The sequence below is a fragment of the Flavobacterium sp. CLA17 genome, from assembly GCF_013112255.2.
GTDB lineage: Bacteria > Bacteroidota > Bacteroidia > Flavobacteriales > Flavobacteriaceae > Flavobacterium > Flavobacterium circumlabens.
On record NZ_CP068294.1, the window covers coordinates 4202271 to 4259941 of the forward strand.

The window sequence follows — 57671 nt, forward strand, 5'->3', positions numbered from 1 at the left end:
TTACGGAAGCAGTGGAAATAATGGTGGAGGGGCGATTTTTAACGCCTGGATCAGCACGATAAAAATCTATAATTGCAGTTTTGTAAAAAACAGTGCTTCACGTCATGGCGGTGCTATAGTGAGTAATAATTATTGTAATGTACTTATTGTAAACAGCATTTTTGCTAATAATTCGGCTAAAACAAAGGCTAACGAAATTTACAGTACTGCTGACAACACACTTAATATCATCAACAGTACTTTTGTTAATGCCGGTGAAGATGCGATCACTCTGGACAGTGGAAGTGTGAATTTTACAAATTGTATTGTGTGGACTGACATAAACATCGATCATAGTTCTACTTATACTTCAAAAAATTCAATAATTTTAGGAAAAACAGATAGTACTAATGGTAACCTTGATGCAACGGGAATTAATGATACTCAAATTTTCAAAAATCCTTCTACTGAAGACTATACACTTCCTGAAGGAGGAATTGCGATAAATAAAGGTAATAATTCATTATACGATTCTTCAATTTATGGTACTTTAGACCTGTCGGGAAAGACTCGAATTAACGAAACAGTTATTGATTTGGGTGCTTATGAATTTTTTAACGGTTCACTGGGTATTGAAGATACAGCCAAACCAACTTTTATAGCGTATCCAAATCCTGTAAAAGGTGGTATTTTCACGATCGAAAACTCTGCTACAGATGGGATTGCAGTACTTTATGACATCTCAGGAAAACAGGTAAAAATGGTAAAAATAGAAAATGGTAAAGCCGAGGTTAATATAACGAATCTACCTAAAGGAATATATCTACTCAAAACTTTTAATGGAAAAGCTTTTAAAATTATAGTAGAATAAAAATTGCTTTTAATTTAAAGATCAGATCGCGCAGACTGTCTTGTGACCGCTGCGCGAATGTTCTTTACTTTTAGTAAAGCGTTATTTTTCTTAGAAATTATATTTAAACCAATCGTTGTGAGAAGTCTCCCGACTTCGTACCAACTCCAATAATCCACAAAGAAAAGCAAAACTATTATATACGGAATATAGCAACGGGTACGAAGTCGGGAGACTTCGCACTGCAAAATACTTTGCAACGGATTTGAGCATAAAACACCTAATAGACAAAGCTATATTTTGAAATTAGGTAACCACACATTCCATATTGTTTTCTTCCATGATCTGCATATCCATTATTTTTTGAGCGACAGTTCCTCTTTCGAATAAGCGAATGAACTTGAAAACGGCACTCACAAAATATCCGGGGTTTGACACTAGTCGGGCAATTTCTGTGATTCGTTGATCTCTTAGCTGTATACAGGCTTCTATTTGATTTTCCGGAACGACCACAAATTCGTTGGCAAATTTCCAGGCGCCATCTCTTGCGGTTTGCATGCTAAAATCAATAAAGAAGGTGTCCATTTTGCCTGTCCATTTTAGTATCATGGTGAGCGTTGGCCAAATTTTGATTAAACATTTTTCGACACCACCTACCAAATTGCTAAGAATAGCGTTTATCTGATCGAAATCAGATTTCAAGTCCCCGATATTTTCTATTGTACTGACTTGGGCTGAAGCGATTCCTAAATCAAGATTCACATGTGCATTAATTCCCAATAGTAAATGCTGCAGTACTATGGGCCAAAATTTATCTGCCTGTTCAAAAGCAAATCCCCAACATTCAGATGGTTTTTCTTTAGCCTGATATTGATAATACGCTTTTAAATACCGATTGGCAAAAATGACATCCAGTTTTTCCATTCGTTCACCATTCTGAAAAGAACCATCGCGAATACCTTCTTTCACTTTTACAGTAACTTCACGGTATAAAATCGCAAACAAACCTATAGCGCTTTGCTCTAGTTTTGATTTTTCTATTATTTCATCCAGTAACTGAATTACTTCGTCTATAGTAGCTGCTTGTTTCATACTCATTTATAGTGGTTTATAGTTAAATTACGAAGAACGAATATAATTATTTTAATCTTTTGATGAGTATTTTTTGAAGCAATTATCTTGTTATTTTTTTATTTTAACGCTTATAGAAACTTTAGAGGAGAGGAGACTCCAAACTGTCTGAAGCGTTCTTTCTTAATAAAGAGAATTAAAACAATTCTAAACGGAATATAGCGGCGGGGTACGAAGTCGGGAGACTTCGAACAGCAGGCTATTGAACCTTCTAAAACCGCAATTGGATTCTGAAAACTAGCCCTGCAAAAAATCATGCATTTTTTTTATATTTACAGAAAACAAAAAATGATGACATTAATTGCAATTTTCTTTCCATGTGTTTCTTTCTTTTTGAGAGGAAAAATAGTAACTTCAATTATTTGTCTAATCTTGCAAATAACTTTAATTGGCTGGATTCCTGCAGCAATTTGGGCCGTAATTTCTTTACAAAATTCAAGAGCTGATCAACGTAATAAGCAACTAATAAGAGCGATAAAAACCAAATCTTGAAAAACAAAGAACATCTCCATCTCACTGCTGTGCGAAGTCTCCCGACTTCGTACACACTCCAATAAGCCACAAAGAAAATTAAAATCATTGCAAACGGAATATAGCAACGGGTACGAAGTCAGGAGACTTCGCACAGCGGATGTTTTTTTGAAGCAATTATCTTGTTATTTTTTTATTTTAATACTTATAGAAACTTTAGATTGTAGAAGACTCCATGCTTTCCGAAGAAAAGTAAAACTATTCTAAACGGAATATAGCAACGGGTACGAAGTCAGGAGACTTCGCACAGCATTGGTTGTTGAACTTAATTTGTTGTAGTTTTATTTTTCAACAGAAGTATTTCAACAGAAGTGTTGTAAAAAATTTTTTTATTTCTTTAACTACAACAATCCGGACTTTAAACAAAGACAAAGGATTTTCAATAAGAAAAGGTAATTTCTAAAGACAAAATCTGCTTCATTATTAAACTTTTTCCTATATATTTGTTTACAAACTCAACCAGGCCTTTAGGGGTTACAGAAACTGTTGTCAATGAAAAAAACACTACTCTTACTCGCTCTTTTTAGTATTATCATCACTCAGGCGCAGTCCATTCAATGGCAAAAACCGCTCGGAGGCCCTCAATTTGAAGAAGGCCGCTGCATACAACAAACCAACGATGGAGGTTATATTGTAGCCGGATATAGTCATTCAAGTATCGGAAATCGAAACGAAGAGGCCTATATCGTCAAACTAAACGCCTCAGGAACGATTGAATGGGAAAAAAAATATGGCGGAACGGGTAACGATTTTGCCAGAAGTATTCAGCAAACTGCCGATGGTGGTTATATGATAGCCGGAAGCACCACTTCAAACGACGGCGATGTGAGCGGAAATCATGGAGGTGCCGATTACTGGATCGTAAAACTGGACGCTGCGGGAACGATTGCGTGGCAGAAAACCTATGGCGGAACGTCTTATGATAAGGCCGAAAGCATTCGTCAAACTTCAGACGGAGGTTATATTATGGTGGGCTATGCGTATTCTAATAACGGAGATGTGAGCGGAAATCACGGAGAGGCCGATATCTGGATCGTAAAAATAGATGCAACAGGCACGATTGTATGGCAGAAATCTCTGGGCGGAACCCGTGACGATTTTGCCGAGAAAATTATACAGACCGCTGACGGTGGTTATATTATGGCCGGAGGTACTACTTCCAACAATGGAGATGTAAGCGGAAATCATAGTTTGGGGTTAGATTTCTGGATCGTCAAATTAGACGGAACAGGCACCATTACCTGGAAAAAATGCCTGGGCGGAACCGATGAAGATTTCCCCACAAGCATTCAGCAAACTACCGACGGTGGTTATATTCTAACCGGAAATACAGGTTCGACAAACGGAGATGTGGTCGGAAATCACGACATTATTGATAACATTAAAACAAATGATGCGTGGGTCGTTAAGCTAAACGCCACCGGTACGATACAATGGCAGAAGTGTCTGGGAGGAACTGCGAGTGAAGACCCGTCCAGCATTCAGCAAACCAGCGATGGGGGTTATATTGTAGCCGGAGACACTAATTCTAATGACGGAGATGTGAGCGGAAAACATGGGAATACCGACGTCTGGATCGTTAAATTAGATGTAACAGGAAACATTCAGTGGCAGAAGTGCCTCGGAGGATCTTCCCATGAGACGGTTTACAGCAATCAGCAAACGTCTGACGGAGGTTATATTATGACGGGCATCACCAATTCAACCGACGGAGATGTGATAGGAAACAATGGAAATTTTGATTTTTGGACGGTTAAACTCGCTCCGGTTATTTTAGGGCTAAACGACAATACGAAATCAATCGTAAAATTATATCCCAATCCGGCGCATGAAAGCCTTCAACTGCAAACCACAAATCCTGTAACCGCTATAAAAATTACAGACGTGACGGGTAAAATTGTCAAAGAAGAAAATGTAAAGGGAAGCAGCAATACTATACATCAGATTAACATCGAATCGCTTCCTCAGGGGTTATATATACTGGAAGCTTATACGGGTACGGAAAAATACACCGAGAAGTTTTTGAAGAATTAGAAAAAACTTCCATAGCTGTGCGAAGTCTAACAATTAAATCAGTTATGCAAACCCAAAAAAAACCGCTAATAAAGTCTTTACGAGGAACGAAGCAATCACATTTAGGATATCTCCTGAATCTTATCGTTTTCAATTAACTAAAAAATTATATAGATTTATTTTTAACTTTATTTCCTAAAACAACATAAAATGAATGATTCAGGTTTTAGTTTATTACTCTTCTTAGGTATAATAGCATTTGTATGGCTTTTACCGATATTTAGTATTCTATTCTCCCGAAAAACTACCGGAAACGAAAAATTCGCATGGATATTGGCTGTGGTTTTTATATCCTGGTTTGCCTGGATTTTCTACTTGCTGCTCGCTCCTATTAAAAAGAAATAATTATAATGAACTTAAATAAAGAATATAGTATAATTTTCGTCATCACTTTTGTTTTCTTCATGTTTTACAAACCTGTAATTTGTTTCTTAATGTTCGGAACACTAGCATTGTTTTATGCAATTTATAGTGTTTTATCTTTAATTCATATTACCAAAAATGGAGTCGAAAATCATGGAAAAATTGTATCCTATGAATCAGATAATGAAGGCTATAAAACGCCAATTATTGAGTTTCAAATTTCTGAAGGGAAAAATTTTAAGGGAAAACCATTATTACATACATCGTCAGATTTAGACAAATTTCAGTCTTACCAGAAAAACATAAATAAAACTATCAAAGTAATCTACGATCCAAAAGATCCCGAAAAATTTGTTCTAAAAAACAATTCTAATTATTTTGGCTTGATAATCCTGATCATTGTAGGTTTTGTTTTTTGTAGTATTTCAATTGGAAATTTGCTAGGATATAATGATATATTTTAGCTAGCTAAATTAAAAAAAGTATAATCTTACTACTTTCCTTTCGTAAAAAACATACTTTTCTTCATTCCAATACGCAAAACATTCTAACTCATTTTATGAAAAACCGGAAGTCAATATTTAAAGTACTCCTCACCCTATTCCTGTTATGGTTCTTTGGACACGTCCTTTATATTACCATTGATGGTTTGAGTGACAACGGGGGAAAAAGCAGATATTGCGGTTATTCTTGGGAACAAGGTAAATGAAGACGGAACACTGTCGGAACGTCTGGAAAAACGCCTGGAATGCGGGCTTCGTTTATACCAAAACCACCGCATAAAAAAAATAATAGTAAGTGGCGGTTTCGGTAAAGAAGGGTATTATGAAGGCGACAAAATGAAAGAATATTTAATTGCCAATAAAGTTCCCGATTCTGTAATAATTGTAGACAATCTGGGCAATAATACACGGGCAACTGTAGACAATACAATGAGATTGAAAGACAGCCTTCATTTTGAAAGTGTACTTGTGGTATCCCAATATTTTCATGTCACACGAACAAAAATGTTATTTAAAGAGCGCGGCTTTCAGAATGTCAGTAGTGTAAGTCCTGATTATTTTGAGTTTAACGATATTTATTCCCTACTACGGGAATTTGCGGGTTATTATACACAATAAAAATAAAACCTTCCAAATATTAAATAACTTAGCGACTTCGTACCGTAGTAGCTAAACCCTATTTGAAATGAACAACGACTTCTATTACAAATTTATCCTGCCGGAAAAGCCACTAGCTGACTTTGTAGAAAACATTGGAATGATTCATAACCAATCCGATAAAGCAAAAGAAGTCATTCTGATGCCCGATGGAAGGGTTGATTTATTTTTTTTAGAATCTGAAGCAGCACCTTTTCAAATTGCACTTATTGGTCTGGAAACAGTTCCGGAACAACAGAATATTCCGCCACACACACTGGCTTTCAAAGTCAGTTTTAAACCGCTGGGTGTCGAATATCTTTTAAATACTTCTATTGCCGGACTTTTAAACAGCGCCAAATATTTACCGCAGGATTTTTGGGGCATCACTGTTGATGATTTAAAAGATTTTGATGCTTTTCATGAAAAAATACTGCTCAAACTAAACGCCCTTTTGCCTAAAGAAATCGACGAAAGAAAACGTCAGCTTTTCGATCTGATTTATACTTCAAACGGCGAAATAAAAGTACAGGAGCTGTCAGAACGAATAGACTGGAGCAGCAGGCAGATCAACCGCTATTTCAATAAACAATTCGGACTTTCGCTAAATGCATTCTGCAAAATTTTACGCTTCAAGGCATCCCTGGAGCATATTGCAAAAGGCCGGCTTTTTCCGGAACTCAATTTCACCGATCAGACCCATTTCATCAAGGAAATCAAAAAATTTTCGGGCGTAGTACCCAGCGAATTATTAAAAAATAAAGATGACCGATTTATACTATTAACCGTACTCAAAGAGCTATAATTTTGTTCCGACATAAGGCTGATAAGCCAACGGAAATAAAATTAATCTAAAATTGAAACGGAATGTTACTAGAAAATAAACAAGTTGCCATCGTTGGCGGCGGTCCGGGCGGACTTACCTTAGCCCGACTTTTACAATTGCAAAACGTAGCGGTAAAAGTGTATGAAAGAGATTTAAATAAAAATGCGAGAGTGCAGGGTTCGCCGCTGGACATGCATGAGGAATCGGGTTTGGCAGCGATTCACAAAGCCGGTTTATTTGAAGAATTTAAAGCCAATTTTATGCCGGGTGCCGATAAGACGCTCATTCTGGACGAAAATGCGACGATACACCTGAGTGACCACGACACGAACCGTGAGCAAGATTTTGGCAATGCCTATTTCAGACCTGAAATCGACCGTGGTACGCTGCGAAAAATGCTATTGGAATCCTTACAACCCGAAACCGTAGTATGGGACAGTCATTTTCTTTCGATGGAACCACAAAATGAAGGCTGGCTATTGCATTTCAAAAACGGCACGCCGGTCTACGCCGATATTGTAATTGGTTCTGATGGTGCTAATTCTAAAATACGTCCTTACATCACCGACATTAAACCTTTCTATTCCGGTATAACGATGGTCGAAGGAACGATTTACGAATCTGAAAAAGCAGCACCTCATATCCATTCCTTACTTAAAGGCGGTAAAATAATGGCCTTTGGCGATACCAAAAATATCCTGATGGGACAAAAAGCCGACGATGCTCTTGGCTTTTACGCCAGCTTTAAAACCGATGAAAACTGGGCCACAAAAAGTGGTCTGGACTATGCTGATCCAACACAAATACTGGACTGGTTTAAAGAAGAATATCCGGAATGGAGCAGTATCTGGTACGAATTATTCGAAAATGTTTCAGTGCCTTTTATCCCACGTCCGATTTACTCGATCCCTTTAGATCAGACCTGGGCATCTTTGCCGAATGTTACCATCATTGGTGATGCGGCACATGTCATGCCGCCCTTTGCAGGTGAAGGCGCTAATATGGCCATGCTCGATGCTTTGGAACTAAGTGAATATCTTACCTCCGATCACTATAAAACCATACCCGAAGCTATTGCAGCGTATGAAAGCAAAATGCGTGAAAGAGCAGCAAAAGCAGCACAGGAATCACTGGAAAATGGCGAGAAAATGCATTCGAAAGACGCATTACAAACAATGTTGGGCTTCTTTGGTGGAGAGTAGAGTTACTGAGTTACTAAGGCTCTAAGTTGCTGAGGTTCTGAGAAAAACTTTGCGTCTTCGCGACTTTGTGTGATTCTAATTTTAGCTTTTTAATATAACTGCGAAATTTTCACGCAAAGGCGCAAAGTTTATAGATTAAAGATTAAAAAAAAACTTCGCACCTCTTCGCGAAACAAAACAAACCTTTGAACCTCTGCCTCTTTGCTCCTATGAACCTATATACTTTACCTATATAACCCAGTCTCTTTGCACCTTTGTACCTCCATAATTTCAATACCAATTTCTAAATCCTTAATTTCGCTCTCAAATAAGAAAGAGAAAATGAAGGTCTGTATTGCTGAGAAACCAAGTGTAGCACGTGAAATCGCATCTGTTTTGGGCGCCAATACCAAGCACGATGGTTATTACGAAGGCAACGGTTATGCCGTGACCTATACCTTTGGACATTTGTGCACCTTAAAAGAACCCAACGATTACAAACCACACTGGAAAAGCTGGGATCTGAACAACCTGCCGATGCTTCCTGAAAAATTCGAAACCAAAGTGGTACAGAATGCAGGAATCGAAAAGCAATTTAAAATTATAAAAAGTCTGTTTGACAAAGCCGAAGTAGTCATAAACTGCGGGGATGCCGGACAGGAAGGAGAACTCATCCAGCGTTGGGTGATGAACGAAGCACATTACAAAGGCGAAGTGCAGCGCTTATGGATTTCGTCCCTGACTACAGAAGCCATAAAAGAAGGTTTTGAAAACTTAAAACCCTCCGCTAATTACGATAATTTATTCTACGCCGGTTTTTCCAGAGCTATTGGCGACTGGTTATTGGGAATGAATGCCACACGTTTGTATACCGTAAAACATGGCGGTTACAAACAGGTACTGTCTATTGGCCGCGTACAAACGCCAACACTGGCCATGGTGGTAGACCGGTTTAAGGAAATTGAAAACTTTAAACCACAACCCTATTGGGAATTGCAAACCTTATACAGGGAAACGCTTTTTAGCTATGAGGAAGGCCGCTTTTTGAAAAAAGAAGACGGAGAACTTCTGGCGAATAAAGTCAAAGAAAGTGAATTTGAAATTGTCTCTGTCGAAAAAAAGAACGGGAATGAATTTGCTCCGAAGCTGTTTGACCTGACGGGATTACAGGTATTCTGCAATACAAAATTTGGATTTTCGGCAGATGAAACGCTTAAAATTGCCCAAACTTTGTACGAACAAAAAGTAATTACCTACCCCAGAGTGGATACTACTTTTTTACCCAACGATATTTATCCGAAAGTACAGGGCATTTTGCAAAAACTAACGGATTATGCTGTTTTAACGCAGCCCATTTTAGAAAAAAAGATCAAAAAATCGCCTAAGGTTTTTAACGATAAAAAGGTGACCGATCACCATGCGATTATTCCAACAGGGGTACAAAGCAATCTGCAATACAATCAGCAGCAGGTTTATGATATTATCACCAAACGCTTTATTGCCGTTTTTTATGATGATTGCCTGGTTGCCAATACAACCGTAATTGGAAAAGCAGCTGACGTTATGTTTAAGACTACCGGAAAGGAAATCTTAAAGAAAGGGTGGAGAATTGTTTTTGAAGACCCAAACGCCAAAGAAAAAGAAGCCGATTTGTTACCGAGTTTCGTTGTTGGTGAAAAAGGGCCGCATGAACCTTCGTTTTTAGAGAAAGAAACGAAACCACCCAATCAGTTTACCGAAGCGACTTTACTACGTGCTATGGAAACTGCCGGAAAACAGGTAGATGACGAAGATTTGCGCGAGCTGATGAAAGAAAACGGTATCGGCCGTCCGTCAACACGGGCAAATATTATCGAAACGCTTTTTAAAAGGCAGTATATTGTTCGAAACAAAAAACAGGTATTGCCCACACCAACGGGAATCCAGCTTATAGAAACCATACAAAATGAATTGATCAAGTCGGCTGAACTGACGGGCTCCTGGGAAAAGCAACTGAAAGATATTGAAAAAGGAACTTTTACCGCAGCAGCATTTATCAAAAACATGAAACGCATGGTTGAAGCTTTGGTATATGAAGTACGAAGTGAAACGAGACATGCTAATATTTCGCACGCAGCAGCGACTGAGAAAGAAGTTGTAAAAACAGAAAAGAAGAAAGCCGCCGGAATTTTGGCAGAAACCTGTCCGAAATGTAAAAAAGCCACGCTGGTAAAAGGAAAATCTGCCTACGGATGCGGCAATTACAAAGCGGGTTGTGATTTTCTTTTACCATATACTTTTGCCGATAAAAAAATATCGGAAAACCAGTATTTAAGATTGGTTCAAAAAGGATCAACCGTCAATATTAAAGGTTTTAAAACCGATGCGGGCACTGTAGAAGGCCTGATCCGTTTTGAAGAAAACTACAAACTCAAATTAGAACATAAAAAGACGACTCCAAAAGCAAAAGCAGCAACCACATCGGATGCTTTAACCTGCCCGAAATGCAAAAAAGGAACAATTCTGAAAGGAAAAACCGCTTATGGCTGCGGCGATTATAAACTGGGTTGTGATTTTAAAGTCACTTTTGATGCCGTACGGGCGAAACTAAAAGATCAGAAGCCGACAAAAGAACTGGTGTATTCCATTTTGAATGAAAGTGTTTAGATTTTTTTGCCACAGATTATAGGATTAAAAATATATTTTTTTGCCACGAATTGCACTAATTTTCACGAATTATTTTTAATAGCTGATGCGCAAAACGCATTTTAAAATCATTTTAATCTTCTATCCCAATAGCTATTAGGAGTGGCCAGTTTTAGCATTACAGATTAATTAATTCGTGAAAATTCGTGAAATTCGTGGCAAACTTTTTTTTCATACTTTAGTACTTCCATTTAACATCAAAAACCTAACAAAATATGTTTCAAAAAATCACACTTTTAATGCTTTTAGCAGTCGTTGTTTCGTGTCAGAAAAAGGAATCTGTTGAAAAAGATAAAATCAAAATAGCGGACTGGCTGATCGGGAACTGGGAAAACAAATCACCGGACGGATTGCTGATCGAAAACTGGCAGAAAGTAAACGATAGTACTTTTAGTGCGACTTCTTATTTTATAAAGGGAAAAGATACTTTACATTTCGAAAAGATAGTCTTGTCTCAAAAAGGAGAAAAACTGACTTACAGCGCTACAGTAAACGGACAAAACAATGACAAAGCCATTGATTTTCCTTCTACCAGCGAAACTGAAACTAAATTGGTTTTCGAAAATCCACAGCATGATTATCCTCAAAAAATTTCGTACACCAAAGGTGCAAATAATACTTTAACAGCTGAAGTTACAGGAAAGTTACAAGGAAAACTGACTACGGAACGATTTATTATGGTGAAGAAGTAATTTCCTTATCAGAATTTCACGCAAAGTCGCGAAACTTTTTTTAAACTTTGCGACTTTGCGTGAAAATTTCGCACTGCTATTGAAAAGTAAAATTATAATCACGCAAAGTCGCAGAGTCGCAAAGTTATTTTATTTGTGGCTTATGGGATTACTACAATCGTTAGAAATACCAAAATGAAGCACTTCTATGTAATTTTTTAAACCTGAATGCAGACCCAATTAAAAAATCGAAACTTCAACCATCACACAAAAGAAATAAAACTTAGAACCTCAGAACCTTAGCAACTTAGTACCTTTAAATAAACCTACTCCTTCTCCCCGATCTTATTGACCATTACAATCATCAGTATACCTAAAAGCGCCATTACTAAAAAGGCCCATTTCATACTTAAGTATTCAGAGATAAATCCCACCATTGGCGGTACCAGTAAAAAACCAAGATAACCAATAGTAGAAATAGAGGTTAAGGCAGAACCGGTGCTTAGTTTTGATGATCTGCCCGCAATGCTAAATACTAACGGAACGACGCAGGAAACACCAATTCCGATTAAGACATACCCAAAAATAGTGGTATAGACGTACGGCAGAATAAAACAAATGGAAAATCCTAAAGTGATAAAAATACCGCTGTAGAACAGAATTTGTTTCGTTCCAAATTTCATTACACCATAATCTCCGAACAACCGCCCTAAAGTGACAGCTGTTGCAAAAAACACAAACGCAGCACTGGTTAGCTTTGGAGAAGCATGCAATATATTTTCAAAGTAGATGCCACTCCAGTCGTACATCGTATTTTCACAAGCCATAGAAACAAAACAAATCACGGCAAACTTGATGAGGTTTTTTTCCGGCATTGAAAAGAACTTCTTCTTAACCGGTACGGGCTCATTATGAATACTCAACGGATAAAAACAGGCTGTAAGACCCATCATAAAAATACTTACTCCCAATAAATGATGCGCTGGTGCAATTTGCTGCGTGACCATTACATACCCTAAACCTGCGCCCGAAAAAACGGCTATACTCCAAACGGCATGAAAACGCGTTATGATAGATTGTGTGTATAATTTCTGAACCTCTAAAGATTGTGCATTAATAGACAAATTGAAAATATTACGAGACGCGCCAAAGATTAAAAGTATAATGACCAGCTGCCATACAAAAGCAGCCAAACCCGGTAATGACAGAACAATATTAAACATAATTGCACCTAACAACATAATATAACGGCTGCTGTATTTATTTAACAACCTTCCTGTAAAAGGCATTGTGAGCATTAAACCAATCGGAAAAGCAAATAAAACAGTTCCAAACTGAGCTTCAGATAAATGCAGCTGGTTTTTTATGTGCGGAATTCGCGATACCCAGGAAGAATATCCAAATCCGGAAAGGAAAAAAAACACAGTATTGGCCAAACGGAATCCTTTGGGAGAATGCTGTATTTTTTTTAAGAAGGGTAAAATCATGAGGAGCATGTCATTTTAAGGCCACAAAATTAAGGCTTTTGAAGTGTAACTTCTACACCTTTTAGTTTTTTTTGAAAATTAGGACACAGCAATAAATTGTGAAGTGAAAAATTCATTTTATGAAATTTTATTTTTAATTATTCTAAATAAGACTTAAGTTTGTAAAAAATAATTCTACTAATACTTTAAACTTCATCTTATGAAATCTAAAACTTTAAAATCAGTCGCTTTTTTATTATTTATGTTAGTGGCAAGTCCACAACTATTTGCTCACGCACTTTGGATTGAAACTAAAGCGACCGGAACAAAAGGAAAGGCTCAGGAAATTTCAGTTTACTTCGGAGAATTCTCTGAAAATGATATTACCAAAGCAGATAAATGGTTTTCTGATTTAAAAGACTTTTCTTTAATACTGGTCAGCCCTTCAAAAAAGGAAACAAAACTAACTGCAAAAGCCCTTGACAATAAGTATCAGGCCTTTTTCACACCCGATGAAGATGGTGTTTATACTATTGTGATGCACCATACAGTTGGTGAAGTTTATGGAACAATGAAATTAGATTACAATTCGAGTGCAACTGTAGTGGTTGGAAACAAAACTGCCGGAAATTATGCAACGGCCAATAAAAACCAAATCGGTTTATTCTCTGAAAATGCTGATGTAGCCAAAAAGAACGAAAAAATATCCGGATTTGCTTTGTATGATGGTGCTTCAGCAAAAGAAACAAAAATTAAGGTAATTGCTCCAAACGGCTGGGAAAAAGAATTATGGACAGACGATAAAGGTTTATTTTCTTTTACTCCAATCTGGTCCGGAAATTACATGGTTGAATATGCTCATACCGATAAATCTGCCGGAGAACATAACGGCAAAAAATATGATGAAATCTGGAAAATGGCTACTTACCAAATTACTGTTAAGTAAAAATTCTAAAAAAGACATTTCTCTTACTGAAAACGGGACTTATTGAAAAATAGGTCCCGTTTTTCATAAATGACTCATTTACTTTAAGTTGCAAAAAAGCAATAGTAATATTTAGCCTTTCTTAAGCTAATCTTAAGACAACCTTAAGACAAATAAATTTAAATCACCTGAAGTCAGGGTTACTTTTGCGGAAATTATTTTTATTTATTCCAAATAAGACAGTATGAAATATATTTTACTTTTCACATTTTCATTTTTAAGTCTGGCTTCCTATAGTCAGGAATACACCAGCAATGATTCCGGTCATGTGAACGATACCGTAAAAAACAAAAAAGGAGAAATCCTTAATGAAGTTTTGATTACGACCAACAGAGAGCCTAAACCTGTTACAGCGGTTCGTTCGGGATTAAAACCAATGGACAATCCGCAAAGCATACAAGTGATCGGATCTGATGTAATCGGACAGCAGCAGGCAATTCGTCTGAGTGAAGTTATAAAAAACGCCAATGGTGTTTACGTAGGTTCTGCCCGTGGCGGAGCTCAGGAATCTTTTTTCTCCAGAGGATATGACATGTCTGCCAACAATATGTTTAAAAATGGTTTTCGTTATAATGCCGGTTCTATTCCTGATGTTTCCGGCTTGGAAAAAGTGGAATTTCTAAAAGGAGGTTCTGCATTATTATTCGGGAATGTGGCACCGGGCGGAATTTTAAACCTGGTAACCAAAACACCATCCTTTAAAAAAGGCGGTGAGATTGCGATGCAAATGGGAAGTTATGCTTTCTACAAACCTTCTTTTGATTTTTACGGGCCACTTAGTAAATCTATTGCTTTTAGAATAAACGGTTCTTATGAAAACTCAGAAAGTTTCAGGGATGTGGTGAAAAATGAGCGTTTGTATGTGAATCCTTCTTTGCTTTTTGCCGTAAGCCCTAAAACGCAAATTACCGTTCAGGGAGATTACCTGACTGCAGACTGGACTCCCGATTTCGGAACGGGAATTGTCGGAAAAAAAATCCTGGATATTCCACGCAGTGAATTTTTCGGATCTCTTTGGTCTAATGGAAATACCAAGTCGGCCAGTGCTTCTGCATTACTAAACCATGATTTCAATAAAAACTGGAAACTTAATTTCAATAGTTCTTTCCAGACCTACGACAGAACTCAAAAATCAACAGCGCAATTATCGACTGTTACAGAAAATGGCGACTGGAACAGAGGATTGACTCAAAATAAAAACTTAGAGCAAATATTGGGAGACCAGTTAAGCTTGCAGGGAATCTTTAATACGGGAGCGGTTAAACATCAGATCTTCACAGGAGCGGATTGGGAAAATTCGTTTGCAACGGCTTATACCTATGCTTTTAATGAAAAGTTTCTGGTAACTGCCACAAATCCTGACGGATCTCCAAAAACATATGATCCAAGCATTTATGATAAAATCAATCTTTATAATTTCGATCCTTCGACACAAAGAAATTATATTCCTAATGCCCGCGCTACCCAGATTGCAAAAACAGAAACCAATCGTTTTGGGGTCTATTTCCAGGATTTAATTTCGATTACCGAAAAATTAAAAGTGCTGGCAGGTATCCGTTGGTCCTGGCAGGAAGCAGAAGTAACTACGTATAAAGAAATACTGACTGGCGGAGTTCAAACGACAGCACCGGAAAAAACAACTCCTGTTGTTGGTGCTAAAAAACTGGACAACGCTTTTTCTCCAAAAGTTGGATTGATCTTCCAGCCAATAAAAGAAATCTCATTATTTGGTAGTTATTCAAGTTCCTTTACACCAAACACCGGAACAACTGTTGATTTACAGCCTATAGAATCGTCTATCATTGACCAATACGAAGCTGGTATCAAAACCGATTTCTTAAAAGGATTATTAAGTGCGAACGTAACGGTTTACCAGATTACGAACAGTAATTTAGCACAAACAGCCCCTAACAAAGCAGACGGAAGTTTAAACACCGATACTACTTTAAAATTATTAGGCGGAGGCACAAAAAGTAAAGGTATTGAAATTGATCTTACTGCAAAACCTATAGACGGATTAGCAGTAAGTGCGGGGTATAGCTACAACGATATGCGTTATACCAATACTTCGGGTACTAACGGAAGTTTTGTTGAAGGGGATCGCGTAGCAAGAACACCAAGAAACACAGCAAATCTTAGTTTCTTCTACAAAGTACCCGAAGGAATGTTAAAAGGGATAACTTTTGGCGCAATAGGCAATTATATCGGTGACCGTTTAGGCGGATGGAATGATGATTACCAATGGACAGCCGTTAAACCAACACCTGCCATTCCAAAACCGGATCCGGCTTACATTGTAACCATCAGAGATCGTGATATTCCGTTAGAAGGCTATACTACAATTGATGTTTCTGCGGGTTATGAATGGAGAAAATTTTCTATCCTGTGCAAATTGTCCAATATTACAAACGAATTAAACTATACCGTGCACGAAAATTACAGTGTGAATCCGATAGCGCCTCGTCAGATTTTGACAAGCCTTCGTTATAAATTCTAAAAATCTGAATTCAATTTACTTTCAGCATACAAAACCTCATTTAGTAACAGATGAGGTTTTTGCTTTTAACAAATGAAAGTGTTTTAATTATATTTACTTTTGCCCATCAAATCAAAACAAAACCTTTAACATGTCAGATTCCAAAAAGAACCAACTTAAGAAAACCCTTGGCCTAAGTTTTAATATTGCTGTATTAATCGGAGGTACCATCGGAGTTGGGATTTTACGAACGCCGGGCACGATTGCGGGATTGTTGGATAACTATTGGCTCATCATTGCCTGCTGGCTTTTCGGCGGTTTGTTCGTTTTGATAGGTGCTAATTCGTATGCGGAACTGGCTACGATGCTCCCTAAAGCCGGAGGATCTTACAACTATATCAAAAGAGCTTTTGGTAATTATGCCGGCTTTTTATCCGGCTGGTTTGATTATATTACACATGCCATTCCACCCGCTTTTTACTGTATTGTCATCAGCGAATATATCATTATTTTGTTTCCGGAACTGGCAAATTATTCGACCGTAATTGCTATTTCGTTATTAGTGGCTTTCGTCTTACTGCATTTAAGCGGTGTAAAAAACGGAAGTGCCTTTCAGCAAATCACGAGTTTTCTAAAAGTGATTTGTTTTGTCTGTCTGGTGGTTGCCTGTTTTATGTATTCGGGTGTGAAAGTACCGGTTATTCAAAAAGACAATTCTTTCTTTCAGATTGGATTATTATTTGGAATTTTCAAATCGCTTCAGTTAATCATCGGAACCTATAATGGCTGGAACAGCGTTTGCTTTTTTGCAGAGGAAAATGATGATCCGGGTAAAAATATTCCACGCTCTTTGTACAGCGGCGTTTTACTTGTAATTACCATTTATGTTCTTTTGAACCTTGCTTTTTTCCACGTTTTATCAGTTGAAACGATCGCAAAATCTAATTTGGCGGCGGCTGATGTTGCTAACATTATTTTTGGGAAAAACGGAGCCGTTATCGTGATCGTCATTTCTATTTTTTCACTGATTAGTATTTTGAATGCTTTTATGATGATCCCTCCAAGAATCTTGTTTGGATTAAGCAGGGATGGTTTTTTCATTGAAAAAGGAACACAAGTCAACAAAGGCGGTACTCCAATCGTTGCCCTTTTAGTTTCGTCCTTATTCAGTTTATTTTTAATTTGTATCGGTTCGTTTGAAGTATTGTTCTCATTCGCCGCCTTTACTTCTATTATCGTTTGGGGACTGGCTTATTTCTCGCTTTTGAAATTAAGAACTACAGAACCTGATCTGCCAAGACCCTACCGTTCGAAATTTCATCCCTGGCTGACAATTTTAGCTATTGTTGTTTCACTTGCCTTATTACTTGGTTTTATCTACAGTGATCCTAAAGGTTTCGGAATTATAGTCGTGATTACCTTAATTTCTTATCCTTTGTTTTTGGTTTTGAAGAGAAGGAGGAAATAATTTACATAATCTTGTCATTTCGACGAAGGAGAAATCACATGTGCTTAATCCACACAGTACTTTACGCGCTGGATGTGATTTCTCCTTCGTCGAAATGACAAACAGTAAAAAAAACAGGCTGTCTTAAAAAGACAGCCTGTTTTTTATTTAGAGAAAACTTTATTCTTACTTCAAACCGGCTAAACTTTGCTCAATTGTAGCAATTTTTGCCAATGCATCAGCTTCTTTTTGTCTTTCGTTAGCCAAAACTTTTTCCGGTGCTCCGGCAACAAATTTTTCATTGGCCAGCTTCGACTGCACTGATTTTAAGAACCCTTGCGTATACACTAATTCGGCATTCAGTTTTGCAATTTCAGCCTCAACATCAATATTTCCGGTAATCGGAATAAAATATTCATTTGACTTTACACGGAAAGATAATGCACCGTCTACTTTATCAGAAACATATTCTAAGGAAGTAATATTTCCTAGTTTCGTGATCACCGAATCAAAGTAAGTGGAAGCTTTATCGTTGTTTACCGCTTTCAATTCAATAGCATCCTTAAACGGAATATTCTTGTCTTTACGAATGGTTCTGATTCCGGAAATTACTTCAATTGAATTTTCAAAATCACTTATTAATTTCGCGTCAAATGATTCTAATTCCGGCCAGGTTGAAACAATTAAAGCTTCTTCAGGAGTTCTTTCAGCAATTAAATGCCAGATTTCCTCTGTTAGGAAAGGCATAAACGGATGCAGTAATTTCAGGTTGCTTTCTAACATTTCAATTGCTTTATCAAACGTCTTTTTGTCAATTGGCTGTTGGTAGGCAGGTTTGATCATTTCAAGAAACCAGGAACAGAAATCATCCCAAACCAATTTATAAATGGCCATCAATGCATCTGAAATTCTGTATTTTTCAAAATTATCTTCAATATCCACTAAAGTTTGCTGCAATTTCGCTTCATACCATTCTATGGCTACTTTTGAAGATTCCGGCTGTGGAATAGTTGCTGAAACTTCCCATCCTTTTATTAGTTTAAAGGCATTCCAAATTTTGTTCGAAAATGCTTTTCCCTGATTGCATAGTTCTTCGTCAAACATAATATCGTTTCCTGCAGAAGCGCTTAAAAGCAATCCTACACGAACACCATCGGCACCGAATGTATCGATTAGATCTAAAGGATCAGGAGAATTTCCTAACGATTTAGACATTTTACGACGTTGTTTGTCACGTACTAAACCTGTCAGGTATACATTTGTAAATGGCTTTTCTCCGGCATATTCGTAACCTGCAATAATCATTCTCGCTACCCAGAAAAATAAAATGTCCGGACCGGTTACCAAATCATTGGTTGGATAATAATATTTAAAATCTTCGCTTTCCGGATCCATTATTCCGCCAAAAACAGACATCGGCCATAACCAGGATGAAAACCAGGTATCTAAAGCATCAACATCTTGTTTAAGGTTGCTGGTTGTTAGCTGTTGGTTGTTGGTTTTTTCTTTCGCTAATTTTAAAGCATCTTCAATGTTTTCAGCTACTACGAAATCTTCTTTTCCGTCTCCGTAATAATAGGCTGGGATTTGTTGTCCCCACCATAACTGACGGGAAATATTCCAGTCACGAATATTGTTTAACCAATGCGCGTAGGTATTTTCGAAACGCTTTGGATGCAGTTTAATATCTCCGTCAACCAGTACAGACTGAATCGCCGGTTTTACCAAATCTTCCATTTTCAAAAACCATTGATCAGATAATCTTGGTTCGATTACTGCTTTGGTTCTTTCAGACGTTCCCACTTTATTTAAATGGATTTCGGTCTTCGCCAAAGCTCCGATTTCTTCTAATTCTTTTGCAATTTCGGTACGAACTACAAAACGGTCTTTCCCCTGATACTGCAATCCGAAGCTATTTAATGTAGCGTCTTCATTAAAAATATCAACGATTTCAAGATGGTGTTTTTCTCCTAATGTTTTATCGTTCATATCGTGCGCCGGAGTTACTTTCAAACATCCGGTTCCGAATTCGATATCTACATAGTCATCTTCAATAATCGGAATTACTCTTCCACAAATAGGAACGATTGCCTTTTTACCTTTTAAATGGGTAAAACGTTCGTCATTTGGATTGATACATATGGCAGTATCCCCAAAAATTGTTTCAGGACGTGTTGTGGCGATGGTTAAGAAATCTTCAGAACCTTCGATTTTATATTTTAGGAAAAATAATTTCCCCTGTTGTTCTTCGTAAATTACTTCTTCGTCAGACAAAGTGGTTTTCGCTTCCGGATCCCAGTTCACCATTCGGTATCCTCTGTAAATTAATCCTTTGTTGTATAAATCAACAAAAGAACGAATTACAGAAGCCGACATGTCCGGATCCATAGTAAATTTGGTACGTTCCCAGTCGCAGGAAGCACCTAATTTTTTAAGCTGGTCTAAAATTACACCACCGTATTTATCGGTCCATTCCCAGGCATGGGCCAAAAATTCTTCGCGTGTTAAATCATTTTTATTGATTCCTTCCGCTTTCAGTTTCGCCACAACTTTTGCTTCTGTAGCGATTGAAGCGTGATCTGTTCCGGGAACCCAGCAGGCGTTGAATCCTTTGAGACGCGCTCTGCGTATTAAAACATCCTGAATTGTATTATTCAACATATGTCCCATGTGCAGGACTCCTGTGACGTTTGGCGGCGGAATTACAATTGTATAAGGTGTTCTATGATCTGGTTCTGAATGAAAATAGTTGTTTTTCATCCAGTAATCATACCATTTATTCTCGATCGTCTTAGCGTCAAATTGTGCAGGAATACTCATTTATAGGTTTGTTTAATCGTGGATATGTTTAATCGTTAATTCGTATATTGTTTAATCGCTAAATTGTTGATAATCGTTGATTTGCTTTTAGGTTGTTTTGAACCACAATTTCAGAAATCAATTAAACGATTAAACAATTAAACCAAAACAAAATTGGTTCAATTTTTGTAATTGTAACTGACAGCAAAAGTAAATAATTAAGTACATTATAAAAAGAGAAATAATAATTTGTGTATTAATTAAATCAGAGTATATTTACTTACAACTTAAAAAAAAAAATTCGAATGAAAAATGTAGCCACTTTTATTATAATCGCATTGTTTACTACAATAGGTTATGCACAAAAAGGCCCAAAAATTGAATTTGCAGCCCCGGAGAATACAATTGATTACGGAAAAATCTCAAAAAATGATAATGGCCTTCGATCTTTCGAATTTACCAATACAGGAGATGCCCCCTTATTAATCATCGGAGCAGAATCTACTGTTAGTTCTATAGTGGTAACAAAACCTGCTGCTGCCATTCAACCTGGAAAAAAAGGAAAAATTGATGTAAAATACAATATGGCTGCCGGTCCGATTCGCAAAACCATTACAGTTGAAACCAATGCCGTAAATTATCCTGATGGCAGAGTCGCCCTTAAAATTAAAGGGGAAGTCTTATAAAAAATTAAATTCTAAAAATAACAAAAGCCGTTTCTAATAGAAATGGCTTTTTTATGAAATAAATCCGACAGGTTTTGAAATGTATATTTTATTTTGATTTCTCTGTACAGTCAGCAGTATCAAATTTATATTTCACACGTTCAAAATCGATAGGTTTATCTTTAACCAAATAAGTAACTCCCATCGTCGTCTGCATGGTTCCGTTTCCTAAAATAAGTTGTTTCTCACGTTTTAGGAAAGCCATTGGATTTTTGAACGTTTTATTTTTATTGGTTATTTCCTGGAAAGTATAATCTGCAAACAAGGTATCTCCATGAAATTCTCCGGTGATTTCCCCTGTTTTTTCAGGCGCACCAAAAACCTTCATGATCATGTTCCCGCTTAATTTTCCGCTTTTTAAGGTATTCAGTTTTAAATCAATAGTATCTTTTTCGTACACTGCTTTATAACATTCGGTACTTACTATCTTTTCGGCATCCGCCTTAGCAGCTCCTGCCTCTTTCTCGTTTTCATTTTTTTTACAGCTTTGGAGTCCGATACAGGCTAGTAGTAAACAGGAAATCGCTAGATTTTTCATAATTATTTTTTTAAAGGTCGTTGTTATCCTATAAAATTAAATAAAAAAGAAGCTAAAAAAAAGCTTCTAAATTAAAATTTCAATTTATTCAAAAAACAAACCCGACAGGTTTTGAAAACCTGTTAGGTTTAGTTTAGTACGTACGATTCGTAAATCTACAAATTCTTAATTACGAATTCGCTTCGTCTGTTCAGTTCGTGTTCTTCTTCTGTACAGGAATCATCTGTTTTACATTTTATAATAGGTACTGATTCTCCGTAGCCTTTTGCGATTACCCTATTGGCCTCAATCCCTGACTCCAGTAAAAATTCTCTGGTTGAAGAAGCTCTTTTCTGAGATAAATTTTCATTAAACTTCGCGTTCCCTCTGGAATCTGTATGCGATCCTATTTCGATAACCATTCCCGGATATTTTTTCATCAGGGTAACAACCCTTCCTAAAACCACTTTAGATTCTTTTCGGATGTACCACATATTATAATCAAAATAAATAGGATCGGTCTTTATAATCAATCGGTCTTTATCTTTTACAACATCTTTTTCCTGCTTTAAAATCTGCTCTACTTTTTCTTTTTTCTTAATTTCGGAGGCTATCATTTCATCTGCTTTTGCTTTTTTCTCTGCTTCTTTTAAAGCAATAACAGCCAAGGCTTCTTTCTCTTTTTTCTCTTCCACGAGACGCTGCTCTTCTTTCTTCTTATTTTCTGCCAGCTGCTGCTCTTCTAATCGAATTGCATCCAAAGATTTAAGCGCCATCGAAGCATCGTTGCCAGCATTTCTCGTTTTGCCCGAAGATATGGCTCTGGATTCATTCGTATACTTTTCCTTAAACGCTACAACAGTAAAGGAACTTTCGCAGGCAACCGTAAAACTAAATTTACCATCTGCAGAAGTAGTACTTGTACTTAGTGTTTTTTTATCAGCATCCTGCAACATTACAATGGCATTCTCCAGAGCAAGTTTTGTACTAACATCTGTAATAGTACCGGTAATAAATTGTTTGCAGTCCTCTACAATCAGTTCTTTGGTTTCTTTGAATTGATAAATATCGTCACTTCCCTTTCCTCCTTCTCTGTTCGATGCAAAATAACCTTCTTTGCTGTCTGAAATATTAAATGAAAAATCATCTGAATTCGAATTTAAGGGCAAACCAATATTGACTGGTTTTGAATATTCATTTCCGTTAATTTCGGAAACAAATACATCGAGGGAACCATATCCTAAATGTCCATCCGACGAAAAATAAAGTTTATTATCCGGCGAAGCAAAAGGAAACTGTTCTCTTTTATTGGTATTGATAGCGGGTCCGAGGTTTTTTGGCGTGTCAAATGCTCCCTTATTGATATTGACGGAATAAAGATCAAACGAACCTAATGAGCCGGGCATATCAGAAGAAAAATACAGCACTTTTTCATCGGCACTCAGAGCCGGATGTTCTACCGAATAGTCTGCACTATTAAAAGGCAGTGATGTTATATTTGTCCATTTACCCTCGACTAATTCTGCTTTGAAAATTTGAAGACTGGAAATTTTCTGGTCATTTTTTTTCTTCTTACCGTTTTTAGAATTATTACGTGTAAAATAAATTGTTTTCCCGTCTTTTGTAAAAATGGCATTGGATTCGTGCATTCCGGTTTTTAATTCCTTAGCGAAATAATGCACTATAGAATCTGCCGAATTCATGTTTTTTAATGGTACTTTAACCAAATTCAGATACGTCTCATTATCCCATTTAAACTTTTTATCCAGCAATCCGGGTTTTAGTTTTACTGCGGCAAAGACCAGATTATCCCGGTACTTAACTGCTCCAAATTCAGAGTTAGGCGTATTTACAGCCAGGTTTTTAATTTCAAACCGATTACCAATTGCCGAAACATTTTCTAATTCTTTTAGCTCTTTTTCAAAAGAAACAAGATCTTCCGTATTGGCAGATTTTGCATAATATTCTTTCAATGCACCATTGGCATCATCGTAACTATTACTTGCTTTTAGGGTTTGTGCATATCTGTAGTAATATTCCCTGTCTAAATCTTTATCATAACTTTTAACCAAAAGTCTGTAATATCGCTGTGCTTTTATTAAATCATTGGTATAATAATAAGAATCAGCCAGATTTTTGATGACCTCTTGTGAAGGTTTTTCTTCTGCCAGTTTTTCATATAAAATAATAGATTCACTGTAATAGGTTTTATCAAAAAATCGTTTAGCTCTCACCAAATCCTGATCCTGGGCGTTTATAAACTGTATTAAAAATACGAATATAACAACGAGTATTTTTTTCATATTTTTCATTTTAGAAGAATCTTGGTGATTTATCATAGCCTTTTCCTAATAAATCTAAATCAAAGAGCAGCATAATTTCGTGTGTACCTGAATTAAACTGTCCCAGATTTGAAAGTGTATAATCGTATGAATATCCTACCCTGAGTGAAGGTGTAACATTAATATTGACTAAGCCGCTCACCGCATCACCTAATCGGTATGCCGCCCCTAATTCAAACTTGCCGTTGTATAAAACATTTGCCGTTACATCGACAGTTATTGGTGCCCCTTTTACAAATTTTGACATAAATGCGGGTTTTAATTTTACCCTGTCATTGATTTGAAAAACATATCCGGCTGTTAAAAAAGTATGAATTTCTTCTGATCCATAGGCGTTTATTCCAGATTTTTCTTCAATATGTTTTGAACTCAATATATTGGGAGCTGATAATCCGGCGTAGAAATTATTTCTGAAATAATAGGCACCAATTCCAATATTGGGCCGGGTCACGTTGATGTTTTGAGCGAATGCAAGATCAGTTTCCGTATCAGTAAAACGAAATCCGTTAAAATTGGTCTGCAAGGATGTAAACCCGGCTTTTAGTCCGAGTGAAAGTTTATTTTTTCCACCTAAATTCAGGACATAAGCAAAATCAGCATAAAAATTATTCTCTTTTTTGGCACCATCACCAATATCATCCGAAATTAACGACAAACCAACTTCTATCTTATCACTTATGGCGGTATGTCCGAAAAAGGTAAACGTTTTTGGAGCACCATAAGCACCAACCCATTGGGTTCTGTAGAGTCCTCCAACATTCAGCATAGCAGGAGTTCCTGTCGCATATGCCGGATTGACCACACTCATATTATACATATAATGGGTGTATTCCGGGTCCTGCTGCGCTGAAACTGAGGTTATATAAAAGAGAAAACTTATAAAAAGTATTATTTTTTTCATTTGAAAATCATATTAAAGAAGGCAACAATGAATCATCTATTTAAATAAAGACGCCCCTGCCTAGGTGGCTTATTATCTTTATTAAAATGGAGAACGTAAAAATAAACCCCGTTAGCTGCTACTCCGTTACTAATACCGCTTGTTTCATAATTTATTCCATCCCATCCCAGTTTATCTTTAAAGCCTTTATACATTCGGCTTCCATATCTGTTGAAAATTTCAAGTACATAATCGGGATACAAAAAGTCGATATCCGGAATGACGAAAACGTCATTTACCCCATCTCCGTTAGGAGAGAACCCATCGGGGATAAAAAGATTTTCGGGAGCGTCACAATTCGTTAACGATACGACAACTTCAATACTTTTTTCTGAAATACAATTGGTTGCGTCTGAAAAATCGAATCCGTAATATCTTCCATTTTGAACCAAAGGTGTGGTTGAGGGCAAGAGGTTTCCATTAGTTGCGGCATCATACCAAACTACCGAAGCAGGTGAATTGGTTCGATTAGTCAGATCTAAAATCGTAGGATTATCCAGTCCGCAAAAACCTGATCCCTCTGAATTTAATTCGGGAGCAGCAGGATCATTTATGGTAACCGAAATCATCGTAGCTGGGGATGTACAGCCAGCCGCAGAAGTTTCTTTTACATAATAATTCTCTGATTGTAAAACATATGCAGGATCAAGAGGTGTCGCTGCCGTTTCAGAAGTATACCATTTGTATTGCGCTCCATTGGGCTGCAAGTTGGCAATTGTTGCGTCATCGACCTTACAAAAAGACTGAGGTGCTGCGGATGGGGCAGCCGGAATCGCATTTATTAAAAAGCTATGCGACAAATTGCTTAGATTAACACCACAGCCATTTTTATTATCCGTTAAATTCACAATATAAACGGCATAAGACCCCGGATTTGAAGCCGAAGTGGAAGGAATTATAAAACTGGCATTCCCTCCTGAAACTAACAAATTAATTGTTAGCGGTGTAGATGTTGTGTTATCGGAAACAATATAAGATAAAGAGATATCGGTTAAGGCCCCTAATCCCGTAAGCGAAACGGTAACAGGTTCTTCAAAACATACATTCTTAATCTGCATTCTTAAAGCTGCTGTGTAAGGTATATGTTTTATTACAATAGCACCACTCACATTTGCGGCATTAGAGCATTGAGAAATTACATGGATAATATTCGTAATCGTTATTACTGCATTTCCGGGATTAGGACTTAAATTAGGCGGAAGCGTAAAACTTGCATTCCCTCCGGTAAATGTAACTCTGGCTATTTGTCCGGATGCCTGATTGTCTCCTGATAAATTATAAGTAAGGTCATAGATTCCATCGCCAATTTTTACTGCATCGGAAATTTGTATCAGTGCACCCTGATTTTGGCAGGTTGTGGTTTGTGCAATTTTTGCGTTATCCAAATCCGGCAATGGATAGATAATTAAGTCATCCGACAAATTACCCATGATATTAGCACAGATTTTCAAACTATTTGTTTTATAAATACTTATAATATTTACGTTATAAGTTCCGACGTCCTGAAAATAATTTGGATTTATTGGAAATACAAGCGTTCCATTATTAAAATTTGCTGAGGCAATTTCAGTTCTTCCATTGAGTCCTGACACCTGAAATGTTACATAATAGGCACCATTAGGAATAGCTGCAGGTCCTTTTTTAATGGTAACGGAATAGTTTGCGGTTGGTATTTCGGTTTCACAGATATCACTATTGACTGTAACGGTAGCCCCTGTAAAATCAAGCTTTTTCTCGAGTCTGATCCATGCTACTTTTTCGTCGTCGGGACAAATTGGTTTTTGAGATAAAACCTTATAGCCAAAATAATAATATCCTTCACCAAATCTATCATATATTTTTTCAATATCAACAAAGCGGTCTCCGGCAAATGTCAATTCTCCTGTACTGATACGATTTCCGTCTCTCCAGGTTCCCTCCGGATCCTGGCCTGCCAGTAAATTATTAAGATCAAAGTTCTTGTAAGCTGATAAACCATCTGATGCACACAAAGATAAATTTATTTCTTCACCTGCTTTTGGAGCCCTGACAACCGTTATGACTGCCGTTGAAGATACCTCAGGGCAAGTACCGATAGCAGGTATCGTATAGGTAAATCCATAATCACCTTCTAATTCAGAAATATTAATAACGGGATCTACTTTTTTATTGGTAGTGTTATCATACCACTGCCCATAATCCTGTGGCCCTAAAAAGAGTCCGTTAAAAGCCTCGGAAAGATTAAAAGTTATGTTTGCACTACATTGCGTAGAATTTGAGGCAACACCGGAATATCCACCAATAGTAACTGTTACCACTGAAGAATTATCGGTACAGCCTGCAGCACCATTTACCGTATACGTATAACGGTACGTTCTGCTTTGGCGAATAAGATGCGCATTTAAAACTCCCGTATTTGCATCTAATCCTCCGGATTCATCATCGTCTGACCAAGTTCCTCCAGCCGTTGGCGTTCCTCCCAATACTGCATATAAGTTAATGGATCTATTAGCAAGGTTCGGAATATCACAGACTGTAAGTTCACCATCATCACCTGCACATTGTGCATGAATGTTGCCGGATAATAATGAGGAAAAAACAAAAAATAATATAAATTGTAAGAATTTGATGTAGCTTTTTACCATAGAGTATTATTTTTCTGTAAACATAAGGAAATAGCGGGGTCTTTCAAATAAAAAGAGTATTTTTCTTATTAATTTCAATTATATTTAAATATATCATTAAAAATAAGACTAATTTAATGTTATTTCAACCAACAACAGATTTATTACAACATTAAAAATTATAGCTCATCCTCAAGTCTAAATCTGAATTTTAAGATTAAGCTGTTTCTTTCTACTTCTAAATTAATCCAGATATCATCTTCTGATTTTAAAAGGGCATTGATTTGCTGCAGGGTAAATTTGTAGGGAACTACTTTATTGATGCTTACTATAATATCGCCTTTCATCAGACCACATTTTTCAGCAGCAGAAAACTTCCGGATATTTACGATTTCATAGACTGGTTTTAATAAAAATTTATATCTGAAATTATCATTTTTACTTAAAGTTTCATTGACATCCGACATAGACGTAGCCACTTGTACGGTCTGTAGATGAACCGTTTCCTGTACCCATTGCAAACCATTATGCTGAACAGTGATTCCGCTTTTATTATAAGTAAACGGTTCTGAAAATTTGCTGTTTTTTTTTAGGTATAATTTCTGATCTGCATAATCTAAAACTACTGTAAATCTTTTCAAAATTTCCCCTCCCACAGAACCTATTCGACCCGGAACCATTTTTACATTTCGAATCGATGTCGAATCAGGAAAAGCAACAATAGAGTTTTTGAAATCAAAATCAGCTATAGAAAATTTTGAAATTTTAGCCCGATGTCCTTCAATGTCCCCACTAAAACCTTTTCCTAAAAAATCGGGGAAATTCTTTTTGGGCAATCTTATTTTATCATTTTCAAAAACCCAAAATGCATCACTATTACCAATGTCAATCAGTAATTTAGCGGTCACATCCTTATCCTCTACAACCGCTTTTGCCTGAATATAGGGCTTTGATTTTTCTATAGTTATCGGGATAGATTTGAATTTTTTCTGAAGTCTGTTTCTGACCTTTTCGTTATTGGAGTGTACGATCACTTTCTTCTTCTGATAATTGATTTCGACTAAATTATTTTTAAAAAATTTGTAGCCAATAATTCCATTGACAGGAATCCCGATATGGGAAGACAAATTAAAATTCTGATCCAGAATGATATAAACTAAATGGTTTGTTGATTTTAAACCATGAGTTTCTAATATATTATTTGTTGATTTCAGCCCTTCAATTTCTTCCTCACTTCCCAGTCCTCTGAGCTTTATTTTCTCAATATTATTAAAGCTGACTTCCTGCTTCTCTTCCATACTGAACAAAATTGTTTCTTCGACCCCCGAATCCAGTAGGAAATTTAATTCAACCCCGTTAACTTTTATAGGAATAAAAATAAGATTGTTTATCAATTTAAAGGGAATAGTAACTTTTGAATGATGGCTGTCCATCAAAAAATCATTTTGCGCATTAAGCACAAAAGGTGTTAAAAGTCCAAAAAACAATACAATATATTTTTTCATTGATAATTTTTTACCATAAAATTAATAAAAATATTGATAATTGTTACATTTTAATAAGTCCACTTATTGTTTACGCTAAATTCGAAAAAAAAATGCAAATTTGCACTTCAATACTAAAGCACATGCCAACAATTTCACTAAAAGGCACAAACATGCCCGAATCACCGATACGCAAACTTGCTCCTTTTGCAGATATTGCAAAACAAAAAGGACACAAGGTGTATCATTTAAACATTGGTCAACCGGATATCAAGACACCCGAAGTGGCCATCGAGGCGGTAAAAAATATTGATTTAACTATTATAGAATACAGCCCTTCTGCCGGATATGAGAGTTATAGAAAAAAATTAGCTCAGTTTTACCAACGCCAGAATGTAAATGTCAACCCGGAAGATATCATAATCACTACAGGTGGTTCTGAAGCCTTGTTATTTGCCTTGGCCACGATAACAGATCCTGGAGATGAAATCATTATTCCTGAACCTTTTTATGCCAATTATCATGCATTTGCATCATCGACAAGCGCAACGGTTATTCCTGTAATTTCTTCTATCGAAAATGGATTTGCGTTACCAAGCATTGAAGAGGTAGAGAAATTAATTACACCTAAAACCAAAGCCATTTTAATTTGTAATCCCGGAAATCCAACGGGTTATTTATATACAGAAGCTGAAATTAAGCAATTAGCAGGTCTGATCCAAAAGCACGATTTGTATTTAATTGCTGATGAAGTTTACCGTGAATTCCTTTATGATACAGACGATGTTCATTATTCTGTCATGAATTTAGAAGAGGTACAACAAAATGTAATCATGGTAGATTCTGTTTCTAAACGTTACAGTATGTGTGGCGCAAGAATTGGTTGTCTGGTAACGAAAAACAGAGATGTTTTGTCAACGGTTATGAAATTTGCACAGGCACGACTGAGCCCTCCGACTATTGAACAAATTGCCTGTGAAGCAGCGATAGAAACACCTCAGAGTTATTTTGATGAAGTTATTTCAGAATACAAAAGTCGTCGTGATACTTTGATTACCGAATTAAATAAAATTGAAGGTGTCATCGTAACCAAACCAAAAGGTGCTTTTTATTGCATTGCGCAATTACCAATTGATGATGCAGATCAATTTGCACAATGGCTTTTAGAAAGTTATGACCTGAACGGAGAAACTGTAATGGTCGCTCCCGCAGCAGGATTTTATTCCACTCCGGGAATGGGATTAAATCAGGTTCGAATAGCCTATGTTTTAAATAAAAAAGATTTAATAAGCGCTGTGAATGTTTTAAAAGAAGCGCTTTTGGTTTATAATAAAAAATAACCTGAAATAAAACAGACAAAAAGGCAATAACACGTTGATGTTATTGCCTTTTTTATTTTAAAAAATATCGATTTGCTTTTATTTTAAATTATATCCAAAAACTAACCACTAAATAGTAATAACGATAGAAAAGGTTTGCTTTTTATTAATTATCTTTACCGCCTTAAAAAGATATACCCATTATAATAGTAGTTTTTAATGATAAATAACGAAGATTTTTTAGACGAAATAGGAGACAATCATTTTAGCAGCAATGCACAAAACCCTGTAAGACAGGATGCATTTGATCTAACTGATGATGAAAAAATAGAAAAAATAAAAAAAGATGTTGAAAACATCCTGCAAACCCTGGGAATGGATTTGACAGACGACAGCATAAAAGGTACTCCAAACCGAGTAGCTAAGATGTTTGTAAAGGAGATTTTTGGTGGTCTTCATCCTTCAAAAAAGCCAAAAGCTTCTACTTTTGACAACAATTACAAATACGGCGAAATGTTAGTAGAAAAAAACATTACGCTTTACTCTACCTGCGAGCATCATTTATTACCAATTATAGGAAGAGCCCACGTAGCTTACATTTCCAGCGGAAGAGTGATAGGTTTATCTAAAATGAACCGTATTGTCGAATATTATGCCAAAAGACCTCAGGTTCAGGAACGTCTTACCATGCAAATTGTTCAGGAATTACAGAAAGCGCTTGGTACGGAAGATGTTGCCTGCGTGATCGATGCCAAACACCTTTGCGTTAATTCAAGAGGAATTAAAGATATCGAAAGCAGTACCGTAACGTCTGAATTTGGCGGAAAATTTAAAGATCCTCAAACCAGAAGAGAGTTTTTAGATTATATTAAATTAGAAACTCAGTTCTAGTTTTAAACAATATTTCTATTATATTTATGGTCTAGCCCTGATAGTAGCGGCATCCTTTGATGGTGGAGTTCACCATCAAAGATACAGCGGATAGCAGGATTTAGCTCCTAAAAAACATCAATAAACTAAATATGCCTTTATACACGAGTCAACATTTAAAAATATACAATTCGCTTTCGGGTGAAAAAGAAAGTTTCAACCCTATTCATGAAGGAAATGTTGGAATGTATGTTTGCGGACCTACGGTTTACAGCAATGTACATTTAGGAAACGTCAGGACTTTCATGTCTTTTGATGTGATATTCAGGTATTTTTTACATCTGGATTATAAAGTGCGTTACGTAAGAAACATTACTGACGTTGGACATATTGTAGATGATGTCGATGAAGGTGAAGATAAAATTGCCAAAAAAGCACGCTTAGAACAGTTAGAACCTATGGAGGTTGTACAGCGCTACACGGTAGATTTTCATGATATTCTGAAAGCTTTCAACTTTTTACCCCCAAGCATTGAACCAACTGCAACCGGGCATATTATTGAACAAATTGAAATCATTAAAAAAATTATTGATACAGGAATTGGTTACGAAGCCAATGGTTCTGTATACTTTGATGTTGTAAAATATAATGAAACCAATAATTACGGAATCTTAAGCGGACGAAATATCGAAGATATGTTAGCCAATACCCGTGATCTTGACGGGCAATCCGATAAAAGAAACCCGCAGGATTTTGCGCTTTGGAAAAAAGCGGAACCGGAACACATTATGAGATGGCCTTCTCCATGGAGCGATGGATTTCCGGGCTGGCATCTTGAATGTACAGCGATGAGCACCAAATATCTTGGGAATCATTTTGATATTCACGGAGGTGGAATGGATTTAAAATTTCCGCACCACGAATGTGAAATCGCTCAAAATGAAGCTTGTACCGGCCAGTCTCCTGTAAATTACTGGATGCATGCCAATATGCTTACTTTAAACGGTAAGAAAATGGCAAAATCAACCGGAAATAATATTCTACCGGGGGAAATTTTAAGTGGAGAAAACAATATACTAAGCAAAGCTTTTTCTGCTTCCGTAACCCGTTTCTTTATGTTACAGGCACATTACAGAAGTATTCTGGATTTTTCTGATGATGCAATTGTGGCCGCCGAAAAAGGATACAAAAGACTGATGGAAGCCGTTGACGCTTTATCGGGAATTTCTGCAGGAACAACAAGCTCTATAGATATTGCATCTTGGAAACAGTTGTGTTACGACGCCATGAATGACGATTTTAACACCCCTATTTTAATCGCTCAGTTGTTCGAGGCTGTTCGTTATGTTAATCTGTTAAAAGAAGGAAAAGAAACCATTTCAACTGAAGATTTAAACACATTTACAACTGCAATTAATGCTTTTGTTTTTGATGTTTTAGGTTTGAGTGACGAGAAAGCCGCTGACAGTAATAACGATAAATTAGAAGGCGTTGTAAATATGCTTATTGGTATGAGAAATCAGGCGAGAGCGGATAAAAACTTTGCTCTTTCTGATCAGATTCGCGACCAGTTAATTGGTTTAGGCATTCAGTTGAAAGACGGAAAAGAAGGCACCAGTTTCTCCTTGTAACAAATTCAATTTCTAATAAACCATGAAAGTAATCACTCCATTTGTTTTATTAGTACGCTTTTATCAAACTGCCATTTCGCCGTTTACACCGGCAAGCTGCAGATTTGAACCAACTTGTTCAAGTTATATGATTCAGGCATTACAAATACACGGATTATTTTACGGAGGTTATCTGGGAATAAAACGTATCCTGAGTTGTCATCCTTGGGGAAAAACCGGTTATGATCCTGTTCCGGAAAAGAAATGTTCGCACAAACATTAACTTTTCTTAAAGACTTACTCTGTTTTAAATATTTATTTTTACCACACAAAAAAAATTAACATATGACACACGCCTTAAATATCATTTGGAATCCTTCAGAAGGAATCGATTTAGGATTTTTTATGATTCGTTATTACAGTTTAATGTTCGTAATCGCTTTTGGATTAGGATGGTACTTAATGAAAAAGATTTTTGAACGCGAAAATGAACCCATCGACAAATTAGATTCTTTATTTGTATGGACTGTTTTAGCAACTTTAATTGGCGCACGTTTAGGTCATGTTTTATTTTACGATTGGGAATATTTCAGAAATCATTTACTTGAAATCTTTTTGCCATTTAAATTTGAACCAAAATTCGAATTTACAGGCTTTCAGGGATTAGCCAGTCACGGTGCTGCTATTGCCATTATCATTGCCATGTATTATTACAGCAAAAAGATCCTGAAACGTCCTTTATTATGGATTTTAGACAGGGTTGTTATTCCGGTTGCCAGCGGTGCCATTTTTGTTCGTTTAGGGAATTTTTTCAATTCTGAAATTATCGGACATGAAACTGCTTCTGCATTTGGGATTCGTTTCCTTCACGATAAATACAGTAAGGCAGAAGCTGTAAATGCTACCAACATTCCAAATCCAAAAGAAGCTTATAATGCTATTGTTACAGATCCTAAATTCGCTGATTTATTGGCACAGGTTCCGGCAAAACATCCAACGCAGCTTTATGAAGGATTTTGCTATATTTTTGTATTTGCAATCTTATTCTTTTTATACTGGAAAACCAATGCAAGACTCAGATCCGGATATTTATTCGGATTATTTCTGGTACTCTTATTTGTAGTTCGTTTCGTGGTAGAATTTGTAAAAGAAAGCCAGGGCGGATTTGAAAATGACTTAGGTATATTTTCAACAGGACAATGGTTAAGTATTCCTTTTATTATAATTGGTCTTTTCTTTATCATCAGGGCTAAAAGAAATCCTTTAGCCACTTCATAATTCAAATAAAATCAAAATATAAAAGCGTCCGGTATTTCAAATATACCGGACGCTTTTTTTTTATAATGAATAAGAAATCCCAAACTCTATATTTTTGGTATTATAACCTGCGTTTGAACTACCCAAACCCGCATTTGAAACATGTCTGACCGACGGACGAATATCAAATTGAAATCTCTGGACTTTAGCGGAAATACCAATTGCCAATACATCCGCAAAAGCAAACCCCTCAGACATCCGTTCTGTTTCGGTATCTGTTATCATTGGTCCAATACTGCCTAAAGCATAAAAGGAGAAGCTGTCACTGATTGGTTTTCTAACTAAAAAACCAATATTTAATACGTATTCATGAACATCTTTTAATTGTACATATTTAGCACGCTTTTGAATATAATCAGGTTCTTCCGGTTTAACAAAATAGAAATTGAGCAATTGATGTGTTCCAAAATTAACTTCCGGCTGGACCAAAATTTCATATTGAAAATTTTTGGTTTCTTTTAGCCTGTAATACAATTGGGCTTTATAAAAATGATTGGTAAAGGTGTAATTCCTATTATTGAATTCACTTCCGAAACCATAATTGAACCCAATTGAAAAATTACTTTTCCCCTCCTGACCATTCATTCTGAACACGCAAAACAACAACAAACCTAATAGTAATCTTCTATTCATAAATTTTCTTTACGGATTAAATATAGCACAAAAAAAAGATCCAACTTTCGTTAGATCTTTTTTTTTATATAAAAATAGCTTATTATGCTTTGTTATGCTTGTCTTCAATAGTGTGTTTATCATCTTTAGAAATCGTGTCAACCAATACCGGTGTCGCGATGAATAATGAAGAATAAGTACCTACAACAATACCTACTAACATGGCAAAGATAAATCCTCTGATTGACTCTCCACCGAAAACAAACATTGTCAATAATACAATGATCATCATTAATGAAGTATTCAATGTTCTTGATAATGTAGTATTAATAGAAGCGTTTACAATATCTTCAAAACTACCTTTACGGTTTCCGATAATGAACTCTCTGATTCTGTCGAATACAATTACAGTATCATTCATGGAGTAACCGATTACGGTAAGGATTGCAGCAATAAAGTGCTGATCCATTTCCATGTGGAAAGGCATGAATTTATAACATAAAGAGTAAATTCCTAATACGAAGATAACGTCATGCGCAACAGCTGCAATCGCACCTAATGAATATTGCCATTTACGGAAAGATACCATTAAGTATAAGAAGATCGCTGCCATAGCACCTAAAACGGCCCAGTAAGAGTTCGTTTTGATATCCTCAGAGATAGAAGCTCCAACTTTAGAAGCCTGTAGTACTCCAACTTTTTTACCGTCGTACGTGTTCGTAAATTTATCATATGAAGTGTTAGGATAATATTTCGCTAACGCTTTGTATAATATTTGATTTACTTCTTCATCAACTGCTACTCCGTCTTCTTTAATTTTGTATTTCGTTGTAATTTTCAACTGATCATCATCACCTAAGATTTTAGCTTCTACAGGAGTTCCGAAAGCAGCAGATAATTCATCTGAAACTACAGTTGCATCAACCGGTTTTTCAAATTTAACCTGGAAAGTTCTTCCTCCGACAAAATCAACACCCTGATCTAATCCGTTAACGAAAAAGATAGAAATCAAACTTACTACCACTACAATTGAAGAGAAGATATAAGTAAATTTCTTGATTTTGATAAAATCAAAGTGGAAATTAGTAAACCAGTTTTTAGTGATATTCGTAGAGAAAGTCAAATCACCTTTTCCGGCAATATTTCTGTCAATAAAAATTCTTGCAATAAAGATTGACGTAAACATAGAAGTTACGATACCAATCAATAATGTTAAAGCAAAACCTTTGATTGGTCCTGTTCCGAAAATAAACAAGATTGCTCCGGTTAAAACGTGTGTAACGTTTGCATCAATGATAGAACGCATTGCTCCGTGCCATCCGTAAGATGTAGCTACTGCTTCAGACAATGACTTGCCTTCACGTAATTCCTCTTTTGCTCTTTCAAATATAATAATGTTAGCATCTACTGCAGTACCTAATGTTAATACGATACCTGCAATACCTGGCAATGTTAATACAAAACCAAAACTTGCCATAATTCCAAATAAGAAAAGTAAGTTTAATAATAAGGCAAGGTTAGCATACCAACCTGCTTTACCATAATAGAAAACCATCCATAAACAAACTAATAAAAATCCAATTATAGATGACATTGTCCCTGCATCAATTGCAGCCTGACCTAAAGATGGTCCTACTACTGTTGATTGAAGAATATCTGCAGAAGCCGGTAATTTACCTGCATTCAATACGTTTGCTAAATCTTTAGTTTCAGCTACATCAAAAGAACCTGTGATTTCAGATCTTCCTCCTGCAATAGGTCCACTAGTAACACCCGGTGCAGAATAAACAATATTATCTAAAACAATAGCGATATAACTTTTTTGAGAAAAAGCTCTTCCTGTCAGTTCTTCCCAAACTTTAGCACCCTGACTGTTCATTTGCATAGAAACAGCCGGTTTACCCATTTGGTCAAAGGTATCTTTTGCATCGGTTACAAGACCACCGTTCATAGCCGGGATATTGTCTCTGTTTCCTTTTAAAGCATATAATTCAACTACTTCAATATCTTTTGCTTTTGCATCTTTTATAGTAGTTGGTTTACTCCATACAAATTTTGCATAATGCTGATCAGCACCCAATAAAATTCTGATTTCAGGTCTTTTGAAGTATGCATTAACAGTTGCAGTATCTTTTGGAGCGAAATAACCTAAAACCGGTCCACCACCCTGACCTAAAATTTTGTCAAATAACGGGTTGTTTCCTTTTTTAGCTTCAGTCGAATCTTTAGTATCAGTCAATAAAGCATTCAATGAATCTTTAGCAACTGTTTTAGTTTCTGTTTTTTTGATTTCAGTCTTTTTCAGTGCTTCGTTTGCAGCTACTAAAAAGTTTCCGATTTCTTCTATTTTATAAGTTTCCCAGAACTCTAACTGAGCTTTTCCACCTAATAATTTTTTAATTCTATCTACATCTTTTGCACCTGGAAGCTCCACTAAGATTCTTCCTGTAGCACCTAATTTTTGGATGTTTGGTTGAGTCACACCAAATTTATCGATACGCTCTCTAAGTACTTTGTAAGCACTTTCGATAGACTCATCTACTTTTTTTCTAATCACTTTTTGCGCTTGAGCATCAGTCATTTCAAAAGCAATTCCACCTTCACCCTGTAAGTTTCTGTTGGCAAAAATTTCAGGTGATGCTAATTTTGTTGTACCGTTTGAATTTGCATCAAAAGCCTCAAAAAATTTATCTAAATAACTTTTGTTTCCTTCTAAATTTGCAGTCGCATCAGCTAAAGATTTATTAAAAACAGGGTTTTTAGAATTATTAGCTAATCCTTTTAAAACATCTTTAATAGAAATTTGAAGAATAACGTTGATTCCTCCTTCTAAGTCAAGACCTTTATTGATTTGTTTGTTTTTTACTTCATTGTAAGTAAAATCCGTAAATCCAAGATTCACCACTTTTTCTTTACCAATAGAATCTAAATATTTTAGCTCTTTATCAGGATTATCTCCTGCAAAAGCCTTAGCCTCACTTTTGACATTGCTTGCCACATAAGTGAACGAAAGTTGGTAAATACTTACCAATGCAAATAGAATTGCGAAAAATTTAATAAGTCCTTTATTCTGCATTATTACTAAAAATTAATTATGTTTTATTGTTTGTTTTTGTTTTAAAGTCCCATAAAATAAGCCCTGACATGATTTTTTCAAAACTAAAAAACTAGATCACGAATTACAACATTTTTTTTAAACCGAGCAAATATATAATTTACGAAAAGATTAACCAATTTATTTATTAATTAATCTCAAAAAAAAGACTGCAAAAGTGCAGCCTTATCTTTTTTTTACCAAAATCATTATACTAAAATCGATTTTAGGGCATCATTCATACCTCTAACTGCATCTGCACTTTTAGCGAATAAAGCTTTTTCCTGCTCGTTTAACTGGATATCCAAAATTTCTTCCACTCCATTTTTACCAATTATACAAGGTACTCCTATACATATATCGTTTTGACCGTACTCTCCTTCTGTAAAAACAGAACAAGCAATCATTTTCTTCTGGTCATTTAAAATACTGTCAACAAGGTATGCTACAGAAGCTCCGGGTGCATACCACGCAGAAGTTCCTAAAAGACCTGTAAGGGTCGCTCCGCCTACCATAGTATCTGCAGCTACTTTTTGTAATGCTTCTTCCGAAAGAAATTCTGTTACCGGAATTCCGTTGTAAGAAGCTAAACGTGTTAACGGAATCATAGTCGTATCACCATGACCACCAATAACCATTGCAGAAATATCATTTGCCGGTTTGTCTAAAGCCAAAGACAAATAGGTCCTGAAACGGGAACTGTCTAAAGCTCCTCCCATACCAATAATTCTGTTTTTCGGCAATCCGGTAGATTTTAAAGCTAAATAAGTCATCGTATCCATTGGATTCGAAACTACAACGATAATTGTATCGGGTGAATGTTTTAATACATTCTCCGCAACTGTTTTTACAATTCCTGCATTTATACCAATTAATTCTTCACGTGTCATTCCGGGTTTTCTTGGAATTCCGGATGTAATAACCACTACATCACTTCCGGCAGTTTTAGAATAATCATTGGTTACTCCGGATACTTTGGTATTAAAGCCTGTGTTTGTTGCACATTGCATAATATCCAATGCTTTTCCTTCAGCAAAACCTTCTTTAATATCCAACAACACTACTTCGCTGGCAATTCCTCTATAAGAAATAACATCTGCACATGTAGCTCCAACATTTCCTGCTCCTACAATGGTAACTTTCATATTTTATACTTTATCGGTTATTAATTAATTTGTTTGTTTTATAAATCGACAATTCGTTTAATCGTCTAAGTAAATTTAAACAATTAAACGAATTGATGATTAAATATTGTTACGCATCTATATTAGCGTAAACTGCATTTTTCTCAATAAATTCTCTACGTGGCGGAACTTCATCTCCCATTAACATGGAGAAAACTCTATCGGCTTCTGCCAGACTGTCAATGTTTACCTGACGTAAAGTTCTGAAACTCGGATCCATGGTAGTTTCCCACAATTGCTCCGCGTTCATCTCTCCAAGACCTTTATAACGCTGAATAGCAGCACTTCCACCCATTCTTTCGTTCGCCTGATCACGTTGCACATCATTCCATGCATATTCCTTTTTATTTCCTTTTTTAACTAAGTATAAAGGCGGAGCTGCAATATATACGTGGCCTTCTTCGATCAGTTCTTTCATGAAACGGAAGAAGAACGTTAATATTAAAGTAGAAATGTGACTACCATCGACATCGGCATCACACATAATGATTACTTTATGATATCTAAGTTTTTCAAGATTTAGGGCTTTACTGTCTTCTGCAGTACCAACGGTAACTCCTAAAGCGGTAAAGATGTTACGAATCTCTTCGTTTTCGAATACTTTATGATGCATTGCTTTTTCAACATTCAGAATCTTACCACGTAAGGGTAAAATCGCCTGAAACGCACGATCACGACCTTGTTTTGCCGTTCCACCAGCCGAATCTCCCTCGACAAGGTAAACTTCACATCTTGCAGGATCCTGTTCAGAACAATCTGATAGTTTTCCCGGCAATCCGCCGCCACCCATAACCGTTTTACGCTGTACCATTTCACGTGCTTTTTTAGCAGCGTGACGTGCCTGAGCGGCCAAAATTACTTTCTGGATAATGATACGGGCATCATTTGGATTTTCTTCCAGATAATTCTCTAACATTTCTCCAACAGCCTGAGAAACAGGAGAAACTACTTCTCTGTTTCCTAATTTTGTTTTAGTCTGTCCTTCGAATTGTGGTTCTGCAACTTTTACCGAAATAATAGCGGTTAATCCTTCACGGAAATCATCTCCTGCAATTTCGAATTTCAATTTATCCAGCATTCCGGATGCATCAGCGTATTTTTTAAGGGTTCTTGTTAAACCACTTCTAAAACCTTGTAAATGCGTTCCTCCTTCGTGCGTATTGATATTATTTACGTAAGAGAAAATATTCTCTGTATAACTTGTATTGTAAATCAGCGCAACTTCAACCGGAATTTCACCTTTTTCGTGATCCATGCTGATAACGTGAGAGATAATTGGCTCACGGTTACCATCTAAATAACGGATGTATTCTTTTAGACCTTCGTCTGAGTGAAAAACTTCAACTTTAAATTCGCCTTTATCATCAACTTCTCTCTTATCGGTAAAAGTGATGGTGATTCCTTTATTTAAGTACGAAAGCTCACGCATACGTGCTGATAAAGTATCATAAGAAAACTCTGTAGTCTGGGTAAAGATCGTATTGTCAGGATAAAAAGTCTGACGTGTACCTCTTTTATCCGTTTCTCCAATTTGTTTTACCGGATATAAAGATTTACCTCTTTCGTATTCCTGCTCATAAATTTTACCGTCTCTAAAAACCGTAGATTTCATATGAACAGAAAGGGCATTTACAACTGAAACCCCAACACCGTGCAAACCTCCGGAAACTTTATAAGAATCCTTATCGAATTTACCTCCGGCACCAATCTTAGTCATTACTACCTCAAGTGCCGAAACACCTTCTTTTTTATGTAAATCAACCGGAATACCACGGCCATTATCTTCAACTGTTACTGAACCGTCTTCGTTGATTGCAACACCAATAGTATCACAATGTCCTCCCATCGCCTCATCAATAGAGTTATCAACAACCTCATAAACCAAATGGTGTAGCCCTCGAACCCCTACATCTCCAATATACATCGATGGACGCATTCTTACGTGCTCCATTCCTTCTAATGCCTGAATACTATCTGCTGAATAATTGTTCTTCTTGATTTCTTCGCTCATATAATTTATTCTAAAAAAATGTAATTATTGTCTAACACGCAAATATATAAAAACGCAAATTATATATCCGTTAAATTACGATTTAAAGCTGGTAAGTTATTAACATATTGCCAAAAAAAGTCAATAAAAAAAGGAACAATCGATTTAAATTTCAATTTTTTAAAATTCCAAATTCCAAAAGTCGATTATACAAAAAAACCGAAACAAACATCGTGATGTCATTTCGGTTTTTGAAGTTTTTATTTTTAAAATTTCAAATGCTAAATTGGAATTTGGAATTTTAAAAAATTGGAATTTATTTTATTGTTTTTTATTAAAATCACCTACATAAATAGAAGTCATTTTATCCAGACTTAAGTACTTTTTCAATGCACTGTTTACTTCTTGTATTTTCAATGCTTTGACTTTGGTTTCTAAATCATCATAATCTTCCAGTGGTATTCCGTAAGTAAGATGTGTATTAACCAGACTCATCAAAGTATCATCACTTCCTAATCTGGTTTTTCTCTTATTCTGCCAGCTTACCAGATTTGTTTTCAGTTCTTCTTCTGTAAATCCGTCTTTTAATGCTTTTGTAATTTCCTCTTTTGTGGCCACTTCAACAGCGGTTTTTTTCGTAGGATTTAAAAATGCATAATATTCCCAAAAAGCAACATCATTTGCAATCGGAACATCAATAAATGAACCTGCCCCGTAACTGATTCCTTCTTTTTCTCTTAATCGCATTGGAATTCTTGACGTTAAGAAACCTCCGCTTCCAATAATTTCATTAACCATAATGAAAGCTGGATAATCCGGGCTTTTCGTGTCCATTTTTAAACTGATTTTCCCAATAGCCACAGCGTTCTCCTTATCGGGAGTGCTATAATCTTTATCTAATTTCTGAGTATCAAAATAGGCTGGTTTGGCAAGTTCGTATTTAGATTTGGAATTCCATTTACCAAAAGTTTTTTCAAGAATTTCAGCGGTAGTTTTAGCATCTAAATCTCCTATCACACAACCTGTCCCGTTCTGTCCTCCTAAAATATTTTTGTAGAAATCTACTATTTCAGATTGTTTAATCTTCTTAAAAGCATCTATTTGTTCCTGGATTGTTGATGTATAAAAAATACTTTCTTTCGGATATTTGGAAGTTACTCTTGCAATTTCCGTAAAAGCTACCGACTGAGGATCATTCAGATTAGATTCCAGGTACGTGTTGTATTCCGTAATAGTCTTTGTTAATTCATTTTCCGGAAAAGTAGAATTCACCAGCAAATCAGATAAAATATCCATTACTTCTTTAAAGTTTTCTTTATAAGTATTGATATTGATCGATAGGATTTGTCTTGAAAAACCAAAATTTATACTAGATTTCAACTGATCTAATCTATCCTGAATTTGTTCTTTTGTTCTGGTTTTGGTACCTGTTTTCAGCAATTGTGCCAAAATTCCCCCTACATCAGATTTACCTGCCAGATCTTTCTCGTTACTTACAGGGAATTTAAAACTTGCCTGAACTTTTCCTCCTTTTATTTCTTTTTTAACCAATCCGTATTTCGCACCATTACTCAACTTGCCTTCTACCAGATTTTGTTTTAAATTTTTTATGGAAGCTTCAAATGCAGCTGTTTCTTTTTCTAAAGCTTTTCCTTTATAATCTTTAGTGATCGCTGCTATTTGTTCATCTGTAATTTCTACAGTCTTTAATCGCTGCTCTTCTTTAGACGGAATAAAAATCCCTACAGTTCTGTTGTTGCTATTGAAATATTTTTCTGCAACTCTTTGTATGTCTTCTTTTGTTAATTTCTCAACAGCATCACGATAGATAAACCCAAGTCTGTAATCTCCCGCTCCGATAACTTCTGTCAGATTGATTGCATATGAAATTGTGTTGTTTTTTATGCTTTCGATCTGTTTAATAATTTTGGCCTTAGCTCTGGCTACATCTTCATCTGTATATTTTGTTGCAGGGATTTTATCCAGCTCTGCCCTTACGATATTTTCCGTTTCCTTAATGTCTTTATCATTCGGTACCGCTACTCCAAAATACACAAAACTTGCATCTCTTACTGTTGGCTGCCAGCTGTAAATACTAGATACTTTACGGGTTTCCACTAACGTTTTATACAGGTAACCCGACGGATCTGCTGTTAAAATTTCTGTCAAAGCATCAATTGCAGCATAATCTTTATCAGCGTAAGGAGCTGTATGATACAAAGCACCTACATTTTTACTATCCCCCGCTCTTTTTAATTCTACAAATTTCTCTCCATCCTGAGCTGGCTCAATGGTGTAGGTTTTATCTAAAACTCTTTTTGGTTTTGGTATCACTGAAAAATACTGTCCTATATATTCCAGTGCCTTTTGCTCATCAAATTTACCTGCAATAACCAAAGTAGCATTGTCAGGCTGATAATATCTTTCGTAAAAAACCCTTAAAGTATTTGCTTTTACACGCTCGATATCTTCTTTACTTCCAATCGTACTATTTCCGTAATTATGCCATAAAAAAGCGGTCGAAACTATTCTCTCCTGCAAAACGCCGTCCGGATTGTTTTCTCCAATCTCAAATTCATTTCTTACTACAGAAAACTCTTTATCCAAATCTGTTTGCAGAATGGTAGAATTAATCATTCTGTCCGCTTCCATCTCAAGACTCCATTTCAGGTTTTCATCGTTGGAAGGGAAAACTTCATAATAATTGGTTCGGTCCAGCCAGGTAGTTCCGTTGGCATTTCCGCCTTTATCTGAAAGCATTTTTTTTATATCTCCAAGATTTTTTGTACTCTTAAAAAGCATATGCTCCAGTAAGTGAGCCATTCCTTTTTCTCCGTACCCTTCATTTCTGGAACCCACATTATAAATGATATTGACCACCATGTTGCTTTGAGAAGCATCTGAAATCAACAATACTTTCAATCCATTATTTAATGAATATTCTTTCACACCTTCTACATTTGTAATGTATTTAGGGGTTTCCTTTTTTTGAGCATAAACAGAACTCATTACGCCCAGTGAACAGCACAAAATTCCTTTGAGTAATACTTTTTTCATATTTTTCATTCAATTATTAAAACAAGATTAATTATTTATGACTAAATCAAATATAGTACTTTTCTTAGATACAACGAATCATTTAAAAAATTGAATCGCATAAAAAAATCCGAAACAAACATTTCAATGTCGTTTCGGATTTTCAAATAATCTCTTAAAGCCAACTATAATTCGGAATTATTTATTTTCTATTGAAAATTTTATCTCTAAACTCCCACGCCTGATTTTGCAATTTTAACATCTGCTTTCAGATGGGCTGCATTTGCTCTTCCGCTTGGATCCTGATTTTCCTGCCATTTTGGAATCCATTTTCGAACGGTTTGCGCCGCACTGACCTGTGGATAATGTTTATGGAAGATCGATCTGTATAAATAAGCTTCTTTTGTGGTTGGTGAATTGTATGGGAATTCTGCATTTGCACCTTCCAATTGTTGATCCGTTACCTGCGTAGCACAATATGCAATTAATTCGTCAATCCAGTTATATCCTACCCCATCTGAAAACTGTTCTTTCTGACGCCATAAAACCTCTGTTGGCAAGTATGGATTCTCAGGCGTATCAAATGCTTTTCTCAGAATATATTTTTCAATTCCGTCATAGGTCTTAGGCTGTTTTTCTTCCGGTTTTATTAACATATTCGCATCCAGGAAATCTTTGTCTAAAAACGGAACTCTTGTTTCGATACCGTTTGCCATTGTCGATTTATCAGCACGCAATAAATCTGCCGTAAACAATTTCTGAACCCTTTCGATCGTTTCTTTTTGAAATCCTTCTGTCGACGGAGCATTTCTAAAATACAAATGACCTCCGAAGATTTCATCAGCACCTTCTCCGGAAAGAATGGCTTTTATTCCTTTTTCAGCTATCGCTTTCGACAATATAAACATGGGTACACTCGCTCTTACCGAGATTACATCGTATGTTTCAATATTCTGAATTATTTTTTCCAGAACTTCAATTCCTTCCTGAACAGAAAAATGAATTTCGTGATGTTCTGTTCCTAAAAATTCAGCTGCTTTTCGGGCAATTTTATTATCCGGAGCGTCAGCATTTAATCCAATGGAAAAAGATTGTATTTTTTTTCCGCTTCCGGCCAGTAATCGGGCAGCAATTGAAGAAATCAAAGAGGAATCCAATCCTCCCGAAAGCAAAACTCCAACCGGTAAATCGCCCATTAAACGTTTACGGACTGCTTCTGTCAGCGTCTCTCTTATTAAAGACAAATCAAGGTCGTGACTGGCCTTTTCATAATCCTCATATTCAGGCTGATAATATTTTACAAAACCTGTTTTTGGTGTGTAATAATGTCCCGGAGGAAAAGTTGAAAATGTTTTGCACTGATCTGCAATTGGTTTCATTTCGGAAGAAAAATAAATCCTTCCTCTTTCATCCAGACCATAATACAAAGGCTTAACACCCAATGGATCTCTTCCGGCAATATAATCGTCTCCGTCAATAATTACAAAAGCAAAATCCCCATCTAACTTATTGCAAAAATCATATCCGAATTCTTCGTACAAATGCACGATAACTTCTGAATCTGATTTCGTTCTGAACGTATACTCTTTTAAAAGTCCGTTTTTTAATTCCTGATAATTATAAATTTCACCATCATGTGCCATCCAGGCATTCTTAGTTCCCTGAATAGGCTGTTTTCCAGAATTCAAATCTATAATCGACAAACTTTCATGGCAGATGATACTGCCATTTTCCAGGATCTGATACCCTCTTTCATCAGGACCACGGTGCGACATTCTTTTAGAAAGCTCCCTCACGAGCTGTGGGTCTTTTCCTTTACCTATAACGGCTAATATTCCAGACATACCATTCTTTTTTTTATTTCTATTCTTTTTAAGTAATCTTAAATTTTATTTCACAATACTTTCTAAGTTAGTTTTCAGCTATTCTTTGGGGAATGTCAAATATAAAAAAGAAAGTTAAATAATTGTCAATAATTATTTTTAAGTACCTGAAATAATACAATTTAACATTTAACGAAGAAAAACGTTCCCGATAGGAGAACGTCTTTCTGATTAACAATTTTTAATTTAATGATTCTTATGCTTTTACGTAGGCATCATCGTGTACACTTGCCACTGCTCTTCCGGAAGGATCATTCATGTTTTTGAAAGCTTCATCCCACTCCAGTGCAATTTTTGTACTGCAGGCCACACTTGCTTCCTGAGGCACGCACAAAGCGGCTGCATCACTAGGAAAATGTTCTGCAAAAATAGAACGATAGTAGTATTCTTCTTTTGAAGTCGGAGTCTGTAATGGAAATTTAAATCTCGCATTTGACAATTGTTCATCTGAAACTTCTTTTCCGACTACTTCTTTCAAAGTATCAATCCAGCTGTATCCTACTCCGTCAGAAAATTGTTCTTTCTGTCTCCAGGCAACACTTTCCGGCAACATGTCTTCAAAAGCTTTACGAACTACCCATTTTTCCATCGGGTGTTCTTTGTTGATCATTTTATCCTGTGGGTTGATGCGCATGGCAACATCCATAAATTCTTTATCTAAAAAGGGTACACGGCCTTCAATTCCCCATGCTGCCAGACTTTTGTTCGCACGAAGGCAATCGTACATATGCAGTTTGCCTAATTTACGAACGTTTTCTTCATGGAATTCTCTGGCGTTTGGTGCTTTATGAAAATACAAATATCCTCCGAATAACTCATCTGCTCCTTCACCGGACAATACCATTTTGATTCCCATTGACTTGATAACTCTCGCCATCAGCCACATTGGAGTTGAAGCTCTAACTGTGGTGACATCATACGTTTCCAGGTTATAAATTACATCACGAACGGCATCTAAACCTTCCTGAATGGTGAATTTAATTTCATGGTGAATGGTGCCGATATGTTTCGCTACAATCTGAGCAGCCGCTAAATCCGGAGAACCGTCTAATCCTACTGAAAAAGAGTGCAATTGCGGATACCATGCATCTGTGGTATCATCTGACTCGATACGTTTTTGCGCATATTTTTTGGCCACGGCCGAAGTAATAGACGAATCTAAACCTCCTGAAAGCAATACTCCGTAAGGAACGTCACTCATCAATTGTCTGTGAACCGCTGCTTCAAGTGCTTTTTTGATTTCCGGAATACTGGTTTCATTGTCCTTTACGGCATCATAGTCTGTCCAGTCTCGTTTGTACCATTGTACAAATTCACCATCTTTACTGGTCATGTAGTGCCCCGGAGGAAACAATTCGATTTTGGTACAATATCCTTCTAACGCTTTCAATTCGGAAGCAACATAAAAAGTTCCGTCCTGATCCCAGCCAATATATAATGGAATGATTCCCATGTGGTCACGAGCAATAAAATACTCATCTTTCTCAACGTCATAAATAGCAAATCCGAAAATTCCGTTCATTTCATCAATGAAATGAGGTCCTTTTTCCTGGTAAAGGGCTAAAATTACTTCGCAGTCACTTTCTGTCTGAAAGTTATATTTTCCTTCAAATTGTTTGCGCAATTCTCTGTGGTTGTAAATTTCACCGTTTGCAGCTAAAACCAATTTTTTGTCTTCTGTAAATAATGGCTGTTTTCCTGAAGCCGGATCTACAATTGCCAGACGCTCGTGAGACAGGATTGCTTTATCATTGCTGTAAATTCCGCTCCAGTCCGGTCCGCGGTGGCGAATGATTTTAGACATTTCTAATACTTGAGGTCTTAATGTTTCAGCTTTTTGTTTTAGATCAAAGGCACATACGATTCCACACATAATTATATATTTTTATTTTTAAATTTTATTTTGATAGGGCAAAGATGCAGTAATGGTTATAATTGAAAAACACAAAAGCCTATTTGAGTTACAATTTAAAACCATAAAATCAATTTTACATATAAATTGTAAAATTTTATCACTAAAAAAAGCTTTGAACTTGAAAATTTTAATTTTGAAGGTAAACAAAGAAAAAAACTCAATATTTTAAAGAGATCGTTGAATTATAACGAATGATGTTTTAAAAACGATGAAAGATTACGAATAGAAGAAATACATGTTCTTTAAAAAATGTGTTTTTCTAAAATCTTGTCCTGTGGATATGCTCACAAATACTTTTATTGTTTTAGAGGTAAGCATATTTCTAGGCTGCAAATGTGGCACGCAGATTTGGCAGATTAAGCAGATTTATCGCTGTTTTTTAATTATCTTAAAAAGAATAAATGACGGGGATTTTTATAAAACACTCTCGATCGTATAATGCGTTTTATTAATTTCAAACTGAAACCCTACCTTATTTCCCATTAAATGCGAACCTAAAGGGGATTGAGGTGAAAGTGCAATCACGTTTATATCGTCAATCGTGATTTTGGGAAGGGCAACGCTTAAGTACAGGTAAATTCCGTTGGCTTTGACCAGACTTCCGGAAATAATATTTTCTGTCGTTTTTGAGGCATCAATTTTATCTAAAATCGCTTTTTGGGTTATCGCTTCTTTTAGTTTATTGGTTAGTTTTTCCTGTTCGATATGCATCATCGACAGCGCCGTTTCGTGCTTATCGCCGGCGGAACCTTTTGCATCGTTTTTTGAGTCTTCGGTCAGAGCCGAAATCATGTCCCTGAAAACATCTATCCGGTCCTGGACCATTTGTAAATAATGGGTATGTATTTTTTGTTTGAATTCCATTTTTTTAAGGTACTGAGGTTCTAAGGTACAAAGATGCAAAGGTTCTTGTTTCTTTGCCACGAATTACACCAATTTTCGCTAATTTTTTTTGCCACTGATTAAAAGAATTAAAATGATTATTTTATTTCCTTTGATTTGTAAAGCTTTAATTCGTGAGAATTCGTGGCTAACTTAATAGTTTTATTTTTGCCGCGAATTACACCAATTTTCGCTAATTCTTTTTTGCCACTGATTAAAAGAATTAAAATGATTATTTTATTTCCTTTGATTTGTAAAGCTTTAATTCGTGAGAATTCGTGGCATTCTTGGCTAACTATAAAAGCAAAATTCGCTAAATCCCTATAAAAGACTTAGCGAACCTTGCTTAAAACGTAGCGCCCTTTACGGTTAATTTTATTAAAAATCGAATTTATAATTGGCACCGCCTAAGACCTGAAATCCCTGTACAGGATAATTCAGCCATTTTTCGTAAGCCTGATTTCCGATATTATTCAGTTTTAAGAAGAAAGTCAGACGCTCGCTGTATTTGTATCCTAAATGTGCATTGGCATCAAAATAGCTTTTTAAAGTTACAATAACAGGATCTGTAGCAAAATCTAAATTCGACTGCATATCCTTACGTTCTCCCACATAAAAAACATTCAGGCCGGCATACCATTGTTTGGTGATATTTACATCCAGATTTGAACTTAATTTGATTGTTGGCAAATTCCAGGCTTCTAAAGCACCGTCATTTTTGTAGCTGTTAAAAGTTCCGTTGATTCCAAAAGTAACATTTTCAGAAAAATCAGCTTTTAGTTCCCCGTAAAAACGAAAGGTTCTTACGTCCTGATACACCACTCCAAACGAGTTTCCGTAAGCATAGTTTTCATTTGAAAAATCTTCTGTATAGTCATTGCTTTTAAACAATGCCTTATTTTTTTCATTCAGATAAGAACCGGTTACATTATAATTGATATTATTGGCCAATTTTCCTTTCAAGCCTGCAAAAACAGTGTATTGATTGCTGGTAGGTCTCATATTCAGCGTTGGCGACAAAAACGGATTTTCGGTCACAAAATCAGCGTAGGAGTTCTGATTCAGGCTACCATTTGCTCCTGCATAAAAAATCATTAAATCACCTACTAATTTATAGGAAGCATTTACTTTTGGATAAAAATAAAATTTATTCCCGCTGTTTTCAGAATCCAAACCGTAAAACAATCCTGCTCCTAACTCTAACGTCCAGTCGTTTTCAAGAATTACAAAACTGGGCTCAATTCCAAAATTAGTCAGGCTGTATTTTAAAGGCTCCGTATTATCCTTCGCATAATTGTTTTCGAAACTTCCGCTTACATGATCTACAATGATATTGGTATTAATAGACCGGTCCATCACGTCTACTTTAAACGATGGTTTTACGTAAAACCGATTTTCAGAAGAAGAAAAATTATCCGAAAAATGCGTGAATCTGGTAGTTATTTTACTAAAAATTCCTTCCGTGAAATCAATATTTCCGCCTAAAGAAATGGTATTGTAAGAATGATTGGGATTAATTTTATTTACTAAATCCATACGTTGTTCGGGAAGCAAAGTCGAACCAAATGCAGCCGGTAAACCGTACCAGTTGTAGATCTGGTTTTGATACCCCAAATCAACAGCCCAGGACATATCGCGATTGTTTGCGCCGTAACCAATATTCAAAGCAGTATCATAAAATTCATCATTTAACTCTGCGTCTTTTATTCCGCCCTGAGAGGAATGATGACGGAACATTCCGGAAAGATAATCGTTGTTTCCTAAATCCTGCGTGACAAACAATTCCGCATTTAGAGTGGAATAATTACCCAATCCTACAGTCGCATAATTGCTAAACAAACGTTCCTGTTTTGATTTCTCTACTCCTTCTGCTTTTCCTTTTGAAGGCGTAAAAGTGGAAGCCACAGGAACAGACAAAATACTGTATTTAATCGTTTCTTTTGGCTGATTTCCCGCATCGTCCAGCGAAGGGGTTTCTTTTACTTTAAAAGCATCCAGGACTTTTGGCGAATAGGGTTTTACAACATTTACCGTTTCTGTTCCGATGCTTTCTTCTTTCGTCTGCGAAAAGGAAAGCTGAAAAACAAACAGCAAAATCAAAATGATGGTTTTATTCTGGAAATTAATTTTCATATTTATTTTATTTTGTAAAATGTAAAATGTGATTTGTGAGATGTAAAATATTTTTACGACTTACATTGTACAATTATTTACTACATTATCTAATTTTCTAATTCTCTAATTCTCTAATTATTATGCTTCCCAATCTCCTTTTGCTACAAATTGAGATTTTCCCCCTATTTTAATATCAAATTGATTTTCGGTTAATTTTCCGTTGAAATAAATTTGAGACGGGCGATTGATATAATCTCCCTGATAATTAATCATTTCAATTTCAGCTGAATGATACTTCAAAAGAAAAGCTTGTAAACAGGTACTTGCACTTCCCGTCGCGGCATCTTCTACCAGCTGATTGTGTTCGACACAAAGCATTCTGCTTATAATTTTTGAATCTTCCAGACAATAAAAATATAAGGCCCTGTGATTTGTTTTGCAATTCCTGATCAGCCAGTCATTCATTTTGTCTTTGTCTAAAACCAACGCTTCTAAAGGTTTTTTATCTTTTAGCGGAACAATTACAAAAGCACTTCCCGTTGTGACTTCCTGAATGGGATACTGATCATCAAAATCTGTACTTTTCAAACTGCTGAAGGCCACAAAATCTTCTTTATCAAAAACATTTAAAAATTCCGGCTGAGCGGCTTTTAACCAGATCAGATCTTCTGTTTTACGAATCGGAATTTCTCCAATCGGAACTTTCAAAGTAATGGTTTCAGGCTCATTCCTGAATATTTTATGGATCAGAACCCAGGATGTTCCAATAATGGGATGACCTGCAAATTTCATTTCGCTTGCCGGAGTAAAAATTCTAATCTCAGCACTATTGTTTTCAAAATCCAGCTTTGTAATAAAAGTGCTTTCGGCAAAATTTATCTCTCTGGCGATACGCTGCATTTCTTCCGGACTTAGATTTCCTGCATCTGAAAAAACCGCCAATTGATTCCCGGCATATTTATTTTCAGCAAAAACGTCGATGATATAAAAAGGTAAACTCATTGTTCTATTTTTTTGAGATCATAGAAAAAAGAACATAGAAAATAAATTTTTCACCCAATCTAACCTCTATTTTCTATGCTCTGTAATCTATATTCTTTCTTCTATATTCTTTCTTCTATATTCTTATTTCGTAATCGAGGAATTCGTTTTAGACTCTTCCAGTTTAATAGCGTTCAGTTCTTTTTGGGCTTCTTCTACTACATCCGGATAATCGGTAAAATTGTTGATGACGTTATCTAAAATATAAGTGGCCTGATAGCTGTCTTTCAATCCGTAGAAATTTCTCGCCATCAAAACCAGACTTTTCGCACCGTAATATTTATAAGCCGAATAACTCTTGGCTAATTTTTGGACTGCTACATTCGAAGCGTCAAATTTGCCTTCCTTTGTTTTAAAATACGCATCATAATACAAAGCTTCTGCTGCAAGTTCTCCTTTTGAAGTTGTGGACAATTTCGCATAGGCTGCTTTTGCTTTATCTTCATCACCGGTCTGCATTGCGGCACGGGCTACGATAATCTGCGCATCTGCTTTTACGTTTGCATCTGCTTTTAGATTTTGCAGTACTTTGTCAGCGTAGACTACTGAATTCGTATAATCTTTTTTATCGTAGTAACACTTCATCAGGTTGGCCTGTGCAAAGTTTTGATTCTGAGCTAAATCGGCTTCATCATCTAAACGAACCAATACCGGAATCGATTTATCACAATCTTTGGCTTTCAGGAAAATCTGGGCTAACCTGTTTAAGGATTGTTCCGTAAATTCATTTCTTGGCTGATCTGTTACGTATTGGTAATTCGCAACAGATTTCGTTTCTGAACCTTCTGCATAATACAATTGTGCTAAATAATAGTTCGCCTCCAACGCATGAATTCCGGTTGGGAATTTGCTGATGTAACCTGTAAAACCAGTGATAGCAGCCTTGTTGTTCTTCTGACTGTATTGTTTGAAAGCGCCTTCGTAAGTATCATTATCAAGTTCTGCATCTGTAACAGCCACAAAATCCAATGTACGGACCCAAGTTGCATATTCGTCTACTTTTCCGGAATCTACATAGATCAATCTCGCGGTAGAGACTGCTTCCAAAGCTTCGGGTGTTTTTGGAAATTCAGCAGCAACTTTTTTAAACTTCAGCAGCGCTTCCTGATCGCGATCTGTGTTGTAATACACCAAACCTTGTTTCAGGATTGATTTTGAAGTAAACGCTCCATTTTTGTATTCAGAAATTAACTGATCGTATGTTTTAATAGCCAGATCGTTCTTTTTCTGCGCTACATACGTATTTGCTAATTCATACAAAGCATCATCTCTGTATGATGATTTTTTATACATCAGCAGAAAATTATTCAGCTCATCAATTTTTTTATCATTTTTCGACATCAGACCATAAGAAAGTGCTTTCTGATATTGGGCATAATCAGCGTCAACACCTTTCGCTTCCATTGCCTTTGCATAAGCTTCCATCGCCGGACCGTATTTTGCACTCACAAATCGGCAATCTCCCAAACGCAGGTACGAATCATTTAAACGTACTTTATCTTCTTTTGAAGTATCAATTTGTGCCTGGAAAGAATTACCGGCCTGATCGTATTCTTTCAGTTTAAAATAAGTGTAGGCAATGTTATAATTGATGTTTTTGTATTCTTCAGTAGTTTTTGCACCAGCCAGTCCCGCAAATTGTTTGTAACTCAGTAAAGCAGCATTAAAATCATCGGTCACATATTCTGATTCTGCTTTCCAAAAGGTGGCCCTGGCCGTAAAGTCAGGATTTTTTTGTTCTTTAATAGCACTATTGAACATTTTTAACGCTTCACTATAATTAGCTTCATTGTATAATTCCACACCTCTGTAGAAAAGAACTTTTTGGTAGGCTAATTTATTTTCAGGCGTTCTGTTTTTCTCCAGTAAAACTAATGCTTCCTTATAATTTTTAGAAGAAATATAAGAATCAACCAATAGTTTTTCTACCTCTGATTTACTGGAATTGTTGGGGTATTTTTTTAAGAAATCAAGCAGAATACCGGGAACTGTCTGGTAAGCGTTTCCAATTTCATAACTCAGTTTAGCATAATTTAAAGCAGCATCTTCCTGAATCTGGGTATTAAAATCCATTTCGGAAGCATTTTTAAAAGCATTTAATGCTTCTTGTTTTTTTCCGGTATTCAGGTAACTCAGACCTAAGTGATAATAGGCGTTTTGGGCTACGAAATCTTTTCCTTCAATAATTTTATTGAATTGGGAAATTGCACTTTCGTAGTTTTTTTGCTCATAATAAGCATACCCTAACTGATAAAAATCGGTGTTGTTCCATTTTCCTTTTCTTCCTTTATATTCCTGTAAAAACGGAATCGCTTTGTCATATTGTTTTAAATTGAAATAACTTTCCCCAATAATTTTATTCAGTTCCGATTGTTCAAGGGCATTTGATTTTGCCATTGCTTTTTGACCCAAATCAATCGCTTTTTGGAAATTCCCTAATTTGAAGTTCATATCGGCCTGATAGTACGAAAGCTTTTCCTTATATTTTTCTTCGCCTGAAACTTCATCAAAATATTTAGTAGCTTCTTTGTAATCGTCTCCTTCATACGCCATAAAACCTAAGTAATATTTGGCCTGAGAACCAAACTCGGGAGAATTGACCACTTTATTAAAGTAGGTTGTGGCTTCTTTTTTGTTCTTAGCATTAAAGTAGCTGTATCCTTTTTGAAAGTTGAATTTATCCAGATCAGACTTGCTCATATAGCTTTCATCTACCTTGTCAAACCACTGCAAAGCTTTAGGGTAATTTCCCTGTTCGAAGAAAAAATGAGCCACTTCTACATAAGCCTGGTTTTGTTTTGTACTTGTCGGATAATCGGTTACAAACTTCTCCATCAGCGCATCAGCATTGGCCTGATTGGTTCTGATGGCGCAATTGGCGATATAATAGGCACAATCAGACTGAACCTCTTCTGTTGTTGCGCTATTTTTCACATATTCGAAAATATGCTGTGCCGAAGCGTATTGTTTGTCGTTGTACAAAGCCAGTGCTTTGTCAAAATCCTTTAAATCGTAAGTATATATAGCTGATTTTTGTGCTGAAACTATGGTTGAAATAAGGACAATTGGTAATAAAAAGAACCAGAAAAGTTTACGCATTTTATTTTTATTTAGTATTCAAATTTATCATTTAATACCGTTTATAACGAAACGTTTCCGCCTTTTATTATAAAAAAACATTTTAAAAACTTATATCTGACAGGTTCTGCAAGTATATCTCTTAACCATATAAGTTGTGTAAGTTATTATAACTAAGACTCTTTAACAAAGCGTTCAATGAGATTGAGAGTATATCAATTTCATGAATAAAAACCTTACCCATCATTTCCTAAAATGAACTTACATCACTTATATGGTTCAATTTTTCACGGGCTAAATGCTTTTATAACGTACTTATTCCTTCAGAATTCAATACCAACAATCTTCAGCACCATTTTCTAAAATGAACTTATATCGCTTATGTGGTTCAATTTTTCACGGGCTAAATATTTTTATAACATACTTATCCCTTCAGAATTCAATACCAAAAACCTGTAACACCATTTTATAAAATGAACTTATATCACTTGCAGAATCTGCTTTTTTATTTCTTTCTATTATAGCTTTTCTTCAGAAATGATTGAAATTTATTTTGAATCCAACCGTTATCTTACTACTTTTACCATTCAAATCAATTTATTATGTCACAAATCGTACTGTCTCTTAAAGAAGTCACTATATATCAGGAAGGAAGAAAAATTTTATCTCATATTAATTTAGATGTTCAGCATGGTGAATTCATTTACATCATTGGGAAAACCGGTTCCGGGAAAAGTAGTTTCATGAAAACGCTGTACGGTGATTTACCTTTAAGTGAAGGAGAAGGTCATATTGTTGAATTTGATCTGGCAGCTTTAAAAGAAAGTGAAATTCCGTTTTTGAGACGTAAAATCGGAATCGTTTTCCAGGATTTTAAATTACTTCCGGACCGTTCTGTAAAAGACAATATGCTTTTTGTGTTAAAAGCAACCGGATGGCATGAAAAAGATGCCATGGAACACAAAATCGATGAAGTTCTGGACAAAGTGGGTATGAAAGAGTTTGTAAACAAAATGCCGCACCAGCTTTCGGGAGGAGAACAACAACGTGTTGCCATTGCAAGAGCGCTGCTAAACGATCCTGAATTTATTCTTGCCGATGAACCAACCGGAAACCTTGATCCTCAAACCAGTTCTGAAGTATTGGAGGTATTGAAAAAAATCAACGCCAATGGTAAAACCGTTATCATGGCCACTCACGATTATGCCTTGTTGATGAAATTCCCGTCTAAAACCTTAAAATGTGAGGATGAAAGAATTTTTGAAGTAGTGCAACGCAGTGTGTAAGACCCGATTATTTTTTATAAACATGTGGATTTTCACGAATTCCCTTTTTAAAGAACTTTCTCAGATTCATTCTTAAAAAAGTATCTATTTTTAAAATTGCATCCGTAAATTTATGTTCCGGTCTTCCTCTAAAGGAAGTAACGTGAAATTGGTCTGTTGCGTAAACCGGTACTTTTGAAAAGTAATAATTGGAAATACAACATCTGAATCCGTCAAAAACGATTGGTGACACCGAATGTAACGATTGATTGTGCGTCACCATAATGACCAATCTGTTAAATTTACTGTGAATTGTCGTGGGGCTTTTCTGCAAACCGTCGGGCCACAACTCCAGATTTCCGCCATATTCCTCTTTCCAATCCGGGGTAACGTAATACAATAAATTCAGTACACGCCAACGCTCCCTGTCTTTATCGTGCGAGTTATCTAAATGCGGATTTAAAAACTGCTTGTTTCCCATCATCGAAAGCCCGCCGGCATACAAAAACTCATCCGGAATGGGTGATTCAATCTGGCAGATTTCTCCAATTAAATCTACAATTTTACAATCCTGAAAGGCATAAATAATCTCTTCCAATACAGGATTATAACGGTTCATCTGGACCGCTACGTACTTATCTTCCTTGATGCTTTTCTTTAAAACCATCTCTTCTTTCTTCGGGAAAACATTGTATAGACTAACAGCTATTGCTTCAGGAAGCAGATCATCGATAAAAAGATAACCAATTGCCTTTTTTGACGCGGCAAACTGGCTGGCTAAAAGAGTTTTATTAGCGTTGATTTTATTATAAATAATTTCAGCAAGCTCAATTCTATTTATAAATTCCATACTTTTGAATGTTCTGTTACGTTGCAAATATATTACTAAAAATTGCTATTAATGCTCTCCATTCTTATCCCGACATACAATTATACCATCTATCCGCTTGTTTTAGAATTACACAATCAATGTTTAGGTTTAGGGATCATATTTGAACTTATTGCAATTGATGATGCTTCGACAATTCCATCTGCTGAGAATGACAAAATAAATACTTTAACATACTGCAACTATGAAGTACTGAGCACCAATATTGGCAGAAGCAAAATCAGAAATTTACTGGCCCGAAAAGCAAAGTATGACTGGTTACTTTTTCTGGATGCCGATGTTTTTCCAAAAAATAAAAACTTCATTTTAAATTACATAAATCACCTTAACGATGATGTAAAATTAGTAAATGGCGGTT

Annotated in this window: 41 protein-coding genes (2 of these 41 cut by a window edge); 21 read left to right on the forward strand and 20 right to left on the reverse strand. The window is 36.1% G+C overall.

Annotated features, from left to right (window positions below):
* Positions 1-850, forward strand: the 3' portion of a protein-coding gene (locus HAV12_RS17345; protein ID WP_171570770.1) for a right-handed parallel beta-helix repeat-containing protein. It extends 845 nt beyond the left edge of the window; 850 of the gene's 1695 nt are visible here — the last part of the coding sequence; its start codon lies beyond the left edge, outside the window; its stop codon occupies positions 848-850.
* A 285-nt stretch (positions 851-1135) separates the two neighbouring features.
* Here HAV12_RS17345 and HAV12_RS17350 read toward each other — a convergent pair whose 3' ends face one another.
* Positions 1136-1927, reverse strand: a complete 792-nt coding sequence (locus HAV12_RS17350) for a DUF5995 family protein (protein ID WP_171570771.1) — start codon at positions 1925-1927, stop codon at positions 1136-1138.
* Between the two features lie 321 nt (positions 1928-2248).
* Between HAV12_RS17350 and HAV12_RS17355 the strand changes: the two genes are divergently transcribed.
* The 9 genes from HAV12_RS17355 to HAV12_RS17395 all read left to right on the forward strand — a co-directional run bounded on the left by HAV12_RS17355 (position 2249) and on the right by HAV12_RS17395 (position 11450).
* On the forward strand, positions 2249-2452 hold the full coding sequence (locus tag HAV12_RS17355) for a YqaE/Pmp3 family membrane protein (protein WP_197984813.1): 204 nt from the start codon (positions 2249-2251) through the stop codon (positions 2450-2452).
* A gap of 531 nt (positions 2453-2983) precedes the next feature.
* Positions 2984-4525, forward strand: coding sequence for a T9SS type A sorting domain-containing protein (locus HAV12_RS17360; RefSeq protein ID WP_171570772.1), 1542 nt, complete (start codon positions 2984-2986; stop codon positions 4523-4525).
* Positions 4526-4714: 189 nt separating this feature from the next.
* A complete protein-coding gene (locus HAV12_RS17365; protein ID WP_171570773.1) occupies positions 4715-4909 on the forward strand; it encodes a PLDc N-terminal domain-containing protein in 195 nt (64 codons plus the stop codon).
* Positions 4910-4914: 5 nt separating this feature from the next.
* Positions 4915-5391, forward strand: a complete 477-nt coding sequence (locus tag HAV12_RS17370; protein WP_171570774.1) for a DUF3592 domain-containing protein — start codon at positions 4915-4917, stop codon at positions 5389-5391.
* Positions 5392-5580: 189 nt separating this feature from the next.
* Positions 5581-6048 carry a YdcF family protein gene (locus HAV12_RS17375; RefSeq protein ID WP_240345179.1) on the forward strand — a complete coding sequence of 156 codons (468 nt, stop codon included), beginning with the start codon at positions 5581-5583 and terminating at the stop codon, positions 6046-6048.
* Positions 6049-6115: 67 nt separating this feature from the next.
* The gene (locus tag HAV12_RS17380; RefSeq protein ID WP_132035809.1) at positions 6116-6871 is read left to right on the forward strand and encodes a helix-turn-helix domain-containing protein; all 756 of its coding nucleotides are present in this window, start codon (positions 6116-6118) and stop codon (positions 6869-6871) included.
* Between the two features lie 62 nt (positions 6872-6933).
* Positions 6934-8094: an NAD(P)/FAD-dependent oxidoreductase gene (locus HAV12_RS17385; RefSeq protein WP_171570775.1), complete on the forward strand. Its 1161-nt coding sequence runs from the start codon at positions 6934-6936 to the stop codon at positions 8092-8094.
* Between the two features lie 321 nt (positions 8095-8415).
* Positions 8416-10719 (forward strand): type IA DNA topoisomerase, encoded by a 2304-nt coding sequence (locus HAV12_RS17390; RefSeq protein WP_171570776.1) that lies wholly within the window; start codon positions 8416-8418, stop codon positions 10717-10719.
* A gap of 254 nt (positions 10720-10973) precedes the next feature.
* Entirely contained in the window at positions 10974-11450 is a 477-nt protein-coding gene (locus HAV12_RS17395; RefSeq protein ID WP_171570777.1) for a DUF6265 family protein, read from the forward strand.
* Between the two features lie 305 nt (positions 11451-11755).
* Here the strand turns inward: HAV12_RS17395 and HAV12_RS17400 are convergent, their stop codons facing one another.
* Entirely contained in the window at positions 11756-12916 is a 1161-nt protein-coding gene (locus tag HAV12_RS17400; protein ID WP_171570778.1) for an MFS transporter, read from the reverse strand.
* Positions 12917-13115: 199 nt separating this feature from the next.
* Between HAV12_RS17400 and HAV12_RS17405 the strand changes: the two genes are divergently transcribed.
* The 3 genes from HAV12_RS17405 to HAV12_RS17415 all read left to right on the forward strand — a co-directional run bounded on the left by HAV12_RS17405 (position 13116) and on the right by HAV12_RS17415 (position 17824).
* Entirely contained in the window at positions 13116-13841 is a 726-nt protein-coding gene (locus HAV12_RS17405) for a DUF4198 domain-containing protein (RefSeq protein ID WP_171570779.1), read from the forward strand.
* Positions 13842-14064: 223 nt separating this feature from the next.
* The gene (locus HAV12_RS17410) at positions 14065-16377 is read left to right on the forward strand and encodes a TonB-dependent siderophore receptor (RefSeq protein WP_171570780.1); all 2313 of its coding nucleotides are present in this window, start codon (positions 14065-14067) and stop codon (positions 16375-16377) included.
* Positions 16378-16507: 130 nt separating this feature from the next.
* Positions 16508-17824, forward strand: coding sequence for an APC family permease (locus HAV12_RS17415; protein WP_171570781.1), 1317 nt, complete (start codon positions 16508-16510; stop codon positions 17822-17824).
* Between the two features lie 165 nt (positions 17825-17989).
* Here the strand turns inward: HAV12_RS17415 and HAV12_RS17420 are convergent, their stop codons facing one another.
* Entirely contained in the window at positions 17990-20623 is a 2634-nt protein-coding gene (locus HAV12_RS17420) for a valine--tRNA ligase (RefSeq protein WP_171570782.1), read from the reverse strand.
* A gap of 284 nt (positions 20624-20907) precedes the next feature.
* Between HAV12_RS17420 and HAV12_RS17425 the strand changes: the two genes are divergently transcribed.
* Positions 20908-21288 (forward strand): DUF1573 domain-containing protein, encoded by a 381-nt coding sequence (locus HAV12_RS17425; RefSeq protein ID WP_171570783.1) that lies wholly within the window; start codon positions 20908-20910, stop codon positions 21286-21288.
* An 88-nt stretch (positions 21289-21376) separates the two neighbouring features.
* On the opposite strand, the gene HAV12_RS17430 is transcribed toward HAV12_RS17425, so the two are convergent.
* From HAV12_RS17430 to HAV12_RS17450, 5 genes are all read right to left on the reverse strand, one after another.
* Entirely contained in the window at positions 21377-21865 is a 489-nt protein-coding gene (locus HAV12_RS17430) for a hypothetical protein (protein ID WP_171570784.1), read from the reverse strand.
* A 155-nt stretch (positions 21866-22020) separates the two neighbouring features.
* On the reverse strand, positions 22021-24147 hold the full coding sequence (locus HAV12_RS17435; RefSeq protein WP_171570785.1) for an OmpA family protein: 2127 nt from the start codon (positions 24145-24147) through the stop codon (positions 22021-22023).
* 10 nt (positions 24148-24157) lie between these two features.
* Positions 24158-25087 (reverse strand): type IX secretion system membrane protein PorP/SprF, encoded by a 930-nt coding sequence (locus HAV12_RS17440; RefSeq protein ID WP_171570786.1) that lies wholly within the window; start codon positions 25085-25087, stop codon positions 24158-24160.
* 32 nt (positions 25088-25119) lie between these two features.
* Positions 25120-27750, reverse strand: a complete 2631-nt coding sequence (locus HAV12_RS17445; protein WP_171570787.1) for a gliding motility-associated C-terminal domain-containing protein — start codon at positions 27748-27750, stop codon at positions 25120-25122.
* Positions 27751-27908: 158 nt separating this feature from the next.
* Positions 27909-29234 carry a PDZ domain-containing protein gene (locus HAV12_RS17450; RefSeq protein WP_171570788.1) on the reverse strand — a complete coding sequence of 442 codons (1326 nt, stop codon included), beginning with the start codon at positions 29232-29234 and terminating at the stop codon, positions 27909-27911.
* Between the two features lie 122 nt (positions 29235-29356).
* On the opposite strand from HAV12_RS17450, the gene HAV12_RS17455 reads away from it, so the two are divergent.
* The 5 genes from HAV12_RS17455 to lgt all read left to right on the forward strand — a co-directional run bounded on the left by HAV12_RS17455 (position 29357) and on the right by lgt (position 34290).
* Positions 29357-30553 carry a pyridoxal phosphate-dependent aminotransferase gene (locus tag HAV12_RS17455; RefSeq protein WP_171570789.1) on the forward strand — a complete coding sequence of 399 codons (1197 nt, stop codon included), beginning with the start codon at positions 29357-29359 and terminating at the stop codon, positions 30551-30553.
* Positions 30554-30751: 198 nt separating this feature from the next.
* Positions 30752-31423 (forward strand): GTP cyclohydrolase I FolE, encoded by a 672-nt coding sequence (gene folE / locus HAV12_RS17460; RefSeq protein ID WP_171570790.1) that lies wholly within the window; start codon positions 30752-30754, stop codon positions 31421-31423.
* A gap of 131 nt (positions 31424-31554) precedes the next feature.
* Complete coding sequence (gene cysS, locus HAV12_RS17465; protein ID WP_171570791.1) at positions 31555-33033, forward strand: cysteine--tRNA ligase; 1479 nt, start codon at positions 31555-31557, stop codon at positions 33031-33033.
* Positions 33034-33055: 22 nt separating this feature from the next.
* Complete coding sequence (gene yidD / locus HAV12_RS17470) at positions 33056-33295, forward strand: membrane protein insertion efficiency factor YidD (RefSeq protein WP_132035867.1); 240 nt, start codon at positions 33056-33058, stop codon at positions 33293-33295.
* A gap of 62 nt (positions 33296-33357) precedes the next feature.
* Positions 33358-34290: a prolipoprotein diacylglyceryl transferase gene (lgt, locus tag HAV12_RS17475; protein WP_171570792.1), complete on the forward strand. Its 933-nt coding sequence runs from the start codon at positions 33358-33360 to the stop codon at positions 34288-34290.
* Positions 34291-34350: 60 nt separating this feature from the next.
* Here the strand turns inward: lgt and HAV12_RS17480 are convergent, their stop codons facing one another.
* The 11 genes from HAV12_RS17480 to HAV12_RS17530 all read right to left on the reverse strand — a co-directional run bounded on the left by HAV12_RS17480 (position 34351) and on the right by HAV12_RS17530 (position 55180).
* A complete protein-coding gene (locus tag HAV12_RS17480) occupies positions 34351-34962 on the reverse strand; it encodes an acyloxyacyl hydrolase (RefSeq protein WP_171570793.1) in 612 nt (203 codons plus the stop codon).
* Positions 34963-35044: 82 nt separating this feature from the next.
* Complete coding sequence (secDF, locus tag HAV12_RS17485) at positions 35045-38017, reverse strand: protein translocase subunit SecDF (RefSeq protein ID WP_171570794.1); 2973 nt, start codon at positions 38015-38017, stop codon at positions 35045-35047.
* Between the two features lie 227 nt (positions 38018-38244).
* The gene (gene mdh, locus HAV12_RS17490; RefSeq protein ID WP_127336948.1) at positions 38245-39180 is read right to left on the reverse strand and encodes a malate dehydrogenase; all 936 of its coding nucleotides are present in this window, start codon (positions 39178-39180) and stop codon (positions 38245-38247) included.
* A 109-nt stretch (positions 39181-39289) separates the two neighbouring features.
* Complete coding sequence (gyrB, locus tag HAV12_RS17495) at positions 39290-41230, reverse strand: DNA topoisomerase (ATP-hydrolyzing) subunit B (protein ID WP_171570795.1); 1941 nt, start codon at positions 41228-41230, stop codon at positions 39290-39292.
* Positions 41231-41530: 300 nt separating this feature from the next.
* Entirely contained in the window at positions 41531-44266 is a 2736-nt protein-coding gene (locus HAV12_RS17500; protein WP_171570796.1) for a pitrilysin family protein, read from the reverse strand.
* Between the two features lie 206 nt (positions 44267-44472).
* Positions 44473-46089, reverse strand: coding sequence for an asparagine synthase B (gene asnB, locus HAV12_RS17505; RefSeq protein WP_171570797.1), 1617 nt, complete (start codon positions 46087-46089; stop codon positions 44473-44475).
* 235 nt (positions 46090-46324) lie between these two features.
* Entirely contained in the window at positions 46325-48001 is a 1677-nt protein-coding gene (gene asnB / locus HAV12_RS17510; protein ID WP_171570798.1) for an asparagine synthase B, read from the reverse strand.
* 456 nt (positions 48002-48457) lie between these two features.
* Positions 48458-48907, reverse strand: a complete 450-nt coding sequence (locus tag HAV12_RS17515) for a hypothetical protein (protein ID WP_171570799.1) — start codon at positions 48905-48907, stop codon at positions 48458-48460.
* A 396-nt stretch (positions 48908-49303) separates the two neighbouring features.
* Entirely contained in the window at positions 49304-51058 is a 1755-nt protein-coding gene (locus tag HAV12_RS17520) for a TonB-dependent receptor (RefSeq protein ID WP_171570800.1), read from the reverse strand.
* Between the two features lie 120 nt (positions 51059-51178).
* Entirely contained in the window at positions 51179-52042 is an 864-nt protein-coding gene (locus HAV12_RS17525; protein ID WP_171570801.1) for a PhzF family phenazine biosynthesis protein, read from the reverse strand.
* 123 nt (positions 52043-52165) lie between these two features.
* The gene (locus tag HAV12_RS17530; protein ID WP_171570802.1) at positions 52166-55180 is read right to left on the reverse strand and encodes a tetratricopeptide repeat protein; all 3015 of its coding nucleotides are present in this window, start codon (positions 55178-55180) and stop codon (positions 52166-52168) included.
* Between the two features lie 581 nt (positions 55181-55761).
* Between HAV12_RS17530 and HAV12_RS17535 the strand changes: the two genes are divergently transcribed.
* Positions 55762-56445, forward strand: coding sequence for a cell division ATP-binding protein FtsE (locus tag HAV12_RS17535; protein ID WP_132035906.1), 684 nt, complete (start codon positions 55762-55764; stop codon positions 56443-56445).
* Positions 56446-56452: 7 nt separating this feature from the next.
* On the opposite strand, the gene HAV12_RS17540 is transcribed toward HAV12_RS17535, so the two are convergent.
* Complete coding sequence (locus tag HAV12_RS17540; RefSeq protein ID WP_171570803.1) at positions 56453-57274, reverse strand: 2OG-Fe(II) oxygenase; 822 nt, start codon at positions 57272-57274, stop codon at positions 56453-56455.
* Between the two features lie 51 nt (positions 57275-57325).
* Here HAV12_RS17540 and HAV12_RS17545 point away from each other — a divergent pair, with 51 nt between their 5' ends.
* A protein-coding gene (locus HAV12_RS17545; protein ID WP_171570804.1) for a glycosyltransferase crosses the window boundary here: on the forward strand, positions 57326-57671 show its 5' portion. Its footprint extends 566 nt past the window's final position; only the first 346 of its 912 coding nucleotides appear in the window; the start codon lies at positions 57326-57328; the stop codon falls past the right edge of the window.

What these genes read in the sequence shown, in the direction of transcription:
- HAV12_RS17350 (WP_171570771.1), bottom strand. Translation starts at nt 1,927, where the DNA reads ATGAGTATGAAACAAGCAGCTACTATAGACGAAGTAATTCAGTTACTG.
- HAV12_RS17355 (WP_197984813.1), top strand. Translation starts at nt 2,249, where the DNA reads ATGATGACATTAATTGCAATTTTCTTTCCATGTGTTTCTTTCTTTTTG.
- HAV12_RS17360 (WP_171570772.1), top strand. Translation starts at nt 2,984, where the DNA reads ATGAAAAAAACACTACTCTTACTCGCTCTTTTTAGTATTATCATCACT.
- HAV12_RS17365 (WP_171570773.1), top strand. Translation starts at nt 4,715, where the DNA reads ATGAATGATTCAGGTTTTAGTTTATTACTCTTCTTAGGTATAATAGCA.
- HAV12_RS17370 (WP_171570774.1), top strand. Translation starts at nt 4,915, where the DNA reads ATGAACTTAAATAAAGAATATAGTATAATTTTCGTCATCACTTTTGTT.
- HAV12_RS17380 (WP_132035809.1), top strand. Translation starts at nt 6,116, where the DNA reads ATGAACAACGACTTCTATTACAAATTTATCCTGCCGGAAAAGCCACTA.
- HAV12_RS17385 (WP_171570775.1), top strand. Translation starts at nt 6,934, where the DNA reads ATGTTACTAGAAAATAAACAAGTTGCCATCGTTGGCGGCGGTCCGGGC.
- HAV12_RS17390 (WP_171570776.1), top strand. Translation starts at nt 8,416, where the DNA reads ATGAAGGTCTGTATTGCTGAGAAACCAAGTGTAGCACGTGAAATCGCA.
- HAV12_RS17395 (WP_171570777.1), top strand. Translation starts at nt 10,974, where the DNA reads ATGTTTCAAAAAATCACACTTTTAATGCTTTTAGCAGTCGTTGTTTCG.
- HAV12_RS17400 (WP_171570778.1), bottom strand. Translation starts at nt 12,916, where the DNA reads ATGATTTTACCCTTCTTAAAAAAAATACAGCATTCTCCCAAAGGATTC.
- HAV12_RS17405 (WP_171570779.1), top strand. Translation starts at nt 13,116, where the DNA reads ATGAAATCTAAAACTTTAAAATCAGTCGCTTTTTTATTATTTATGTTA.
- HAV12_RS17410 (WP_171570780.1), top strand. Translation starts at nt 14,065, where the DNA reads ATGAAATATATTTTACTTTTCACATTTTCATTTTTAAGTCTGGCTTCC.
- HAV12_RS17415 (WP_171570781.1), top strand. Translation starts at nt 16,508, where the DNA reads ATGTCAGATTCCAAAAAGAACCAACTTAAGAAAACCCTTGGCCTAAGT.
- HAV12_RS17420 (WP_171570782.1), bottom strand. Translation starts at nt 20,623, where the DNA reads ATGAGTATTCCTGCACAATTTGACGCTAAGACGATCGAGAATAAATGG.
- HAV12_RS17425 (WP_171570783.1), top strand. Translation starts at nt 20,908, where the DNA reads ATGAAAAATGTAGCCACTTTTATTATAATCGCATTGTTTACTACAATA.
- HAV12_RS17430 (WP_171570784.1), bottom strand. Translation starts at nt 21,865, where the DNA reads ATGAAAAATCTAGCGATTTCCTGTTTACTACTAGCCTGTATCGGACTC.
- HAV12_RS17435 (WP_171570785.1), bottom strand. Translation starts at nt 24,147, where the DNA reads ATGAAAAAAATACTCGTTGTTATATTCGTATTTTTAATACAGTTTATA.
- HAV12_RS17440 (WP_171570786.1), bottom strand. Translation starts at nt 25,087, where the DNA reads ATGAAAAAAATAATACTTTTTATAAGTTTTCTCTTTTATATAACCTCA.
- HAV12_RS17445 (WP_171570787.1), bottom strand. Translation starts at nt 27,750, where the DNA reads ATGGTAAAAAGCTACATCAAATTCTTACAATTTATATTATTTTTTGTT.
- HAV12_RS17450 (WP_171570788.1), bottom strand. Translation starts at nt 29,234, where the DNA reads ATGAAAAAATATATTGTATTGTTTTTTGGACTTTTAACACCTTTTGTG.
- HAV12_RS17455 (WP_171570789.1), top strand. Translation starts at nt 29,357, where the DNA reads ATGCCAACAATTTCACTAAAAGGCACAAACATGCCCGAATCACCGATA.
- folE (WP_171570790.1), top strand. Translation starts at nt 30,752, where the DNA reads ATGATAAATAACGAAGATTTTTTAGACGAAATAGGAGACAATCATTTT.
- cysS (WP_171570791.1), top strand. Translation starts at nt 31,555, where the DNA reads ATGCCTTTATACACGAGTCAACATTTAAAAATATACAATTCGCTTTCG.
- yidD (WP_132035867.1), top strand. Translation starts at nt 33,056, where the DNA reads ATGAAAGTAATCACTCCATTTGTTTTATTAGTACGCTTTTATCAAACT.
- lgt (WP_171570792.1), top strand. Translation starts at nt 33,358, where the DNA reads ATGACACACGCCTTAAATATCATTTGGAATCCTTCAGAAGGAATCGAT.
- HAV12_RS17480 (WP_171570793.1), bottom strand. Translation starts at nt 34,962, where the DNA reads ATGAATAGAAGATTACTATTAGGTTTGTTGTTGTTTTGCGTGTTCAGA.
- secDF (WP_171570794.1), bottom strand. Translation starts at nt 38,017, where the DNA reads ATGCAGAATAAAGGACTTATTAAATTTTTCGCAATTCTATTTGCATTG.
- mdh (WP_127336948.1), bottom strand. Translation starts at nt 39,180, where the DNA reads ATGAAAGTTACCATTGTAGGAGCAGGAAATGTTGGAGCTACATGTGCA.
- gyrB (WP_171570795.1), bottom strand. Translation starts at nt 41,230, where the DNA reads ATGAGCGAAGAAATCAAGAAGAACAATTATTCAGCAGATAGTATTCAG.
- HAV12_RS17500 (WP_171570796.1), bottom strand. Translation starts at nt 44,266, where the DNA reads ATGAAAAAAGTATTACTCAAAGGAATTTTGTGCTGTTCACTGGGCGTA.
- asnB (WP_171570797.1), bottom strand. Translation starts at nt 46,089, where the DNA reads ATGTCTGGAATATTAGCCGTTATAGGTAAAGGAAAAGACCCACAGCTC.
- asnB (WP_171570798.1), bottom strand. Translation starts at nt 48,001, where the DNA reads ATGTGTGGAATCGTATGTGCCTTTGATCTAAAACAAAAAGCTGAAACA.
- HAV12_RS17515 (WP_171570799.1), bottom strand. Translation starts at nt 48,907, where the DNA reads ATGGAATTCAAACAAAAAATACATACCCATTATTTACAAATGGTCCAG.
- HAV12_RS17520 (WP_171570800.1), bottom strand. Translation starts at nt 51,058, where the DNA reads ATGAAAATTAATTTCCAGAATAAAACCATCATTTTGATTTTGCTGTTT.
- HAV12_RS17525 (WP_171570801.1), bottom strand. Translation starts at nt 52,042, where the DNA reads ATGAGTTTACCTTTTTATATCATCGACGTTTTTGCTGAAAATAAATAT.
- HAV12_RS17530 (WP_171570802.1), bottom strand. Translation starts at nt 55,180, where the DNA reads ATGCGTAAACTTTTCTGGTTCTTTTTATTACCAATTGTCCTTATTTCA.
- HAV12_RS17535 (WP_132035906.1), top strand. Translation starts at nt 55,762, where the DNA reads ATGTCACAAATCGTACTGTCTCTTAAAGAAGTCACTATATATCAGGAA.
- HAV12_RS17540 (WP_171570803.1), bottom strand. Translation starts at nt 57,274, where the DNA reads ATGGAATTTATAAATAGAATTGAGCTTGCTGAAATTATTTATAATAAA.